Source organism: Petrotoga sp. DB-2, from assembly GCF_054051725.1.
This window is the reverse complement of the sequence record NZ_JBSVZD010000002.1, coordinates 57672-115342: the sequence shown is the minus strand read 5'-3', so window position 1 is coordinate 115342 and position 57671 is coordinate 57672. Positions and strand designations below refer to the sequence as shown.

The following is a 57671-nucleotide window of genomic DNA, read 5'->3' as shown; positions in this document are numbered from 1 at the left end:
GATCTCAGAACTAGAGGGTACAATGTTCATTCAGATTCAGAGGTATATCAAAGCTTTGATCTTACATACGATTATGATGGCTTCTATTATCTAAAAAGTTATTTTTCTGGGGAGAAAGATTTGAATCATTATTTTGATCATGTTTTTTTGCAGAATACAATATTTCCAAAAAATTCTATTAAGATGCGTTTTTTAGAAAATCATGATAATCCAAGAATAGCATCAGTTTTAGAAGGGAAAAACAAGATCAAAAATTGGACTGTTTTCTATAATCTTTTGCCAGGAGCTTCTTTAATATATGCTGGACAAGAATTAATGATGGAAAAACTACCTAACCTTTTCGAAAAGGATCCGATTAAGTGGGACAAAGGTGATTATGAATTTTTAAGCTTCTTTAAGAAGATTGTTAACATGACCAAAGAGATTAAATCAACCTGTGACCAATTTTCTATTCGAGAGTTATCTGAGGGTATAATAATGATCAAATGGAGTGGAGATAAAGATGAATACATTACCATATTGAATTTGGAAGATAGATATGGAAAAATACCAGTAGATTTTACTTTATATGGGACTGATTTAATAACTAACGAAATTGTTTCTATACAATACTTCTTTGTAATCAGCAAATTACCTATTATTATTAAAACAAGATAAAATATTGTATAATCTAAATTAACCTTAGATTGATATAATGGAGGCATATTAATGGGAATTTTTGAAAAGTTCAAAAATGGTTTGAGTAAAGCGAGAAATACCATATTTAAAAATATCAAAACTATTTTTTCAGGTAAAGTTCTTGACGATGATGTATTGGAAGAATTAGAAGAGATTTTAATAATGTCTGATATGGGTGTTGAAGTTTCCCATGAAATTTTGGAAGAGTTAAAAAGTAGATATAAAGCTGATAATTCTTACAATGATCCCCTTTTATTATTGAGAGATATTTTAGTGGAAAATTTACAGAAAGACGAAGTAGTTAACGACTTTCAGCAAAAACCTTATGTAATATTAATTGTTGGAGTAAACGGTAGCGGTAAAACTACAACTGCTGCTAAGTTAGCAAAGATGTATTCTAGCCAAGGTAAAGAAGTTGTTTTAGCTGCCGCGGATACATTTAGGGCTGCTGCAATTGAGCAGCTTAAAGAGTGGGGTAATAGGTTAAATACCACTGTAATAGCTCACCAAAAAGGTTCAGATGCCGCAGCCGTGGTGTACGATGCAATAACGCACGCAAAATCAAGAGGTAAAGATGTAGTGTTAATAGATACTGCAGGACGTTTGCATACAAAAAGCAATTTAATGGATGAATTGAAAAAAATAAGGCGTGTGGTTGAAAGGGAAGTTCCAGGAGCTCCTCATGAAACATTGTTGGTTCTTGATGGAACGACCGGCCAAAATGGTATTTCTCAAGCAAAGGCTTTTAAAGAAGCTATAGATATAACGGGTATAGTCGTGACTAAACTGGATGGAACCGCCAAAGGGGGAATAGCTTTCGCTATAAACCATGAACTCAATATTCCAATAAAGCTAGTAGGATTTGGGGAAAAAGAAGACGATATACAAATCTTTGATCCGTTATCCTACTGTGATGCTTTACTAGGTGTTGATGAAGTAGAATGAAAGATTTTATTAGAGATTTTGCAGTTTGCCCAATATGTCAAAAAGAATTTTCATTTGATAAAGTAGCTTCAACGTCTATAAAAGTAAGTTCTTATGATTTAGATTTGAAACCTGAATACAGAGATATTAATGTATCTCTCTATTCTTTAGTTACTTGTCCTCATTGCTATTTTACTTTTCAGGAAAAAGATAAAGATTATATATATGAATACTTAAATTCTCAAAACATCGAAGAAGTTAAACAGTTTTTAAATAATATAAATAAACTATCCCTTCCAGAAGTAGATAATTCTTCTTCAAAATCTCATGAATATTATGCAATTCAACTTATGATAGCAGCCAATATTTATGCTATTTTGGGGCTGCCTAGTGAAGTAGTAAAAATTCTAGTAAAATTTGCTTGGTACTACCGGGAACAAAATGAAGAAGAAAAAGAGTTAGGAATACTTTACTATTGTGGAAAGATAATTGAAAAGAACTATGAAACATTTTCAGAAGAAGATTATATATTTTCGCTGTTTTATCTAGGCTATATAAATTATAGATTGAATAATAGAAAAGAAGCGGCGAAGTTGTTTGATTATTTATTAAAAAATTATAATAATCCTGCAAATCCGTATTTAAAGGCTGCAAAATTTCTAAGGGGTGAATTAAAGTGAGGAAATTATTTTGGATTTTTCTGTTAGGTCTGGTATTTTTTCTATCTGGGTGTACAGTTTTTCAACCAACCTCTCAAGAAACCACTTTGCCAAGCGAGAACTTAGAGTTAATTCAAAATCAATTGGATGAATTGGATGAGCGTTTAACTCAAATGGAAGAAAAACTTAATACCTTATCTGACGAAATTTATCAAATTTCAAAGAATAACAGTTATGCTTATGATATGACAAAAAGTTTAAAAGATCAGTATACCAATATTGATAGCAGGGTAGTAACCTTGGAAAATTATCTGTATGAAGGGCGGAGTTCTGAATCTATTGATAAACTACTAGATTTAGATCAAAGGGTGCAAAGTTTAGAGGATCAAATTAACAATGTGTCTCAAAAAAATGTTAATAATACTATAAACACTGATTTAAATCAAAGAGTATCGCAATTGGAAATTCAAATTACAGAATTACAGAATGTTGTGAACAATATTCCCAAAAATGATCAAAAGATCCTTTTAGATAGTGTGAATTCATTAACGGAAAAGGTTAATAGTTTAGAACAAAGTTTTAAAAACTCTGAGTTTTACTTTTTGGAAAACGGTAATATAAAAGAACTCGTTCAACAAGAGGTAGACAAACTTAATTTAGAAAAATATGTGGAAAACATAGTAGATTATAAAACGGAAGAGACCGTATCTAAATTTTATTATAAAAACCAGAGTGAAGATATTTTGAACGTAAAATCTTTAGAAAATATGGTTGCTTCTTTAGATAAGGAAGTAGACAATATAAAATATGAGCTTCAAAAGGTTATCACTCAACCACCAAATTCATTAAACGAGAAATACCTTGGTCAAATACAAAATATTGAAATGAAGATCGATCAACTTTATAGCTCTGTAGGAGAAGCCGAGGCTAATTATTTATTTGAGAATTCAAACGAAGTTAGGTATCAAGTTAAGTCGGGGGATACTCTAATAAGCATTTCAAATGCCTTTAAATTAGGAAACAATGGTGTTCAAATTATTTTGCAAGCCAATAATTTACAATCCACGAATATTAAAGTAGGGCAAGAATTAATCATACCGGTGAATAATATTGAAGAGTATATAAGATGGCCTTTTCCTAAAACTTCACCTGCCAATTATAAAAATGTTGTTGTAAGGTTTGGAGAAAGGAATGCTGCTGGAGTTTCAAGCGGGATAGGAGTTTTGGTTCAAACCGAACAAGTTTATCCTGTCATGCCTGGAAGAGTAATTGAGACTGGAAAATTATCGAACAACAATTGGTATATAAAAGTGGATCACGGAAATGCTATTATAAGTGTCATAGGGAATTTAAAAACACCGTATGTTGATGAAGGTAAATGGGTTGATTCGAATACATCGTTAGGAATTGCTCAAGCAGGTAGTATTGTTACAGTTGAATTATGGAAGAACGGAGAGCCAAGAGACCCTTTGAAACTTTTTTACAATATGATTGGAGAATTCCAGGCAACTTACTATACAGAATGGGATGACAAACTTGTTTATTCTCCAACTTTTAGGTTAACAAGGTCTGGAGAAAAGCCAACACCCTACAAAACAATTGCAGCAGATCCCGATGTCCTACCTTTAGGAACGATAGTATACATACCTGAATTGTCAGATCTTCCAAATAATGGGTATTTTGAAGTTCAAGATACAGGAGCCAAAGTTTTGGGAAATAAAATTGATATATATGTAAATGATGTAAGGTTAGCTAATAATAGTTTACAGAATTTAACTGTTTACGTTGTTGGTAGAAAATCAGATGTATAGAGGTGTAATGTTTAAGAAGTTTATTTGATGTATTTCTATGAAGCTTTAATTTATTATTGAACAACGATGAAACGTTTATTTTAAAAGGAGGAATAAATAATGTCGCTTACTGTCAAAAGCAGTTATGCTTTAAGAGCTTTGTTTGAATTAGCCGTATTAACCGAAGATGAAGGAAAAGAAAAAGTACCTATTAGTGAATTGTCTGAAAGGCAAAACATACCAAAAGATTTTCTTGAAAAAATCTTTATAGAATTACGTGATGCAGGAATTGTAAAATCTGTTAGAGGTAAATTTGGTGGATATGCTTTGGCTAAAAATCCAGAAGATTTACGGTTAAGTGAAATTATTCAAGTTTTAGATAAACCCCTTCAATCTTTTGATTGTATTGTTGGAGAATGTTCGTTGGAAATAGAGTGTGCCGTTGAATTTGTATGGAAAAGGGTTAATAATTCTATCATGTTAGAGCTGAATAAAATGACTTTGCAAGATATAATTGATTACGGAAGAAAAATTGCACAGATTAAGATCTCAGAAAATGTAGGAGGTAGATTAAAAAAAATAAATGTTTAATAAAAAAGTATTAATGCTTATGAGTGGTGGGGTAGATAGCTCTGTTGCTGCCTATCTTTTGAAAGAACAAAATTATCAAGTTATAGGGCTTCATTTCAAAACGGTGAGCGATATTGTTTTTTCAATGATCCCTGAAAAAAAGAAAGTTTGTTGTAGTCCTTCAGATACACAAGATGCCTTAAAAATTGCAAATAAGTTAGATCTCGATGATTTTCAGATCGTTGATATAAAAAAGGAATTTAAAGAAAAAATAATCAATTATTTTATAAATACCTACAAAGAAGGTAAAACACCTAATCCTTGCATGTTATGCAACAGGTTTTTTAAGTTTGGGAAAGCTTTAGAGATAGCTCATAGCTACGGTGCAGATTTTGTTTCCAGTGGTCACTATTTAATGAGAGAGTATTCTGAAAAGTACTCTACCTATGTTATTAAAAAAGGCGTTGACCAATACAAAGATCAATCATACTTTCTATCGTACATAGGCAGAAATACTCTTCCCAAATTGCACTTTCCATTGGGAAATATGTATAAAGTTGAAATCAGGGATATAGCAAAAAAAATAGGGTTAAGCGTAGCAAATAAACCTGACAGTCAAGAATTGTGTTTTATTCCTGATAACGATTATAGAAGATTTCTGAAAGAATATGGAGTTAATCCTGAAGAAGGAAAAGTTTACGATTTAGAAGGAAACGAAATAGGAACTCACACTGGATACATGAATTACACTATTGGTCAACGTACCGGGATAAGCTACTATAAAAACGCAAATGTGAAATTACATGTATATAAAATACTTCCTCAAAAGAATGTTCTTATAGTTGCACCTACTGAAGAAATGTATTCTAAAGAACTTATTGTACAAAACGTCAACTTTTTTGTAGATTTCAAAGAAATAGAAGGATTTTGTAGAGTTCGTAAAAAAAGTGAAGAAAAGCCCGCAGTTGTTAAAAAGACCGATGATCATACTTTAAAAGTAAATTTTAAAGAACCTATATTTGCCGTTACACCTGGTCAATTTGCAACAATTTATGATGAAAGCGGTGTTGTTTTAGCTTCTGGTGTAATCAATATTTATTGAAATGGGGGAAATTTGATAATGGGAATCAGGGACGCAGCATATCCAGGGAGTTTCGATCCAATAACCTATGGACACGTTAATATAGTGAAAAGAGCGAGTGAAAGGTTTGACAAACTTTATGTTGTTGTTGTGAATAATCCCAACAAAAAGTATCTTTTTTCCCTACAAGAAAGGATTGAAATGGTAAAAAAGGATTTAGAGGGTATACCAAATGTTATTGTTGAATCTTTTGATGGTTTGTTGGTAAATTATTTAAAAGAAAAAAAAATTTATAATTTAATAAGAGGTTTAAGGGCGGTCAGTGATTATGAGTATGAACTCCAAATGGCAAACGCTAATCATATGCTTTTTCGGGAGTTAGAGATTTTCTTTCTGATGGCTGATACTGATTTTTCTTACATTTCTTCGTCTATGATCAAAGAAATCGCATCTTACAATGGAGATGTCAGTAAATGGGTTTCTAAATTCGTCGAATCAAAATTACAAGAAAAACTATTAAAAAAATAGTAATAAAACAATAATTTTCTTATTTTAATATTCAATTAATTGTGTTAAAATACAGTGGTTTTATCGATCGTTATGGGTGGGGAGTTGGGCGAAGGTGGTGTTAACATAAGGTTTTATTTTTTTAAAATCAGTAATAATAAGTATTAGGAGGTATTTTAAATGGATGTATCAATTGAAAAGATAAAGAATCTTAGAACTTCAACAGGAGCGGGAATGTTGGATTGTAAAAATGCTTTAGTAGAGGCTAACGGGGATATAGATAAAGCCGTTGAAATTTTAAGAAAGAAAGGTGCTATAAAAGCTGCAAAGAAAGCTGGAAGAGTCACCAACGAAGGTATAGTTTATTCTTATATTCATCATAATGAAAAAATCGGTGTTCTTTTATTATTAGGATGTGAAACCGATTTTGTAGCTAGGACTGAGGATTTCCACGATTTAGCTAAGAAGATTTCTCTTCAAATTGCATCAATGAATCCAAAATGGATTTCAAGGGAAGATGTACCTCAAGAAGTTGTCGATAAAGAAAAAGAAATTTACTTAGAAGAGTTAAACGATTCCAGCAAGCCTGAAAATATTAAGGAAAAGATTGTAGAAAATAAATTGGAAAAATTCTACAGCGAAAATTGTCTTCTTGAACAGGAATATGTTTTTGGTGAAGGGGAAAGTATCAAAGACATCATTAATTCTACGATAGCTAAAGTAGGAGAAAATATAACGGTAGATAAATTTGCTAGATTTGCAGTTGGCGAATAATAAAAAGGTGGAGTTTTCCGCCTTTTTGCTTTATTTATAGAGTAGAAACTTTTTCTTTTAACTATAAAACTGCATTCTCGTATTTAAAAGGAGGCCCTATGTACAAAAGAGTATTACTAAAATTAAGTGGGGAAGCTTTGAGTGGTGAAGGGGGAAAAGGATTTTCTGAGAAAATGTTAACATATCTGGTGAACGAGATCCAGAAAATCCATAGTTTAAATATTAAATTGGGGATCGTCATAGGAGCTGGCAACATTTTTAGGGGAAAAGAGCTGAAAGATTTCCGAATTCAAATGGCAGATCAATTAGGGATGTTGGGCACTGTCATAAATTCACTCTATCTTAAAAATGTTTTCGAAAAGAATGGTATAAAAAGTATAGTAGTTTCCCCGATTGTTAATTTGCCTTCTGTAATGCCACTTAAATATGATTTTATTGAACAGTATTTTGAAGCTGGGTATATTGTCTTATTTGGTGGCGGAACTTCCAACCCTTTGTTCACTACGGATACTGCTGCCGCATTGAGAGCGATAGAAATGAATGCAGATATACTTGTTAAAGCCACCAAGGTGGATGGAATATACGATAAAGATCCAAAATTATTCGAAGATGCCAAAAAATATGATATCATAACATATGAACAAGCAATTAAAGAGCAAATAAAAGTAATGGATACAGAGGCTTTTTCAATATGTGAAAAAAATAATCTTTCCATATTGATTATTAATTTTTTCAAAGAAGGGAACTTGCTTAAAGCTATAGAAGGAGAGAATATAGGCACTAAAGTCAACTACTAACAAATTCTCATTTAAGCCCGAGTTATATTCGAGATTTGAACAAAAATATAAAAAGATAAATTTCTGGAGGTGTTCTTTGATGGAAAAGTTTTATGATGAAATAGTATCAGTAAAAGCGAGAGAGGTATTAGATTCAAGGGGAAATCCAACCGTTGAAGCAGAGGTTACTTTATCTACAGGTGTAACGGGCTCAGCTATTGTTCCTTCAGGTGCTTCAACAGGTAAATTTGAAGCTTTGGAATTGAGAGATGGTAATAAAGATTATTACCTGGGAAAAGGTGTTACTAAAGCGGTGAACAACGTAAACAACATTATTGAGCAAGAAGTCGTTGGATTGAACGCCTTTGATCAAGTTAACGTAGATAGAGTGATGTTGGACTTAGATGGAACAGAAAACAAAGAAAATCTTGGCGCTAATGCAATATTAGCTGTTTCTATGGCGGTGGCGAGAGCTGCAGCAAACTCCTTAGGGCTCCCTCTTTATAAGTATTTAGGTGGAGTGAACGCCAAAGTTTTACCCGTACCAATGATGAATATAGTAAACGGTGGACAACACGCTGATAATAATTTAGATATTCAAGAGTTCATGATTATGCCCGCTGGATTTAATTCATTTAAAGACGCTTTGAGGGCAGGAGCCGAAGTCTTCCATAATTTAAAAAATATTTTGAAAAAAGAAGGGCACATAACTTCTGTTGGAGATGAAGGTGGTTTTGCTCCAAATTTAAGTTCGAATGAAGAAGCTATAAAATATATTATTAGAGCCATACAAGCCGCTGGTTACGAACCTGGTAAACAAATCTTCATCGCTATGGATGCGGCTGCTTCCGAGTTTTACAATGAAGAGACAAAGAAATACTCTGTTGATGGAAAAGAAATGAGTGCCTCTGAATTAGCAGATTATTATATATCATTAATTGATAAATATCCTATCAAATCATTAGAAGATCCTTTCGATCAAGAGGACTGGGAAGGTTACTCTGAATTCACTGCAAAGGTGGGAGACAGGGTACAAATAGTTGGTGATGACTTATACGTTACTAATGTTAAAAGATTGCAAAAAGGTATAGATTTAAAAGCTACAAACTCTATTTTGATCAAATTGAATCAAATAGGGAGTGTAACAGAGACTCTCGATGCCATTGAATTAGCCTACAAAAATAATATGACTGCCGTTGTATCTCATCGTTCTGGAGAAACGGAAGATACCTTCATTGCCGATTTGGTAGTAGCTGTAAATGCAGGCTTTATTAAGACTGGCTCACTCTCGAGAACCGACAGGATAGCAAAATATAATCAATTGTTAAGAATCGAAGAAGAACTTGGTGCAACAGCGCAATATAGAGGATTGAATGCCTTTTATTCAATTAAAAAGTAGTGTATATTTAAATTAAAATAGTTCATTAAAAAACCGGTGAAGTAAGAAACCACCGGTTTTTTTAAATAAATATATTTATTATAATACTTGAACGAAATTATTTTTATCATACAAAATCAATTCTTTTTACCTGATAATCTTTCTTTTCCAATTTTTTTATGAGATACTGCGTTTTTAATTTAAAATACTCAGAGTTATTCTCCAATTCGAAACTTATATAAATTTCCTTCTCAAAACTCTGTATATGTGCATCTACAACCCCAAAGTTATTGGTCAAAAGGATTAAATTTAACTTTTGGTTCATTGTCTTATTCTGATAACTTTTTGAATTATTTTGATATTCTCTATCAATGGTAAAAAATATGGGCATCCCAAAGATCGAAAAAAACATCAGTGGCGTTTTTGTTTCTAAGCTTAGATTTTTGATAGTTAAGTAAGAACTTAATGTTTTATCCACTATATTATTTTTTTTGATAATTTGGGATTCATTTTTATTAAGCAAGATATTCTTATCTTTCTCTTGCAAGGTTAATAATTCTTTCATTAGCCTTATCTCGTTTTTAGAGAAAAAATCCGGATTATTCCTTTTAGAAATATATGCTCTTATCATATCTACGATTTTATTGGCAGAATGAGAGGGAGATAAGACGGAGTTTAAGGTATCTTTAAAAGATTTTAGAAGTGCAGCTACTATCTTCTCAGTTAGTTTTTTAAAGGAAGTTATCTCGCGGGTTTCCAAATTATCAAATTTTAAGTTTTTCAATTGTCCATTTAGGGTTCGAGAAAATTCCGAGAGCCATATTGATGCTTTAAAATTTTGTGATTCGGTGATGTTAGGAGATTTAAGATTAATAGCATCGATATCTTTAAAGTTTGGGAATTTCAAACTTAGTTTAAAGCCATCTTTTGATGACTCACCCAAATATTTCATCTTAATTGGACCATCTATATTATTTGTTTTTTTTTGTGATTTTAAAAAATTTAAATTTACCCTAATACCTGTTTTAAAATGTTGATTGCTTTGATTTTCTAGTAGGAAAAGAAAATCTTTAACACCTATTATAACTATGTTATCCTTTGAATAAAGAACTGTACCTACTATTCTATTAATATTATTCTTCTTTGCGTAATCCAATAAAAAGGAATTATTTTGAGAAAGGATTAAACTCAACAATTTGTCATACATTGTAATTACCTACTCTTCAAGATCATCAAACAAACCCAATTCCAAAGATTTTTTAACAGATTTATAGCGTTTGATTTTGGAAGTAACCAACTTCTCCGAAGTAAGCAATTTCTCTTTCATCATTATGTATCTAACTTTATTGGGGGCAGTGAAGTACCAGTTGTTAAAAGAAGAAGAATATTCAGGTACGTTTACTTTGTATTTTGTTCCAATTACCGCTCTTGATTCTATTTTTTCTATTGCTTTAATTTTTTTAAAATAAGTAATTGCATTTTGCGTTCTTCCAATACTAATATTCAAATTTGAAGCTATTTCGCGCACACTGGTATGGGTAACTGTATGATCGTACCCAAGTCCGTAGCTCATGTTGTACAAGTATAAATATACCTTTGCAAAAGACGACGGGGTTAGTTGCAAAATATACATAAGTACCTTTTCTGGTATCTGTATGAATGGTCTGACGGGTCGATATTCAAATAAATTTACGTTAGTATCTTTTTCACCTTTTGTTCTAGGCATTAGCTTTTTTCCTCCCATTCTTCTTTATTAATAACTTCCCCGTTTTCTAAAGTGTATTCTTTTAATTTATAATTCCTATCAAATGTGGCAGAAAGGTGTATTCTGTTAAAACAATTTGAACCGATATATTCTTTATTTATTTTGTACTCTCCTGTATCGTAATCCGTAATAAAATCGTAGCCTTTCCTAAGATAACTCCTAAATTTCTCTCCACATTTTGAACATTTGAAATATATGACTAATGCATTTTTTTCATCGTAAAAAACTTGTTTATCCGTGGTTTTAGAAATGTCTGACTTATTTCTTTTAAAAAAGTTAAACATTGTAAATGTCCTCCTTTTTGATCAAAATTAAACAATATACACCTTAAAAAGTTGAACAACTCAACCTTTTTTAAAAACTGCACAATTACTTCTCAATCTATATTGAGATTATATCATAATTTATACGTTAAGTTAAATATATCAGATTATGGGGAATTACAAAAAAATAACAGTAAATAAAAACGATTAAACCCGTTAAACTATAAAAAACTTTACTTGCGAATAAAGCAAAATTAAAGTATAATAAAAGTTAAAGTTTAATTAAAAATCATATCCATACATGTTATACGAGGGGTGATTATTAATGGGAGATAGCGCAACAAAGACCGTGGAAGAAGAAAGGGAAACAGAAGTTTTATACAAACTTGAAGATAGACCTCCGTTTTATGAGACGGTTGTTCTGAGTATTCAGCACATGTTAGCAATGTTTGTCAGTATTGTGACTCCACCATTGATAATTGCAGGTGCAGCGGGTCTAGATCCATTAGAGACAGGATATTTTGTAAGCATGGCATTAATTATCTCAGGGGTAACTACTTTCATCCAAGTAAAACGAATTGGGCCTTTAGGAAGTGGGCTATTGGTAGTTGAAGGAACGAGTTTTACTTTTGTTCCGATGGCGATTGTCGCAGCAAATGTTGGAGGGTTACCTTTAGTTCTAGGGATGGCTCTTGTTACTTCGCCTGTTGAGATGATTTTGAGTAGGTTTTTAGCTCAAACCCGAAAGATTTTTCCTCCACTGGTGTCTGGTACCGTTGTTATGTTAATAGGCTTTGGCTTGATAGAAGCCGCCATAACGGATATCGGAGGAGGTGCAGGAGCAAGCGATTTTGGGAATATTCAAAATTTATCCATTGCTTTGTTTGTATTAATAATTATCATAATTGCAAATGTATACGGAAAAGGTATCATAAAAGCAGCAGCCGTAGCAATTGGTTTAATGGCAGGATATCTCGTTGCAATACCGTTGGGTATGGTAGATTTTACCCCTATTGTAGAAGCCGGATGGATAACCGTTCCGGTTCCTTTTAAATATGGGTTATCATTTAATTGGAAACTTATTATTCCTTGGATTTTAGCATATATTATTACAACAATTGAAACAATTGGTGATCAAACAGCTATTGCTGAAGTAAGTGGTGAACCAATCGAAGGTGAAGTACATGAAGAAAGATTAAAAAGAGGAGTTTTGTGGGATGGTGTAGGCAGTGCTTTAGCAGCTGTTTTCAACACTCTTCCTAATACAAGCTTTAGTCAAAATACTGGAGTTATCCAACTAAGCAAGATCGCAAGCCGAGTCGTTGGGTATGGTGTGGCAATTATTTTGATATTACTCGGTATCTTTCCAAAAATAGGTGCTCTAGTGAGCGTTATGCCTGCACCTGTCTTAGGAGGAGCAACTATAGCTCTTTTTGGTATGGTTGCTATGGCGGGTATGAAAATTGCGGTAAAAGGCGGAATAGACGATAGAAAAATGTTTATCTTAGCGCTTTCTTTAGCTTTAGGATTAGGAGTCAGTTATAGGCCTGATATAGTGAATCGGCTTCCTGAATGGTTAGCTGTCATTTTTTCATCTAACATTACTGTTGGCGCTTTGACGGCTTTTATTTTAAACCTCATCATGCCAGAACAAAAAAAAGAAAAGAATGAGTACAAGGCTTAAGTTTACTTATTGCCACTTATGAATAAATTTGATTATTTATGATTAATCCCGTTTATTGATCTTTATAGACAACTAAGAAAGATTAAGTTGAATTATCAACGAAAATCAAGTTTTAATTATTTGGTCAAAAAGATGTATAATATTAGGTTAATGAAGAAAAAAGGTTTTGATCTTAAAAGTGTATCAAGGTGAAGCTGTTTCGATCCCTAGTATGAGAACATATCTAAAAAATATTTAAAAACTTAGGAGGAATAAGATGATAGATTTAACTGTTAACAAAAATGTGCTCGAAAAAGCGATAGAAAGGGCTAAAGAAAATAATATTATTATACCAACCTTTGCACAAATGAGAGATCCCGGCTTAATTCCCGAAAAAATCAAACAAAGGTTAAAAAATATAGGTTTATGGGATGTTAATTCATACAACTTATTTAGAATTACATGGAAAAACGAACCGGTTCCAAAAGGTGGTTTATATGGCGATGTAAATTACTTTGAGTTACCATCTGAATTAACAGGCGTTAAAGCTCGAATCGTGGCATTGGTAGGTAAATGGTTCCCAACCGGCTCCCACAAGGTTGGTGCCACCTTTGGGTGCCTTGTACCAAGGCTTGTAACCGGTCAATTTGATCCTACTACTCAAAAAGCCGTTTGGCCTTCAACCGGAAATTATTGTCGTGGAGGTGCATACGACGCGCAGCTTTTGGGATGTGAATCCATAGCTATATTGCCTGAAGGTATGAGTAGAGAAAGATTCGAATGGTTATCAAAAGTTGCAGGGGAAGTAATTGGAACACCTGGAAGTGAAAGTAACGTAAAAGAGATATTCGATAAATGTAATGAATTAAAGTCTACTCACGACAATGTGGTTATTTTCAACCAGTTCGATGAAATGGGCAATCGTTTGTGGCATTATGTAGTTACAGGTCCCGCTATGGAAGAAGTCTTACAAAAAATCCTGGGGGAAAAAGACAGATTGGCAGGAACCGTACTCACTTCAGGATCCTCTGGAACGTTGGGTTCAGGAGAATATTTAAAATCTAAGTACCCAAATAGTAAATTAGCTGTCTCAGAGGCACTGCAGTGTCCCACTTTATTATACAACGGATTTGGTGCCCATCGAATTGAGGGCATAGGAGATAAACATGTGCCTTGGATTCATAACGTTAAAAATACCGATATGGTCATGGCGATAGATGACAATGATGCTATGAATTTAATAAGGCTTTTCAACGAACCTGAAGGGAAAGACTTTTTAAGAAAACAGGGAGTCTCTTCATCGGTAGTAAATAATTTATCTTTACTAGGAATCTCTTCTATTGCAAATGTTCTCTCCGCTATAAAATTTGCCAAATACTACGAATTAACAGATAAAGATGTTGTGATGACAGTATTCACTGATTCAATGGAATTATATGATTCTAGGCTTAAAGAGTTACAAGAACAAAAAGGTAAATATTCTGAACAACAGGCTGCTGTAGATTTTGAGAAGCATCTAATGGGGGTAAAAACAGACTTTATTCAGGAACTGAGTTATTATGATAAAAAAAGAATACACAATTTAAAATACTATACTTGGATAGAACAGCAGGGTAAAGAATTAGAAGAATTGAACGAGCAATGGTACAACGATGAAGAATATTGGGGTAACGCCTTTGAAATTGCAGATAAAATCGATCAATTAATAATTGAATTTAACAAAAAAACGGGATTATTAGGCTAAATTGGAGGGGAGAAAACTGAAATATGTAAAAGATTTGGTTTGTATTTCTTGTGGGGAAAAATACGAAGCTTCACCTACACAATATCTTTGCCCAAAATGTGGAGAAAAAGGTATTTTAGATGTTGAATACGATTACGAAAAGATAAAAAAAGATTGGAATAAGCAAGATTTAAAAGCAAATCCTGATCCATCTATATGGAGATATTCACCACTCTTACCAATAGATCCTAACACCCCTAAGCCACCCTTGAGGGTGGGAGGAACGCCTCTATATAAAAGTAATATTATGGCAAAGCTACTAGGTATAGAAACTCTTTACATAAAAGATGATGGTTTAAATCCAACAGGTTCATTGAAAGATAGAGCGTCTGCTATAGCCGTTGTAAAAGCACAAGAGGCAGGCATGAACATCGTCGCCTGTGCTTCCACTGGGAACGCTGCCTCTTCGTTGGCGGGGAACATAGCGTCTATGGGAAATGAAATGAAGGCTGTTATTTTTGTTCCCTCGCGAGCCCCGATCGGAAAGGTCACTCAGTTGTTGGTTTTTGGAGCTTTAGTTTTATCAGTAAAGGGATCTTATGAAGAAACTTTTTATCTCTCACAAGAAGCTATTGATAAGTGGGGATGGTATAACAGAAACGCTGCGATTAACCCCTACTTAGTTGAAGGTAAAAAAACTTCTTCAATTGAAATCGCTGAACAATTAAACTGGCAAATGGTTGATTGGTTAGTTTACTCTGTGGGTGATGGGTGTACAATAGCAGGTGCTTGGAAAGGCATGTATGATTTAAAACAATTAGGATTCATCGATAAACTACCGAGGTTATTAGGAGTGCAATCTGAAGGTTGTGCACCAATTACTCAGGCATTTAAAAACGGTACAGATCTTGTTCCTGTTCCAGAAAATACCATTGCTGATAGTATTGCTGTTGGAAAACCTCGAAATTATATAAAAGCTATCAAGGCTGTTAAAGATTCCGATGGTAATATGATCAACGTTACAGATGATGAAATATTAAATATGATAAAAATCTTAGGAAAGAATACCGGCATTTTTGGTGAGCCGGCAGGAGTGGCAGGGTTAGCTGGTATAAAAAAAGCTGTTGAAAACGGTATAATCAAACCTACTGAAAGTGTTGCGGTTGTTGTTACTGGGAATGGACTAAAAGATATTAAAAATGCTGAAAAAGCCGTAGGAGCTCCGCTAACTTTGCAACCAGATTTAAAAGAATTATCTCAATTATTAAAGGATTATAATTTTTAATAATTTATTTAATAGTTGAACGATATTTTTTTTGTTATCATAAATCTACCACAATAATCTATATGAAAAATAAAATTATTTTCAAGAATTAGATGGTGAAGCCATGTTTCTTTATCCTTATATGGGGTGGGCTGCGGGGCGAAGGGGCGCTAAATTAGATATAGATTACATTTTAAAGTACTTTTTAGAGTTTCTAAAAGTAGTAAACTATTGAATAAAAGGGGGGTTCATTAAAATATATGAATTACCAACAAATACTATCAAAAGCAGAAGAGTACAAAAAAGATATGACTAGATTTCTTAGGGACATGATTGCTATTCCGAGTGAAAGTGGAAAAGAAAAAGAGGTTATTTTACGAATTAAAGAGGAAATGGAAAAAGTAGGTTTCGATCGAATAGACATCGATCCTATGGGAAACATTCTAGGTTACATCGGCAATGGAAAACACTTAATAGCTATGGATGCTCATATAGACACAGTAGGTATTGGAGATATAAATTTATGGAATTACGATCCGCATAAAGGTTACGAAGATGAGGAAATTATAGTTGGAAGAGGGGCAAGTGATCAAGAAGGCGGGATGGCTTCTATGGTTTATGGAGCCAAGATTATCAAAGATTTAGATTTATTTGATGATTATACCCTATTAATTACTGGAACAGTTCAAGAAGAAGATTGTGATGGACTCTGTTGGCAATATATCATCGAAGAGGATAAAATTAAACCTGAATTTGTTGTTATTACAGAACCAACTTCTTGCAATATATATAGAGGCCAACGTGGGCGGATGGAAATTAAAGTATCAACGCATGGTATTAGTTGTCATGGTTCAGCTCCGGAAAGAGGAGACAACGCTATATATAAAATGGCTGACGTTATAAAAGAGCTCCAAGTATTACACACTTGTTTAAAAGATGATGATTTCTTAGGAAAAGGTAGTCTGACAGTTTCTGAAATCTTTTTTTCTTCTCCTTCAAGATGTGCGGTTGCAGATGGTTGTTCAATATCTATAGATAGAAGATTGACATGGGGTGAAAATTGGAATGATGCGTTAAAAGAGATTAAAAACTTACCTTCATCTGCAAAATACAATGCCGATGTGGAACTTTACACTTATGAAAAGCCATCCTACACTGGATTAGTATATCCCACACAAGCTTATTTTCCTGCCTGGGTACTATCGGAAGATCATCCTGCTTGTAAAACTCTCATAGATGCATATCAAAACTTATTTGAAGAAAAACCATTGGTAGATAAATGGACTTTTTCCACCAACGGTGTTTCAATAATGGGAAGGTATGGTATATCGTGTATTGGATTCGGTCCGGGACATGAAGATCAAGCACACGCTCCCAACGAAAAAACTTGGAAAAGCGAGTTAGTTAAGGCTGCTGCAATGTATGCATGCATTCCTAAACTGTACGTTCAAAAATACTCGTAAAAGGAAGGATTGAAGTGTTAATACAAAACGGTCTTGTTGTTACCACCACAAAAACTGAAAAAAAGGACATTAGAATAGCAGGAGAGAAAATAAAAGAAATAGATGCTAAGTTAGACCCTAATATAGATGAAGAGGTAATAGATGCAAGTGGGAAGTATGTTTTCCCTGGTATTATAGATAGTCATACGCATTTTAGTTTACACGCTAGAGGTACCACAAGTATAGACGACTTTTACTGGGGAGGTAGATCAGCTGCTTTAGGTGGAGTAACAACACACATAGATTTTGCTGATATGGATGATGTTTCTTTAATAAAGGGATTAGAAAAAAGATTTGAAGAAACTAGAGATTCCGTGATCGATTTTCATTTTCACATGGTCATTAACAACCATTTTAATCCACTTAAGCAAAATCATCAGCTTAAAGAGATAAAAGATTTTGGAATATCTAGTTTAAAAGCTTTCACCACCTACAAAAATATATATATGTTGTCTCATGAGAAATGGGAACCTTTATTTAGAGCAGCTTCAGATAATGATTTAATAGTAGCTGTTCATGCTGAAGATAATGAAATTATTGAAAAAAATATTATCAAATTTCAAAAAGAAAATAAATTAGATGTTCAATACCATCCAGATATAAGGCCAAGCGAAGCTGAACAAAAGGCTGTTAAAGAAATTTGTGAGATTGCTCATAAAGCTAAGGCTTCGTTATACATCGTACATCTTTCATCTGAAAAAGGCTATCAGGTTGTAAAAGATTACAAGAAATTAGAAGATTTTAAATTGTATATCGAAACCACACCCCATTATCTTTTATTAACTAAGGAATTATTAAAAGGTCCTAAAGCTAGACTTTATCTTATGACTCCTCCTTTGAGGGAAAGTCAAGATAACGAAGCTTTGTGGGAAGGTGTTAAAAAAGGTTTTATAGACGTAATTGCCACAGATCACTGTGCATACAATGCAGAACAAAAATCAAAAGGTGAAAATTCGTTAGATATATTTCCTGGTATTCCAGGAGTAGAAACACTTCTCCCGTTGGTTTATACATATGGAGTAAATAAAGGTTTAATTTCTATTAACCACTTGGTTGAGCTGCTTTCCACCAATCCTGCAAAAATTTTTAAATTATACCCAAAAAAAGGAACAATAGCTGTAGGTTCAGACGCTGATTTAGTTATTTTTGATCCAAATTTAAAGGAGGTATTAAATAGTTCTAACACTCATTCAAAAGCCGGATACACTCCTTTTGAAGGATTTGAAGTAGAAGGAATTCCTATTACAACTATTTTAAGAGGAAAGGTAATAGTAAAAGATAGAAAATTCATAGGAGAAAAAGGATTTGGAAGGTTCGTAAAAGCCATATAATCATATCGGAGGAGATAAAATGAATACACTTTTTAGGGGAAAGGATTTTATAACCACGCAAGAATGGAGTGAAGAAGAGTTAGAAACAGTCTTTGAAGTATCCAAAGAACTTAAATTAAGATTTGCATTGGGAGAGCCTACGGATCATTTGTTGAGATCAAAAACTGTCTTTATGATGTTTTTTGAACAATCTACACGAACTCGAAACTCAATAGAAGCAGGTATCACACAACTTGGTGGACATGCTCATGATCTAACGCCAGATAAGATGCAACTTTCTCACGGAGAATCCGCAAAAGACACCGCAATTGTGTTGAGTCGATTCGGCCATGCCATAGCGATAAGAAACTGTTTCTATGGAATTGGAAACAAATACATCAGAGAAGTGGCAAAATATGCCGATGTACCTGTTATCAACCTACAAGATGATATTTATCATCCTTTACAAGGATTGGCAGATTTGATGACAATAAAAGAAAAATGTGGCAATGATCTTAAAAATATTAAAGTCACTATATCTTGGGCTTACGCCACATCACACGCAAAACCTTTGTCCGTACCTCAAACACAGGCATTATTATTTACAAGGTACGGAATGGACGTGACTATAGCCCATCCAAAAGAATTTCCACTTATGTCAGAGATCATAGAACAAGCAAAGCAAAACGCAGAAAAACAAGGTGGAAGTTTAAAGTTCACAAACGATATGGACGAAGCATTCGATGAAGCTCAAATTGTAATTCCAAAGAACTGGGGTGGATTTTTAGGCGTGGAAAATCCTGATACGGATGAAGGGAAAAAACAAATGAAAGAAAATCTTGAAAGGCACAAAGATTGGATCTGTGATGAAAGAAGAATGTCATTGGCTGATAAAGATGTTCTTTATATGCACGCGATGCCAGCAGATAGAGGAAAAGAAGTAACTGATCCTGTCATTGACGGACCTCATTCAATAATATATGATGAAGCAGAAAACCGTTTACATACAGCAAAGGCAATTATGGCTTTGACTATGGGGGGAAGACCCTGATCTCTATTTGGAGGTGAAAAATTATTTTTAATAGTGTTAATCAACCAAAAAAAAGAATTGACGCATACGAAAAGGTAACCGGAAAAGCTAAATTTGCTGATGATTTAGAATTTCCAAATATGTTGTATGCAAAAGTACTTAGATCTAAGTATCCTTCTGCGAGAATATTGAACATATACTTAGACGAAGCTAAAAAGATTCCTGGTGTAAAAGCAATTATAACGGCAAATGATATACCCAACAACGAATTTGGCGTCATTATCCCCGACCAACAAGTGTTGGCTAAAGAAAGGACTTACTTCATAGGAGATGGAATAGCGGTTGTCGCTGCAGAAACGCCAGAGTCTGCAAAAAAAGCAGTCGAAAGTATAAAAGTAGAATATGACGAGATTTCAGGAATTTTTGACCCCTTAGAATCTAAAAACGCGCCATCTATTCATGAAGATAAAGATAATAATCAAGTTATTCATCACAAACTCAGAAAAGGTAATATAGAAGAAGGATTTAAAAGATGTGATGTAATTTTAGAAAGAGAGTATCAAACTCAATTTATTGAGCATGCCTACATGGAACCCGAGGTTGTAATTGCCGTTCCTTATGAGAACAATAGTGTAGTTACAATATATGGGTCGGTACAAAATCCTTTTGCTTGCCGTAACGCGGTAGCTTCAGTTCTTAAAATTGGTTTCAATCAAGTTAGAATTGTTCAAAATCACATAGGTGGCTCTTTTGGTGGTAAAGATGAAGTAATTTCTTCTATGGCTGCTCGAGCCGCTGTTCTAGCTTTAAAAACCAACAGGCCTGTAAAATTAAAAAACACAAGGGAAGAATCAATTATCGAAAGTTATAAGAGGCATCCTTACAATATGAGGTACAAAGTAGGGGCTACACAAGAAGGCAAGCTACTGGCTATGGAAATAGAGGCAATCGCTGACAGTGGAGCTTACGCGTGTCAAACTCCTTTTGTTACTTGGAGGTCTGTTGTTCAAGCAACTGGTCCTTACGAAATTCCAAATGTAAAGACCGATACTTATGGATATTATACCAACAACGTATACACGGGAGCCATGCGCGGGTATGGATCTCCTCAAGTCATATTTGCTAATGAATCTCTAATGGATGAATTGGCTCAAGAACTCGGAATGAACCCTTTAGAACTTCGATTAAAAAATATTTTTCATGACAATTCAGAAACAGCAAGTGGTCAAAAACTAGATAATCACAAAGTTAGCCTCGAAGAGGTAATAAAAAAGGCTGCGGATTCGATCAATTTTATAGAAAAGTACAAAGAGTACAGTCGAGAGCAAAAAGGCGATAAAAGAAAAGGAATAGGAATGGCTATAAGTTACAGAGGTTGTAGTTTAGGAGCAGAAGCTGTTGATGCAGCTGGTATCATATTATCTATTCAAAAAGATGGAACTGTATATCTCTACAGCGGCTTAGCTGAAAATGGACAAGGACTAAAAACAGTCTTTTCTCAAATTGTAGCCGAAGAATTAGGGATCGATATTGAAAAGATCAACTTCATGGTTGTCGATACATTAGTTTCCCCAGACAGCGGTTCTACGGTAGCTTCTCGTGCAACGTTGGTTGGAGGAAATGCATCACTCGACGCCGCTAAAAATCTTAAAAAGAAATTGACGGATTTTATAGTCAAAAAATATAATTTGGCATTTAACGAATTAATATTTAAAGATAATTCGATCTATACACCAGATCAAAAAAAGATAATTTCCTTTGATGAAGCTGTTTCCCAAGCATATAACTCTGGTGTCTTTTTATCTTCATACGGTTGGTACAAAGCCCCGGAGATAAGTTGGGATGAAGAAACTGGGCAAGGCAGACCTTATTTTACATACGTTTATGGATGTCAGATAGCCGAGGTTGAAGTTGACATAGGTACAGGTGAGATAAAAGTGCTTAAAATGGTAGCTGCTCACGATGTTGGAAGGGCTATCAATCCTGCGAATGTTTTAGGTCAATTTTATGGTGGAATATCAATGGGCCTCGGATATGGGATCATGGAAGAGCTGGATATAAACGAGGGATACATCAATAACACCAATTTTGACGAATATTTGATACCCACAGTTAAAGATATGCCAGATATAACTCCTATTATCGTTGAAAATCCTGATCCTAACGGACCTTACGGTGCAAAATCTATAGGAGAACCTACCTTGGAGTTAGGTGCAGCTGCAATAGCAAATGCGGTAGCCCAGGCAACTGGAAAAAGAATAAGATCTTTGCCTATAAACTTAGAAAAAATACTGGTAGGTCATTCTTTGAAAAAAGGAAGGAAGAAAAAATGATTGAATATGATTTTTTAACCGCTAAAGATGTTGATGCTGCTTTGGAATATTTGCACAAATATGAAAGTATAAAAGTAATAGCCGGTGGGACTGATTTACTAGTAGATATACATAAAGAAAGTTCTAGATTAGAAAAATTTGATTATATTTTAAATATTTCTAATATCAAAGCTCTTCAATTCATAGATGAAACGGAAGATTCTGTAGAGTTAGGACCTTTGTGTACGCATACAATGTTGATAAATTCAAAAATTATCAATAAACATTTTCCGTTTCTTGTAACAGCAGCAAAGAGTATAGGGTCAACCCAGATTAGAAACAGAGGTACCGTTGGAGGAAATATATCCAATGCTTCTCCAGCAGCAGATTTAATTCCTCCGTTGATGGCTTTAAATGCCGAAATAGAGCTAAGCTCTGTAAAGGGGAGAAGACTCATACCTTTAGATAATTATATTGTTGGTCCTTACAAAACTAGTAAAAATCATGATGAACTTGTAACTAAAATACTAATACCAAAGGTAGATGAAAATTATCGTTTTAGTTTTCAAAAAATAGGAAGAAGAAGAGCTTTAAATATAGCAAGATTAAACTTAGCTGTGGCTGCAAAAATAAATAAAAAAGACCTAAAAATTGAAGATATAAGAATCGTTCCAGGTTCCGCAACACCTTTTCCAGTAAGATTTAAAAACATAGAAAGGGAAATACTAAACAAAAAATCTAACGAATTAAATTTAGAAGAGCTAGCAAAAAAAATAGGCGACGAAATGGTGAATATAACTGGTGAAAGATGGTCTACCCCCTACAAAAAGCCAGCCTTAGGGTCAATTTTTAAAAAGGCGATTATAGAGATAACAAATTCAAGTAATGGTCGCTAAGTTCGAATGACTGAAACTTACGTTGATGGAGGTATTCAAAAAATGGGAAAAATTGAAGTAACTCTCTACGTGAATAATAAAAAAGAAGTATTACAAGTGGAACCAACAGAGCGGCTTCTTGATACTTTACGTAACCGGTTAAAATTAACTAGCGTAAAAGAAGGCTGCGATGTAGGAGAATGTGGCGCTTGTACGGTTATTTTAAACGGTGAGGCCGTTCATTCATGTTTAGTGTTAACTGCTCAAGTTAATGGTTATGAAGTTTTCACCACAGAGGGTTTGGAAGTTAATGGAAAATTAGACCCGCTGCAACAATCTTTTATTGATCATCAAGCTGTTCAATGCGGTTTTTGCACCCCTGGTATGCTGATGTCTGCTAAAGCTTTGTTGAACAAAAATCCTAATCCCTCAAGGGAAGAAATAAAAACCGCAATAGAAGGGAATCTCTGTAGATGTACCGGATATCAGCAAATAGTTGAAGCGATAGAAGCAGTTACACAGGATAAGAAAGGGTGATATCTTTGTCGAACATATTGATAAAAAATGCTAAAGTTATTACCACGATGAATACAAATAGAGATCAGTTAAAAGATCACGATATTTTAATTAAAGGAAACAAGATACATAAAATTGCCAAAAATATAGATTTATCAAACGAACAAATAGATGAAGTTATAGATGGTTCCAAATATTATGTATATCCAGGATTGATTAATACTCATCATCATTTCTATCAAACTTTTACTAGGAACATTCCCCAGGTACAAAATGTTGAATTATTCGACTGGTTAAAGTTTTTGTATCCAATTTGGTCAAGATTGACACCAGAAGTTGTTTATTATAGTACTTTAGTTGCAGCAGGAGAACTACTTAAAACTGGTTGTACGACATCAGTTGATCAATTTTATGTTTTTCCAAAGAATCAGCCACCAGATCTTCTTGACAATGAATTTTATGCAGCAAGAGAAATCGGCATCAGATTACACGGTAGTAGAGGAAGTATGTCATTGAGTGAAAAAGATGGTGGCCTTCCTCCTGACTCGGTAGTTCAAACAGAAAACGAAATCTTGAAAGATTCCCAAAGAATTATTGAAAAATTTCATGATCCTTCCTCATTTTCCATGCATAGAGTCATTCTAGCCCCTTGTTCCCCATTCTCTGTAACTTCAACATTACTTAAGCAATCTATTCAATTAGCAAGAGAGTATAGTGTGTGCAGTCATACACACTTAGCCGAAACAAAAGATGAAGAAAAATTTTGTATTGAGACTTTTGGGAAGAGACCATTAGAATACATGGAGAGTCTAGATTGGTTAGGTCCTGATGTATGGTTCGCCCATGGAGTTCATTTCAATGAAGAAGAAATAGATAAATTGGCATTAACTCACACAGGGGTTGCTCACTGTCCCGTTTCGAATTCAAAACTTGCCTCTGGAGCTGCAAATATCCCCTACATGTTAAAAAAAGGTGTAAAAGTTAGCTTAGCTGTGGATGGAAGTGCAAGTAACGACTCTTCTAATATGATTTTAGAAATGAAAACCGCTTTTTTGATGAGTCGACTAATCTACAGTATAAGTGCTATCACTGCTGAGGATGTCCTGCGTATGGCTACAAAGGGTGGAAGTGAAGTTATAAACCAACCAGAAATTGGAAGTTTAGAGGAAGGTAAGGCAGCAGATATGTTCTTGATTCGTTGGGATCGATTAGGTTATACAGGAGGTCTTTACGATCCTATATCCATGCTTATTAATACTGGAGATTCTCAAATCGTAGATATGACAATTGTCAATGGAGAAATAGTTGTAAAAGATGGTGAGCTTGTCAAAGTCGATGAAAGAAAAATCATAGACAAAGCTAATGAACTTTCTAAAAGGATGGTCGAAGTCTGAAATTTGGAGGGGAAAAACATGTTGTTAATAGGTAACGCTGCTATTTTCACCTTTGATGACGAAATTCCTATAATTGAAAATGGTGCAGTATTAATAGAAGGTAAAAAAATAAAAGAAATAGGAGAAACAGAAAATTTACTTCAAAAATATCCAAACGCTGTTTTCAAAAACGCTCAAGATAAAATTTTAATGCCTGGTTTGATAAACACTCACACACACCTGTACAGTACTTTCGCCAGAGGAATGAATTTAAAAACCGACATCCCTCCACAAAACTTCTTAGAAATATTAGAAAAATTGTGGTGGCGATTGGACAACACTTTAAACGAAGAGGATATTTATTACAGTGCATTATTTGCAATCTTAGAGTGTATAAAAAACGGAGTAACAACGATTTTTGACCATCATGCAAGTTTTAATTATATAGATGGAAGTTTGGATATCATCGCGCAAGCTGTCATGGAAACAGGTATAAGAGCCAATCTTTGTTATGAAGTATCAGATAGACATGGACAGGCTAAAAGCGATGCCTCTCTAAAAGAAAATGAAAGGTTTATTAGAAAGATTAAGGATTCTGAGAACGATAAATTAGGTGGAATGATTGGATTACACGCTTCTTTTACCCTTGAAGACAAAACTTTAAACAAGGCATCGGAGTTAGCTGACGAATTAAACGTTCCTTTTCATATCCATGTAGCAGAAGGAATAGCAGATTTACAAGACAGTGTAAAAAGAGGTTACATAGGAGTAGTCGATAGATTATCGAAATTTAAAATATTAAGATCTCAAGCCTTAGCTGTTCATGGCGTTCATATAAAGAAGGAAGAGATTCCAATTTTGAAGGAAAGTGGTGCATACGTTGTTCATAATCCAGAATCAAACATGGGAAACGCAGTAGGAGCGGCTCCAATAAAAGATTTCTTTGATCACGGAATCCTAACCGGATTGGGAACAGATGCCTACACGCACGACATGTTCGAAAGTATAAAAGTTGCCAATTTACTCCAAAAGCATCAATTAGGTGATCCACAGGCAGGATGGAGCGAAGTTTACAACATGGCGTTTAATAATAATGTGCAAATTGCTTCTAACCTTTTAAACCTAAAAATAGGAAAGATAAAAGAGAATTTCCCAGCCGATTTAATAATAGTGGATTATATCTCCCCAACACCCGTTGAAAAAGACAACGTTTATTCCCACATCCTTTTCGGAATGAACGGTGGGATGGTTGATACGGTTATTATAGACGGCAAAATTATTATGGATAATCGGGAGGTGACGGTTTTAGATTATGAAAGAATACACAGGAGAACTCGGGAACAAGCAAGAAGATTTTGGGAGAGATTCTGATCAATACTTTGCTCCTAAAACATTGAAAGAAGCTACAGAAATACTTTCAAGATACAGCCCTAACATCAAAATCATCGCAGGTGGTACAGATGTTTTGGTAGATTACTTTGACCGTCTTTATGAAATAGAAAGGTGGTTGAGCTTAAAAAACCTCAATGAACTGAAAAAAATCGAAATCAACAATGATCGAGTTGAAATTGGTGCCTTACTCACCCACGATGAATTAGAAAAATCTGAGATTATACAAAGATATTTTCCACTTATCAGTCAAGCTGCATGGGATGTTGGATCACCTCAAATCAGAAACATGGGCACCATAGGTGGAAATATTGCAAATTCTTCCCCTGCTGGGGATTTATTACCTCCTTTAATGGCATATGATGCAGTATTCAAACTAACTTCCCAAAACGAAACTCGTGAAGTACCCGCACAAGACTTTTTTCTAGGACCTAAAAAAAACGTACTTAGAAAGAATGAAATCATCGAAAAAATTATCATTCCAATTCCCCAAAAACAAACCTATGGAAAATGGTTCAAAGTTGGAAAAAGAAATGCCTTAATAATTTCAAGTATCACGTTGGCTCTTGTTGTGACCTTCGACGATGAGGAACGCATAAAAACAGTGAAATGTTGTCTTGGTTCTGTGGCTCCCGTTCCAGTTGAAATCTCACAAATTCAACCTTTGATGGTTGACAAAAGGTTAAACGAATTAGACTATTCTCAGATTGGGAAAGTAGTTTCTGAAAATATTTCACCAATAGACGACATAAGAGGAACCAAAGAATACCGAATAGATGTAGCAAAAAATCTAACAGTTGACGCTTTAAATGAAATTGAAAGGATGGTGAGGGTAGGTTGAAAATAAACTTTACCATAAATGGAATTGAAAGAGAATGCAATGTAAATTCAACTACCCGATTGTTAGACTTAATTAGAGACGACCTGAATCTTACAGGTACAAAAGAAGGTTGTGGAAAAGGGGAATGTGGTGCATGTACAGTTATAATGAACGATAAAATCGTAGCCTCTTGTTTGGTACTTGCATATGAAGCTGATGGTGCAGATATAGTTACTATTGAAGGTTTGAGCAATAAAGAGATTTTACATCCTATTCAAGAAGCTTACATTGAAGCAGGAGCAGTACAATGTGGATTTTGTACGCCTGGATTCATATTAGCAACTAAGAAACTTCTCGATGAAATTCCTAACCCAACTGAAGAAGAAATAAAAAGGGGATTGTCCGGGAATATCTGTAGATGTACAGGGTACCAAAAAATAATAGACGCTGTTAGACTCTCGGTCACTAAAATCGCTGAGTATAAGCGAGGTGAGAAAGTTGAAATCAAATAAATACGTGGGAGAGAATGTCTTCAAAGTTGACGCCAAAGACAAGGTGACAGGTAAAGCTATTTATCCCGATGATATATACCTTGAAGACATGCTCTGTGTGAAAGTTAAACGCGCAACTCATCCACATGCTTACATTCAAAAGATAGATGCCTCCAAGGCAGAATCACTACCGGGAGTAATTAAAGTTATAACTGCAAAAGATTATCCGCATTTGAAAAAGTTTGGATTGATAATCAAAGATCAACCCGTTCTGGTTGGGATAGGAGAGAAGACCCGTTTTATGGGAGATGCATTGGCATTAGTCGTTGCAAAGAGTAAAGAAATTGCCTCCAAAGCAATTAATTTAATAGAGGTAGAGGTTAAAGAATTAGAGGTAGTTACAGATCCTTTCAGGGCAATGGAAGAAGACGCCCCAAAAATTCATGAAGATGGAAACATACTCGTCACTCATCAATTAAACAAAGGAGATATTAAAAAGGGATTTGATGAATCTGACGTAATAATAGAAAGAGAATACAAAACACAACATATCGATCAACTACCTTTACAAGTGGAGTCTGGCGTAGCTGTTTACGACGAAAAAACTGGTGTAATAACTATTTGGGCAGCTACACAATGGCTTCATGATACACAAGCAGATATAGCCCAATCTTTGAATCTACCCAAAGAAAAAATCAGAATAATACAACCAGTTATTGGTGGAGCGTTTGGTAGAAAAGAGGATATTTCAGTACATATACATTTAGCATTGGCTGCAATGATAACAAAACACCCTGTTAAATTAACTTACACAAGAGAAGAATCTATGATCGCTCAGTCTAAAAGACATCCCCTATATATAAGGGCAAAAACGGGAGCCACCAAAGATGGAATCCTAAAAGCATGGGAAGTTGAAGTTGTAGGTGATACTGGGGCATATGCATCTAGTGGTCCTGCTGTTGTACATAAAGGTATGTACCATTGTACAGGTCCGTACAATGTACCTAACGTTATGGGTATCGCTCATACCGTTTACACTAACAATACATACGCTGGTGCTATGAGAGGATTTGGAGCAATGCAGATGACTTTTGCATATGAATCTCAAATGAACATATTAGCTGAAAAGTTAGATATGGATCCAGCAGAGCTCAGACTTAAAAACGCCTATCGAATTGGTTCTACTACGCCAAATGGTCAAAGACTTACACAAAGTGTAAATGTCGTTGAAACCATAGAAGAAGCTTTAAAGCTTTCCAGTGAGAAAGAGGGTGTTTGACAATGAAGAAAAAAGGTAGAGGTATGGCTACGATAATGTTTGGATATGGTTACGGTGAAGGATTTCCCGATTTTTCCCATGCGACGGTTGAATTTACCGATGATGAAAAGGTTTTGGTGGTAACCGCCGCCGCAGATGTAGGACAAGGAGTTTTAACGGTTGTCACTCAAATTGCCGCAGAAGTACTATCTGTTGAGGTTGAAAAAATAAAAGTTATTCAAGGTGATACCCATAAAACTATGAATGCTGGCTCAACCTCTGCAACTCGTCAAACCACCTTTACAGGAAATGCAGTAAAACAGGCGTGTGAAAATTTAAAGGGAAAAATATACCACTATGCGAGTTTAGAATTTAACAGTAATTATCCAGAATTAACTTTGAAAGATGGAAAAATCATCTACAATCCTAATCCTGAAAAATCTCTTACTTACTGGGATTTAAAAAGAAAGGTGGAAGAAAAAGGAGAAATTTTGAAAGGTGAGTCAACGTTCTTTCCTCCAACATACTCTCCAGACCTAATATCCGGCCAAGCTGATAAAGTATACGTTGCTTACACCTTTATGACTCAGATCGTAGATGTGGAAGTAGACACAATCACTGGAAAAGTTGATGTCAAAGATGTGTACACAGCCCTTGACTGTGGGAAGGCTATAAATCCAAAAAATGTAGAAGGGCAGATCGAAGGTGGTACAGTGCAAGGAATAGGAATGGCCCTTATGGAAGAACAAGTAATAAAAAGTGGAATCACGTTAAATCCAAATATGACAGGTTACCTGGTTCCAACTTCTATGGATGTTCCGAATTTTCACTCAGTTTTAATTGAAAATGAAGATGCTATTGGACCATTTGGAGCGAAAGGTGTAGGAGAACCAACAATCATGGCAGCCTCTCCTGCTATTGCTAACGCTATTTACGATGCCATAGGTGTCAGATTTTATGAGTTACCCATCACTCCGGAAAAAATTCTTAAAGCTTTAAAAGAAAAAGATGATGATTAAAAAGAATATTTTTCTTACAGGTTTTGTGGGGGTCGGTAAATCAACGATTATAAGTAAAGTAATCAAGCAACTATCATTGAATATATCTGGTTTTTCAGTTGCTAGAGAAGGTAAAAAAAATAACTGGAACTCATTTTATTTAATAGATGCATCTTCTCTTAGCAAAGATAATCAACCTAGAAAAAATGAATTCAACAGATTTGCATTCAGAAATGATTACTCTAAAAATTGGGAGATAAATATTCAAGTATTTGACAAAATCGGTGTACAACTCCTTACAAACATCGACCATGCTGACGTAGTAATCATGGATGAATTAGGGAGATTCGAGTTAACTGCATACCAGTTTCAAAAGAAAGTCAAAGAAGTTTTGAATAGTGACAAACCTGTTTTAGGTGTAATAAAAGATGAATCTAACGCATTTTTGGATGATATTAGGAATAGAAAAGACGTTCAAATATTTAGAGTGACCTTGGAAAACCGCGAAGAAGTTTACAAAGAGGTATTGAGTTTGATAAAACAAATAATTTCAATGAAGGAGTGAATTTATGGCTGATATATCTGTAGACTTATTAGGAATGTTGTTGAAAACCCCTGTAATGCCCGCTGCTGGGCCTCCCATTAAAGATGGAGAGAGTGCTCACAAAGCCAAAGAAGGAGGAGCTGGAGCAATCGTTACTAAAACGGTCTCAGTGAATGCTGCAAAAGTTCCAAAGCCAAATATGGCACAAGTAAAAGGAGGTTTTATCAATACCGAACTTTGGTCTGAGTTATCCTTAGAGCAATGGATTGAAAAAGAATACCCCAAGGTTGTTGAAACAGGTTTACCTGTGATAATAGGGGTTGGATACACCTCTGAAGAGATAAAGGAAGTAATACCACAAGCAGAACAATTCGCTGATGCCTTTGAACTCTCTACCCATTATCTTGGTAATGATCCAACACCTATGATTAACAGCATAAAAGCTGCAAAAGAAAGTACAGACCTTCCCGTTATGGTAAAACTTAGTCCACAAGTAGATATTCCTACGTTTGCAAAAGAGGCTGAAAAGGCTGGTGCAGATGGTTTAGTCTTAATAAACTCTTTCGGTCCGACGTTAGATATTGATTTAGAAAGTGGTAAACCTTTGTTGGGAAGTGAGAATGGTTTTGGATGGCTATCAGGTCAAGCAATATTTCCCTTAGCATTGAGGGCAGTTTTTGAGGCTGTAAGATCGGTTAATATTCCAGTAGTTGGAGTAGGTGGAGTCAGTACAGGTAAAGAAGCCATAAAGATGATAATGGCAGGAGCCCAAGCGGTTCAAGTCTGTACCGCTGCCATTTTAAATGGACCTCAAATATATAGCAAAATTGCCAACGAAATTGAAAAGTATCTGGACGTTCATGGTTTCAACTCCCTAGAAGAAATTAGGGGAATCGCTCAAAAAAATACCGTTATTCAGCCAAATTATAAATTGATAGTTCCAGATATAAACGATGAAAAATGCACAGAATGCGGTTTGTGTGTTAAAAGTTGTGTTTATGATGCAATTCACCTCGTAAAAGATCTCCACAGTGTGAGAATAGATACAAATAAATGCGCTGGTTGTGGATTATGTATAACAAGATGTAATTTCAACGCTCTGTCCTTGCCTTTATAGAGGGGGGGTAATACTATTGTCAAACAAAGATCTTTTACCAATAGCTTTAGGAAAGGAAAAAGCAGATTTAGTATTCAAAAACGGAAAAATAATAGACGTTTTTAACGAACAAGTTATAGAAGAAGATTTAGCTACTTCCAATGGTGTAATCATAGGCTTTGGAAATTATGAGGGTAAAGAAGAAATCGACTTAGAAGGAAAATTCATTTCTCCGGGATTCATAGACGCCCACCTACATTTAGAAAGTGCCATGGTCACAATAGAAGAATTCGCTAAAACGGTCATCCCTTTGGGGACGTTGACACTTGTTGCAGATCCACATGAGATAGCAAATGTAGCTGGGGAGATTGGTATAAAATACTTTTTGACAATTGGGAACAATTTACCATGGAATTTTAATTTAATGATACCCTCGTGTGTGCCTGTTACTCCTTTCGATAAATCAGGATCGGTACTAAACGCTGAAAAAATAAAAGATTTAATAGCAGAAGGAAGTTTTTTTGGTCTTGGTGAGGTTATGGATTATGAAGGAGTTTTAACTGGGAAAGATTATATTTGGGATAAGATAGAACTGATGAAGAACTATTTTATTGATGGTCATGCACCAAAATTAGAAGGCAAATTTTTAAACGCATATCTTTTAGCTGGAATCATGGCTGATCACGAAACCACATCCCCCGATGAGGCATTAGAAAAGGTTTCAAAAGGTATGTACATAATGGTTAGGGAAGGTTCAGTTACGAGGGATCTTCAGAGCTTGTTACCTGCAATTAACGATAAAAACAACTGTAACTTTTTATTCGCCACAGATGACAAACACCCTGAAGACCTTCTCTCAGAAGGCCATATTAATTTTATGATTAAAAAGGCTATAAAACTCGGAATGGAAGCAATTAGAGCGATAAAACTTGGCACTCTAAATGCTGCACGTTCTTTAGGATTACACCGTTTGGGAGGTATTGCTCCAGGTTATAAGGCTGATTTTCTGATAATCGACAATTTAGATGATTTGAACGTTTTACAAGTTTACAAAGACGGAAAAAAAGTAGCAGAAAACGGAAAAGTATTATTCCAAGTTGATTTTAATAACTTTGAAAAACCTCCGTCCATTTTTCATTCTGTAAATATTGCTCCCATTAAAGAAGAGGATTTCAATATTCCTAAGGGGAAAACTTACCGTGTTATTAACATGATTCAGGACCAGATTATCACTGAAGAGGAGTTTTTCTCATTTCCAGATAGTTTTGAAGAAGAACGATTTATAAGGTATAATATAAATAAAATTGCCGTTGTAGAAAGACACAAAAGTACTGGAAAGATTGGTTTGGGTTTGATAAGGGGTTTTGGATTGGAGTTTGGTGCCATTGCGAGCTCCATAGCTCATGATTCTCACAACATTATTGTAATAGGTACGAATTCAAGAGATATGAAGATGGCAATAGACAAGATAGCTGAAATTCAGGGTGGAATTGTGATTGTTAATAATAAAAATATTGTTGATTTTATCAACTTACCCATCGGAGGACTTGTTTCTACCGACCCAATTGGAAAAGTTTCCGAAAAGCTTCAAGTACTTAGAAAAATTGCCCATGACTTAGGGGTCAAAATTAACAGCCCTTTCATGACATTAGCATTTATGGGTTTACCAGTGGTTCCCAAATTAAAGATAACTTGTGATGGCTTATACGATGTTGAAAATAATACTTTTGTACCATTGGTTGTAAACTGATATTTTAAAAGGGGGTTAAACTTATGGCAAACACTCAGCAAGAAGGTTTTTTAGAAAGGACTTTCAAGTTAAAAGAGAACGGAACAAACGTTAGAACTGAGGTCTTAGCTGGTATCACAACGTTTATGACGATGGCTTATATCATCTTCGTGAACCCTTCTATACTTAGTGATGCAGGAATGCCTTTCAACGGGGTCTTTATAGCTACTATAGCTGGAGCAATTTTAGGTACTGTAATGATGGCCTTACTGACCAATTATCCATTTGCATTGGCTTCAGGAATGGGTTTAAACGCTTTCTTTGCCTATTCAGTCGTAATAGGTATGGGGGTCCCTTGGCAAACCGCTCTAGGAATAGTTTTTTTGGAGGGTATCATCTTTATTGTACTTAGTGTTACCCCCGTAAGACAAATGATCGTTAATTCGATTCCCATGAGTCTGAAAACGGGGATAAGTTCTGGAATTGGTTTGTTTATTGCTTTTATAGGTTTGCAAAACGCCGGCATAGTAGTAGCAGATCCTGCAACATTGGTAAGAATGGGGGATTTATTTTCTGGGACGGCTTTAATAGCGTTATTAGGCCTAATCATAACCGGGATTTTACACGCATTAAGGGTAAAAGGAGCCCTATTGTTAGGAATCATAATTGCTACAATCTTAGGGTTTTTCAACGGAGTCACACCAATACCCGAAGGTGTTGTAGCATTGCCAAGAATGGCTGATTGGTCTCAAGTTTTGTTCCAACTCGATATCAAATCTGCATTTAATATCGGCATGATAGGTGTTTTGATTTCGTTCTTATTTGTAGATCTATTTGATACAGCAGGTACGTTAGTAGGGGTTAGTCAGCAAGCAGGTTATTTGAAAGAAGACGGTTCCTTACCAAAAGCAGATAGAGCTCTCTTAGCTGACGCTATTGCTACTACTGGTGGTGCACTCTTCGGAACCAGTACTGTTACAACATACGTTGAATCTGCGTCAGGTGTTTCTGAAGGTGGAAGAACAGGGTTAACAGGTATCGTTGTTGCTATTTTATTCTTCCTTTCCTTATTTTTTCAACCTATAATAGCGATAGTACCCGGTGCAGCAACAGCACCAGCATTGATAATCGTTGGGGTAATGATGTTATCAAATATAAGAAGCATAAAATGGGAAGATTTTACAGAAGTTTTTCCCGCTTTCGTTGCAATGATAGTAATGCCTTTAACTTATTCCATTTCTAACGGAATAGCTTTAGGCTTTATAACCTATCCTTTAATTAAATTATTCACTGGCAAAGGTAAAGAAGTACCTTGGTTAGTATACGTTTTGTGTGCTTTATTTATTGTTTACTTTATTTGGCTCTAAATCATTTAGGTAGGAAGTGGGTTTTACAATGATATCAGCGGTGGTATTAGCAGCTGGTGAATCCTTAAGAATGGGAACTCCCAAACAGATTTTACCTTGGGAAAATACAACTGTTTTAGAAAGCATTATCATCAAACTTATGAAATGCCAATATATAGACGATGAAATAATCGTTGTATTAGGAGGTAACTTTGAGAATATAATTCCACTTTTTTCGAAGTATGAAGACCACCGTTTGAAAATAGTAAAGAATAACAATTTCCAAAAAGGCATGCTAACAAGTGTGTGGAGTGGTTTGAACTCATTATCCAATAATTCTGAATACATATTCTTCACACTTGGAGACATGCCTTTAATCAAAATAGAAACCTTCAACACACTTGCTAGCTTTGCTATAAAAAACAAAACAATTGTTTTGGCACCTACTTATCACGGGAAAAGAGGCCATCCATTGATTGTACATAAAAGTCAGATACCAGATATTTATCAATTATCAGGACCTGGAGGGTTAAGAACACTTTTAAGTAAATATCCTGAAAGAGTAACACTGCACGAAGTCCATGATGAAGGTATTAACATAGATATTGATACCTTTGAAGATTACAATATATATCTAAAAAAACAAAAGGGAGATGATAGTGAGTGAAGAGATTTTCATCCTTTTTTTTACTTTTGTTTCTTTTAACTTTCGCATATGCATTATTTGCCAATACAATAACGGTTACTGATATGGCAGGAAGGGAGGTAACAATACCTTCTAAAATAGAACGTATCGTGACAACTTACAAACCTGCTACTCAATTCGTATTTGCATTAAATGCTCAAAGAATGCTTGTTGGCGTGGATAATACATCAACAAGAGAAAAATTATTTACTTCAATTTATCCGGAAGTAGAACTGTTAGTAGAAGTGGGTTCAAAAAGAGAAGGGATAAATATTGAAACAGTGGCATCTTTAAATCCTGATTTAGTAATACTATTTCCACATAACCAAGCCGAATTCACAGCTTCCAAATTAGAAACGTTAGGGATTTCTACAATTATTATCAATCCTGAAAGTTTAGAAGAAATACGGGAAACCAACCGATTATTAGGAGAAGTATTGGGATTAGAAGATAGAGCGAAAATTGTAGATAAACAGTTTGATAATATTTTAAAATTGTTGGAAAAGACTAAAAACTTGCCGCAGGCTCAGAAAAAAGTTGTCTATTTCGCTAATTCTCAACTATTGGATACAGTGGGAAAAGATATGATGCAAACGGATATGATAGAGTGGGCTGGTGGAATAAATCCAGCAGCAAAAAGTGATGCTGGATTTATAAAAATATCTCCAGAACAGTTAATAGCTTGGAATCCTGATTTTATAGTTACATCCCAAAAATTTCAAGATTATATTGAGGAACTTTATAAAGAAGAAAAATATCAAAACGTTAAGGCTTTTAAAAACAAGCAAATTTACCGTTTCCCATCAGTGCTAGAGCCATGGGATTATCCAAATCCATCATCTTATTTGGGTATGCTTTGGTTAGCAACAAAAATACATCCTGAACTTTTTTCGGATGTTGATTTTGATAAAGTAGCTGACGAATTTTATTACACTTTGTACGGAGTTTCATACAGGGAATTGTTATCTAAAATTGGAAATTAAATCATTAAACTTATTTATATGGAGATATTAATATGCACATTCACAATAAGAATCAGACTCCAGGTCAACATCAAAAAAGAACACTTCTCTATCTTTTATTAATTCTGTTATTGTTATTTATTATTTCACTTTTTGTTGGAAGATACAAAATCTCGTTCGTTGGAATTATTAACACGATAAAAAACTTACTCTTACGTAACGATATACAAAGTAGTAACGATTGGTTAGTTTTCTTTCACATTCGTTTGCCGAGAATTATATTGGTAATGTTTGTGGGTTCTGTTCTATCTATAACTGGTGCAACATATCAAAGCGTTTTTAGAAATCCATTGGCTTCTCCTTCTATCCTTGGTGTGTCAGCCGGATCAGCATTTGGAGTAGCTTTGGCTATTTTGATCAACGAAGAATCGTTATTTGATACTTACTTATTATCTTTTCTGTTAGGGTTAGTTGCCGTTCTTTTTACGTTTTTTATTTCCGTTTGGAGTAAAGTGAAGGGGGTTACCGTTCTTGTTTTGGCAGGAATGGCGGTAACCTCTTTTTTCAACGCATGTGTCTCTTTAGTACAATACTTAGCAGATCCTTACGAAAAATTACCAAATATAGTATTTTGGTTAATGGGAAGTTTCAACAGGGCAGGTTGGAGAGAAGTATATATTTCATTATTTACAATGCTTCCAGGGATAATAATTCTTCTTATTTTAAGATGGTATTTGAACGTTATGTCTATGGGAGAAGAAGAAGCATTATCCATGGGAATAAATGTTCGAAGAATGAGAATTTTATTGATCATTGTAAGTACCGTTATGGTTGCCCCTACAGTGGCTGTTGCAGGTCAGGTAAGCTGGATTGGTTTGATTACTCCACACATTGCGAGGTACATAATAGGTGCAAATCATAGGTACATGCTTCCTGCAACGTGCATTTTAGGCTCTGTACTTCTGCTTATTATGGACAACATCGCGAGAACAATCACACCTGCAGAGATCCCTATAAGTATCGTTACCGCCTTTATAGGCGCGCCTTTTTTTGTCTATCTTTTATTAAGAAGAAGAGAAAGTGGGTGGAATCAATGATATCCATTAAGAATATATCCTTTTCATACGACACAGTTAGAGATACCATTAAAAATATAAGTTTTAATTTGAACAAAGGAGAATTGATTGCCCTTTTAGGACCTAATGGTTCAGGTAAAACAACTATACTAAAATGTTTAAACGGCACAATGAAACCAAAAACTGGTGAAATCTATATAGAAAATCATAATATTAAAAATCTAAGTTATAAAGAAATAGCAAAATTCATAAGTGTAGTTCCTCAAGAACACTCTGCTATATTTTCATACCTTGTGATAGATATAGTAGCTATGGGAATAACTCCCTATCTTTCTTTTGGAAGGATGCCCACAAAAAAAGACTATAGGACGGCATATACAAAGTTAGAATTTTTCAATATTCAACACCTTGCTGAAAAAAATTACAATCAATTAAGTGGCGGAGAAAAACAATTGGTGCTAATTGCAAGAGCCTTAATGCAAAATACGGATTACTTAATCATGGATGAACCAACGTCCCATTTGGATTTTAAGAATCAACATCTATTGATGAAAGAATTAAAAAAATTGAGTGAAAACGGGAAGGGTGTCATTACAGCTCTTCACGATCCTAATCTGGCTTTAAGATTCTGTGATAGAATAATAATGGTAAAAAACGGTGAAGTAATTTTTAGTGGTGAAAACACCAAAGTTATGAACCCACAAAATTTACAAATCTTGTACGATGCACCAGTTTCGATGAATAAAGTGGAAGATGTAAGTATAATTTACATCAACTAGCAAAATATTGTGAACTAATACCCCTAGAAGGTGACATTATGGAAGGAACAAAAATAAGTGAAAAAACAAAGTTTAACGTAAGTAAAGGATTCCCAGTTTTAGGTACGTCTATCGAAAAAGGTGGAGTTAATTTTGGTGTTTTTTCAAGAAACGCTATATCAGTTATTTTGGAGATATATGAAAATTACTATGATGAAGAACCAATGTTTAAATATGTTCTCGATAAAAAAGAAAATAGAACCGGTAATATTTGGCATGTTTTTGTTGAACAAGTAAGAGCCGGAATGTCTTTCGGTTGGCGTATGAATGGCCCCTACAAACCAGAGAAAGGATTTAGATTCAACAAAAACAAATTGCTTTTAGACCCTTATGCCAAAGTTATTGGGGGAACGTTAGATTTTACAGAAGAGTCTATTTTTGGTTATAATAAAAATGATCCGAAAAAAGACCTTAGTTTTTCCACTTTGGATTCTGCAAGATCTCAAGTCAAATCCATCATTTGGGATAGTCGTGAATACAATTGGAAGAACGATGAGCATCCACGTTATACACTAAACGACATAATTATTTATGAACTGCATGTCAGGCTTTACACGATAAATCCAAATTCTCATGTAGAACATCGAGGAACTTATAAGGGAATCGCGGAAAAAATAAATTATTTAAAAGATTTAGGAGTAAACGCCGTTGAACTAATGCCTATTTTTGCTTTTCCTTTGAACGATAATCCCAACGTTAATCCTATAACTGGTGAAAAATTAAAAAATATATGGGGTTACAATCCGGTTAATTTTTTTGCTGTGACGAGTAATTACAGATATGGTGTAAAAATTGGGGAGGAAATAATCCAGTTTCAGGATTTAGTTTTTGAATTACACAAAAATGGAATAGAAGTGATATTGGACGTTGTCTTTAATCACACAGCAGAAGGAAATGAATTGGGACCAACTCTTAATTTTAGAGGTTTAGAAAACTCCGTTTATTATCTTTTGAACAAAGATAACCCAAGATATTATGAAAATTTTTCAGGAACTGGGAACACTATTAATTCAAGCCATTACGTAGTGAAACAAATGATTTTGGATAGTTTGAGATATTGGGTTTCTGAGATGCATGTAGACGGTTTCCGGTTCGATCTCGCTTCCATTTTAGGGAGAGATTCAAAAGGAAATTGGATTGGTGATCTGTCTTTGTTAAAAGACATTGCTGATGATCCTATCTTGGCAGGAACTAAACTCATAGCGGAAGGTTGGGATGCTGCTGGAGGATACTACGTTGGTGATTTTCCTACTGGTTGGGCAGAATGGAATGGAAAGTTCAGAGATACGGTAAGAAGATTTGTGAGAGGCGATAATGGCGTAGTTTCAGATTTAGCAACAAGAATAGCTGGAAGTCCAGATCTTTTTGAAAAAAGAGGTAGAAAGCCTTACCATAGTGTCAATTTTATTACTTCTCACGATGGATTTACTATGTGGGATCTAGTTTCTTATAACAATAAACACAATGAAGCTAATGGGGAAAATAATCGTGACGGAACAGATGCAAATTATAGTTTCAATTACGGGGTTGAAGGAGAGACTACCGACGAAAAGATAATAAGTCTCAGAAAACAGCAAATTAAAAATTTTATAACTATATTAATGGTTTCCCAAGGGTTACCTATGATTTTAATGGGTGATGAATTCTGTAGAACTCAATTTGGTAACAACAACGCTTACTGTCAAGATAATCACATTTCATGGGTTGATTGGAGCAGAAAATTAAAATTCAATGATATTTTTAATTTCACAAAAAGTATGATCAATTTTAGAAAAAGTCATTGTGCTTTAAGAAGAGACCGATTTTTCACGGGAAGGGATCTAAGTGGTGATGGAATAGCAGACATAACTTGGCATGGAGTTAAGCCTTTTAAACCCGATTTCGGATATTATTCTCACAGCCTTGCGTTCATGATAAGTGGCGATGACTATATTCAAGGATGCAAAGAAAGAGACAGTGATATATATGTGGCTTTAAATTCTTTTATAAAAGATCTACAATTTGAAATTCCAAAATTGCCAAATGGAAAAAAATGGTATAGGGTAGTGGATACATCCCAAGAATCACCCAAGGATTTTCTCTTAGAACCTTCTATAATTCAAGATAATTACTACACAGTACATTCAAGGAGCTCAATAGTTTTAATTTCAAAAAAATAAAAAGGAGGAGTTTTTCAATGCTTTCTGACATCGAAATTGCAAGATCTGCAAAACTCAAAAAAATTGATTTAATCGCAAACGAACTGGATATTCCAGAGGAGTACTACAATCTTTACGGGAAAAACATCGCTAAAATTTCTCACAAATATTTGAACGAGCTTAACTTCAAAAATGACGGTAATTTAATAATGGTTACAGCTATTACTCCAACTCCTGCCGGTGAAGGAAAAACTACAACAAGTATCTCTCTATCCATGGCTTTAAACAAAATCCACAAAAGATCGATAGTAACGCTAAGAGAACCTTCTTTGGGTCCGGTAATGGGTATAAAAGGTGGAGCAGCAGGAGGAGGGTATTCTCAAGTCCTCCCTATGGAAGACATAAACTTACATTTTACAGGAGACATTCATGCTATTTCCTCAGCGCATAACTTGGTGTCTGCAGTTTTAGACGATTATATAAAGTACAACAAATGTGACATAGATTCAACCGAAGTCTCTTGGCCTCGCACTATGGACATGAACGATAGAGCCTTGAGAGAAATAATAGTTGCCTTGGGTGGAAAGAAAAACGGTTATCCTAGACAAGACGGTTTTATAATCACCGCTGCTTCAGAAATAATGGCAATATTATGTTTGGCAGAAAATCTTGAAGATTTAAAGAAAAAATTATCTAATATAGTAGTTGCACGAAATAAAAAGAGAGAGCCAGTGACTGTAAAAGATTTAGAAATTACAGGTGCTCTTTCTGTATTGTTAAAAGATGCGATTAATCCTAACTTAGTTCAAACAATAGAAAATACACCTGCTTTCGTTCATGGTGGACCATTTGCAAATATTGCCCATGGAACCAATTCTATTTTAGCAACAAAACTTGCTTTGAAGCTTTCTGATTACGTTGTAACAGAAACAGGTTTTGGTTCTGATTTAGGAGGAGAAAAATTCTATGATTTTGTTTCTCCAACTTTTGGGTTAAAACCATCAGCAACGGTTTTGGTAGCTACGATAAGGGCTTTAAAATACCATGGCGGGCAAAACCTAAAAGATTTGAATACACCAAACCTTGAAAGTTTAGAGAAAGGGTTGCCTAACTTACAGGTTCATATTGAAAACCTAAAAAAGTATAATATTCCTGTGGTTGTTTCTTTAAATAAATTTTACTCAGATACGGATGACGAAATCAATATGGTAAAAGATTATTGCGATAAATTAGGTGTAGAAGTAAGTGTCAACGAAGGATTTGAGAAAGGTTCAGAGGGTGCTATAGACTTAGCTGAAAAAGTGGTAAAAGTTAGCGAGCAAAGATCCGAATTGAAAAGTATTTACGATTTTGAAGATCCTTTAGAAGTGAAAATAGAAAAGTTAGCAAAAAATATCTATCGTGCTGCCAAGGTTGAATATTCTTCACAGGCCTTATCAACAATGAAATTTTTGAAAAAATACGGATACGAAAATCTCCCTGTAATTGTAGCAAAAACCCAGTATTCTATATCCGACGATCCTAAAAAACTTGGATTTCCAAAAGATTATACATTCACAATACGCGATTTCGAACTTTCTGCGGGTGCTGGTTTCATTGTGGCATTGGCTGGTGATATATTGAGAATGCCTGGACTTTCAAAGGTCCCAAATGCCGTCAACATGGACATAGACAATGAAGGAAACATATCCGGATTGTCATGAATATTCTAATAGAAAGATACGAATTTAGCCTCATTTCATTACACAAAGAGCTATATCAATTGCTTTTAGGGGGTATCACATTATGTTAATTGAAGTAAAGGATATTATTGATGAAATAAAAATAGAAATATCATCACTTAAAGAAAAAGTCCCTTATGAACCCAAACTAGTAAGTTTAGTTGTTGAACCTGATGAATCTACCAAATCTTATCTTAACTCTCAAAAAAGAAATGCAAAAAAATATGGAATCAACTTAGAAATTGTTGAAAGTAATGATTTGATTAATGATTTAAGAAAATATAATGAAGACGATGATACTGATGCGATCTTTATTGCAAGACCTTTAAAGAAAGGATACACTGAACTAGATATAGCAAAATATATCAATCCAGAAAAAGATGTTGAAGGGGTAAGTTTACATAACATTGGTTCTATGTTTTACGAAAAAGAATTATTTGTACCTTGTACAGCAGAAGCGGTGGTGAAAATTATAGAAGATACAACTGACGTTAGAGGAAAGAATATCGTTATTCTTGGAAGAAGTACGACGGTAGGAAAACCAGCTGCAATAATGCTTCAAAGACATGGAAGGGATGCCACTGTCACGGTCACACATACAAAAACTAATAATTTAAAAGAGGTAACCAAAAAAGCAGACATTTTGGTTGCAGCGATAGGAAAAGCTAATTTCGTTGATAGAAGCTTTGTAAAAGAAGGAATGATCGTGATCGATGTGGGGATTAATGTAGTAAATGGAAAGATAGTAGGTGATGTAGATAAAGATATCTCAGAAATTTGTAAATTAACACCTGTACCCGGTGGAGTAGGAAGTGTTACAACAGCTATCCTAATGAGAAATGTTTTTAGAGCGGCTAACAATAAAAAGGGAGATTTATAATCTTGAAATACAATTTTGACGAAATTGTGGACAGAAAACCAACAGAATCAGTAAAATGGAACGGTGTAAAAAAACTTTATGGTAGAGACGATGTTATTCCAATGTGGGTAGCGGATATGGATTTTAAATCTCCACCTGACGTAATTGAAGCTTTAAAAAAACGAGCAGAACATGGGATATTTGGATATCCAATGTTAGACAATTATTATTTTGACCCTTTTATAAATTGGATCGAAACCAGACATGGTAGTGAGGTAAAAAAAGAGTGGATAGTGACTACTGACGGTGTGGTTGACGCTTTAAAAGTAGCCATACTTGCCTACTCCAAACCAGGAGACAACGTTGTAATTCAAACACCTGTTTATTATCCTTTTTATAATATCATCAAATCAAATGGTCGAATGATAATAAAAAATTCCCTAAAATTTGAAAACAGTAATTATAGCATGAACTTTGATGATTTAGAAAAGAAATTATCGCTCAAAAGAACGAAATTATTCATCTTATGTAATCCACACAACCCGGTTGGAAGAGTTTGGAAACGGGAAGAACTAGAAAAGCTAAGCCAATTGTGTGTTAAACATAACGTTATCTTGTTATCGGACGAAATACATTCAGATCTGGTATTTTCTCCCAACAAACACATTCCAATATTTTCGATCTCACAAGAAATAAAAGAGAGTTCTTTAACTTTTTATGCCCCAAGTAAAACCTTTAATTTGGCGGGCTTAAAAGCGTCATTTGTTGTTATTCCAAATGAACAATTACGAACAGAATACAAAAATGTAATCGAGAGCCTTACAAGCGATAATTTAAATATCTTTGGAATGGTTGCAGCTAAAGTTGCTTACGAAAAAGGTAAAGATTGGCTTGATGATTTACTAAATTACTTAAGGGGTAATATTGATTACGTATACGATTTTTTCAACGAAAAACTACCTAAAGTTAAATTACAAAAACCAGAGGGAACATATTTAATGTGGTTAGATTTTAGGGCATATGGAGATGAACAAAAAGTCAAAGATATACTCGTAAACAAAGCCAAAGTTGGTTTAGAAGAAGGTAGCATCTTTGGAGAAGAAGGTAGAGGCTTTTTTAGAATGAATATTGGATGCCCTATATCTATTTTAAAAGATGCATCCAACAATATTTATAATGCTTTTAAAGATTTATAAAAGTAGAAAATAAGAGGGAGGATTTGATGTATCATTCTGCAAAGCAACTACTAGAACTTTGTGAAAAACAAAAAAAGCCAATTTATCAAGTAGTTATAGAAGAAGAATCCAAATCATCTGGTTCAGCTCCTGAAATGATTCTTTCACAAATGAAAGAAATTTTATCCGTCATGAAGCAATCCTCTCAAAGTACCTTGAATAAAAAGGTACCTAGTTTATCAGGAATGATGGGAGGAGATGCCCAACGGGTTAACAATTATCAAAAAGATGGTAAAACCCTTTTAGGGGTTATTCCTAATAAAGCAATGGCTATGGCCCTTTCAACCGCAGAAGTCAATGCCTCTATGGGAAAAATTGTAGCAGCTCCCACTGCGGGCTCTTCTGGCATACTGCCAGCAGTCTTGATGACTCTTGAGGAAAGTTTAAATTTGAATGAAGAGGATTTGATCCATGCCCTACTTGTAGCATCAGGGATTGGACGAGTTATCGGTCAAAACGCAACCTTTTCCGGCGCTGAAGGGGGATGCCAAGTAGAGTGTGGTTCAGCAGCAGCTATGGCGGCGGGAGCTGCAGTGTTTGCTTCAGGAGGAAACAATGAACAAATCTTTCATGCAGCCTCTATTGTACTCATTAATATAATGGGGCTGGTTTGTGATCCCATTGCTGGTTTAGTAGAATTCCCCTGTATTCTGAGAAATGCTTCAGGAGCTATAAATGCCTTGTCTGCCGCTGATCTAGCTCTTGCGGGGGTAAAATCTTTGATACCTTTTGATGAAGTGGTAAAAGCAATGTACAAAGTAGGAAAAGCTCTTCCAGAAAGCTTAAGAGAAACAGGACTAGGTGGTATAGCAGGTACTCCAACAGGTTGTGCTATAAGAAACTCTCTGCTTAAGAATGATTAAACTTTGTTACTTTCATTGCAATAATATCAGAAAGATAAAGAAAGGGATATCATATGAAAAACTTCGGTATTTTCGACGTAATCGGTCCCGTTATGATTGGTCCTTCTAGTTCTCATACTGCTGGTGCTGCTAGAATTGCTCTAGTAGCCCGGAGGATAGCTGGGGTAGGCTATCATCATGTGGATTTTTTTCTTCATGGTTCTTTTGCAGCTACTTACAAAGGCCATGGAACCGATAAGGCTCTTGTTGGAGGAATATTAGGGTTTGAGCCTAGTGATCTACGCATTAAGAATTCTTTTTTACATGCCAAAGAGGCAGGAATTACTTATAATTTTATTCCTGTTAACTTGGAAGACGTCCATCCTAATACCGTAAAAATTGAATTTCATTACCCCGATGGAAGTTGTTTTTATGTAATCGGTTCTTCTATCGGTGGAGGAAATATTGAAATCACTAATATTAATGGTACCTCTGTTATTTTTACTGCAGAAAATCCTACTTTACTTTTTAGATACAAAGAGCAAAAAGGAATGATTGCTTATATTTCCAATGCTTTGTACTCCAAAGGGCATAATATTGATTTAATGAGAACCATCAAAGAAGACGATGAGGTTCTTCTTATAGTTGAATTAAATGAAAGTTTAGATTCTGAACTCTATGAATCTATCCAAAACGGAAAGACTTTTTTATTTAGCAAATATATTTATGTACCCATTTCAAAAATAGGTAAAAGCAATGATTAAATAGAAGTTAAATGTCTTACTATTGAAAGTTTTAGAAAATAATCAAATGCTTGCTTTTACAGTTTCCAAAAATGGTAAAAAACGTAAAACTAAGGAGGAAATTAAATTTGAGAGATTACAAAAAAATTTACTATGAATGGTTAAATAATTCATATATTGATGAAAAAGCAAAAGAAGAATTAAAAAGTATTGAAAACAATCCTGAAGAGATAAAAGAAAGATTCTACAAAGATCTCGAATTTGGAACAGCTGGATTGAGAGGAAAACTGGGTATAGGTTCTAATATGATGAATATATACACTGTAGGTAGAGCATCTCAAGCCCTTGCTGATTATATAACAGACTTCGGTGAAGAAAGAATGAAGATGGGTGTTGTGATAGCTTACGACGTACGCCACTTTTCAAAGGAGTTTGCAAAAGAATCTGCATTAATCCTTGCGGCAAATGGTATAAAAGCTTATTTATTTGACGATATTAGGCCCACACCCGTTTTATCCTTTGCTGTCAGATATTTAAAAACTACTGCTGGAATAGTCGTTACCGCTAGTCATAATCCGAAAGATTACAATGGTTACAAAGTTTATTGGGACCAAGGGTCTCAAATATTAGATGATGTTGCCAATGGAATAGTAGAAAAGATCGAAAAGATAGGATACGATTTTAGTAAAATAAAAAAAATAAAGGAAGAGGAAGCAATTAACAAGAATTTACTTCAATATATTTCAAAAGAAGTCGATGAAGAATACATTCAAAGAGTTGAAAGTCTGGCGTTAAGGGACGAAGATTTAGATAAAAATATAAAAATAGTTTACACACCTTTGAATGGAACATCAAATAATTTTGTCAGAAGGGTACTTAAAGATAGAGGTTTTAAAAATGTATTCATAGTTAAAGAACAAGAACTACCCGATCCAGATTTCAAAAGCGTTGCCAACCCAAATCCAGAATACGAAGTAGCTTTTGAAGAGGCAAAAAAATTAGGTTATGAAAAAAATGCCCAATTACTTTTGGCAAATGATCCCGATGGAGATAGAACCGCTTTAGAAATTTTAGATGACAACAATTACAAAATGTTAAACGGTAACCAAGTTGGAGCTCTTTTGGTTAATTATATACTGGAAAGTAAAAGTGAAAAAGGAAGTTTAGAAGATAACTCTGTTATCATAAAATCAATAGTTACAGGAGATCTCACAAAAAGAATCGCAAAAAAATATGGTGTATCCGTTCTTGAAACGCTTACTGGATTTAAAAATATTTGTGGGAAAGAAAACGAATTAGAAAAAGAAGGTAAGAGTAAGTTTCTCTTTGGTTTCGAAGAAAGTATTGGTTATATATACGGCACCTTTGTGAGAGACAAGGATGGAACTATTGCTTCTATGCTTATATCAGAGATGGTTGGATACTACTCTAAAAAAAATAAGAATTTAATTGACGTACTAGAAGATATTTATCAGGAATTTGGTTACGAGTTGGAAAACAATTATTCTCTTGTGCTTGAAGGAGTTGAAGGCCAAGAAAGGATCAAGCGAATAATGGAAAAGTTTAGAAACAACTTCCCCAAAGAAATGGGGGATCTCAAACTTGAACAATACGCGGATTATTTAAAAAGAAAAATATACAATTTAACAACAGGTGAAATTAGCGATATAACCGATATACCTTCATCCGATGTTTTAAGATTCTGGTTTAGCGATGGTTCATGGTATGCAATTAGGCCTTCCGGAACAGAACCAAAACTTAAAATATACATATATTCAAACGATAAAGAAAAAGAAAAATCAAAAGCAAAGCTCAATTTAATTAAAAATACCGTTGATAGTATCATAGAACATGTTGTTTAGCGTTTCACACCTTGTTGGGGGAAAAAACTATGATGGATATAGATAATACGTCAGACTCTATAAAAGATAAAGACAAAATCGAAGGATATATCTCAGAATTTTTATCATATCTGAAATTCGTCAAGCGAAGGGCAGACTCAACCATATATGAATACAAAAAAATATTGAACAATTATAAAAAATTTGTTCAAATCTATGGTCTTACCCGAGGATGCTTTCTAAAATATCTTGAAGAGATCTCAAATCTATCACAAAGAACCATAAAACTTAGGATAGTTGTTTTAAAATCCTTTTTGAACTATCTATACGAAAATGGAGAAATATCTGGTAAAAAATATTGGAAAGATGCAAACGCAAAAATTCCAAGTGACGTTCCCAAAGGCTTGACAGAAAGTCAAATCAAAGTTTTTTTCTCCGTTATTGAAGATAAATTTGACAAAACTTTTTATTCATTATTATTAAAAACGGGTTTAAGAATTTCAGAAGCCTTATCGTTAGAAAAAGAACACATTATTTTTTACGATGATCATGCCGAGCTTGTTATAAATGGGAAAGGAAACAGAGTAAGATATCTAAAGATTTCAAAACAATACGCAGAACAATTAGTAACCTTTGCAAACGGTAAAAAATACATATTTTCAAATGACAACGATGTTCCAATAACTTCTAGAACTATGGAGAGAAGATTTCAAGATTACGTTATAAAAGCCAACAAAAAGATTGATCAAATCAGGGTAAGTGGGTATAATAATATAAATTATATTAACGGAACACCTCATGCTTTAAGGCACACATGCGCAAAAAGGCTTTTAAACTCAGGGAAAAATTTGGAAGAAGTTCGATACATACTTGGACATACGACCATCTCAACTACAGGAATATACGTTAGATCTGATAGCCATAGTTCAGTACTGGATCAAATATAAGATTACAACTTTAAAGTTACCTCTCAAAAAGTTCCCCAACTTAACGGGGAACTTTTTAATAAAATTGGTTCTATCACGGCACCTTTTATCAACTGTTAGACGATGTGCTGCCCGAAAATTCATCTTTACCTTTTAACCATTTCCTCAACATCTCTGCTTTTTCTATCCTACCCAACTTCAGATATGCTTGATATTCATACTCCAGAGAGAGTACACCTACTTGCATTCCTTCAACCTCTATAATCCGCTTATGATGCTCCAAATCCACGGGGCTCTCCCAATTCCCATCTTCAAGCCTCTTTTGAATGTCTCCCATGATCTCTACTTTTATTCCGTCAATCATCAATTCGCCAAAGTGCGAGCGAATCCTCTCTGCAGAAGAGAACCTAACTTTTTTGGTTACGAAATCAGAAAAATGACGCTCAATCTCATAGGCTCCCTGTTTATCAGTCTGGATGTCAATGTCATTAGGCTCTACAGGCATACCTTGAAGTGCAAAACCGAGGCTTCCTGTAACTACCCAGTTGACATCGGTGTTATTCAGTCGGTTGTATATTTTGCGCAGAACTTCAAGATACCGTGGGTCTATCACTCTGCCTCCTCCTTGGACAGCATTTCGTCTAATATATTATATCTAAATAAAATTCTCTTATTCTTTGTTCTGACAGTTTCACATATTCTTCTTCAATCTCATATCCAAAGTAATGTCTTCCTGTTTTAATTGACGCAATAGCAGTCTAAGCACTTCCTATAAAAGGGTCTAAAACAACCTCATCCTTATAAGTGTAAAGTTGAATTATCCTATATGGAAGCTCCACAGGAAATGGGGCAGGATGTCCGATTCCTTTGACTGAAACAGCCGAAAAAGTCCATACACTCTTGGTAAATTCGAGAAATTCCTCCTCCCTTAAAATCTTTACTTCGTTTTTTTATTGCCTTAAGTAGTTTCTATTGATCATATTATACTATAAAATATCGCTCATGAGATGATTTTTAAAAGAACGAACATACACCAACACCTAAAAACGAATAATTCTAACTTCATTAAAAATTAAAATAAAAATGTAAAGTTTTTTGAAGAAAATGAATTTTTTGTAGTATAATTGAATTGAAAAATTAATAAAAGAAAATTATTTTTACTTTCTAAAATTTTAGTCGTTATAAAAAGGTGAATGGTATTTACCAAGCAGATGAAAATGGTAAAACAGGTTTTATTGATTTTGCAATTGGTAATTATAACAAACATGATATCGGAATAGAATTTACATTGAAATATGGTTGGTCAAACGAAGAGATTATATATGACTTTCTCAAACTTTTGGACAAAAAGAATCCATTTAAAGTCTCTATCTCATTCAACGTAATATTTCAAAAGAGGAAATTGGCAAAAGGTGGACATTTAAGGGATCTTAAAAACCATACAAACGCAGCATATATAGAGGCTATCAACCGATTGAAGTATGATATATGTGATGATTCATGTGATGATTCAAGAGAGAAATATTTTATTGTAACTGAAATTGATAAAGACAACAACAGACGACACTGGTATTAAGATAGAACAAAATACAAATTTGAAGGTGGATTACCTGTCATTGCTTTACAAAGCGGATCCGGTTCGTCTTCCAACGGGCGCCTTCGTCCAAATTATATCCCTAGGGGGACACTTCAGGTCCGTTCAAAAACGAAGATGCAGTAACTTGAAATATTTTCAGGTTTCAGGAATAAAACAATTTAGAAGAAATATGAGTTATTACATTCCTGGTGAACTGTGTCAAGATGTTGATATTTAATCAATTCATCGAGTCTGGCATCTTTTTGGGTAAGGTTGTTAGTTTTTTTTAATAGCAATTATTTTGTCCATTAATGAGTGTTTTAGAGTTTTTAAAGGCAGTGCAATTATTTTATACTAAGGGAGTTAAAAGAGGCGAAAAAGGCAGGAATATTTTTATTGGTAGTTTGGGTAATTATATTACTTACATTGTCATCTTGTGTAACGCAACCACAACATTTGTCACGTCTAGATTTGGGAAATGAGGCATATGGTGTTTTTCTAAAAGACAATTACGCATATGTGGCGGATTTTTGGAACGGCTTGGTAACAGTAGACGTAAGCGACCCAACCAATCCTCAAGAAGTTGGTCATTACGACACAGCAGGATCGGCAAGTGGTGTTTATGTAAAAGACAATTACGCCTACTTGGCAGATGGGGAAAATGGCTTGGTGATAGTATATGCCAGTGATCCTGCTGATCCAAAAGAAATAGAGCATTACTATATAGCAAATTGGACATTGGATGTTTATGTAAAAGATAACTACGCATACGTGGCAGATGATAATGGTTTAGTGATAGTAGATATAAGCGAACAGAACCAAAAGAAGTAGGCCATTACGACACAGCAGGTCATTCGGAAGATGTTTATGGAAAAGATAATTACGCATATCTGGCAGATTATAGAAATAGCTTGGTTATAGTTGACGTAAGTGATCCTGAAAATCCAACTCTTGCATTTGATATGCTAAGGTTTACATTTTTTGGAATTAGTGGGAACTAATTTTTTATAACAGATATCAAAATTTTATAAAAAATAAAATGAGATTCTCTTCCGAAAAGTGTAGGTAGAAAAAATGAAATATGAACAAAAGATTAAATAATCTGGTATTGTGTAAGAAAACACAAGGGAGGAGAAAAAATGAAAAAGTTTATTTTAGCTTGGTTGGTAGTATTTTTAAGTATTAGTGTTTTTAGTGCTATTGATCCAGATCTTAGAGATATTATATTAGAAGAAGCTGAAATAAGAACAAAAACTTTTAGTTTTTTAAATCCTTACGTAACTAGAATAAAACCAGAAAAAGTTACAGAGGATAAAGAACCCAGAGATTATTTTTCTATAGACAAACTGCTTGTTTATGGAATTCTCGGTCAAGAAAGAGATCTATCAAATTATATAATTTTTAGGGTAGTCTTTGGAGCTGGGGCTATTTTGGGAGATGATCTTTATGTTGGAAAAAACACTCTAGTAGAAAACAACATTTTTATCGAAGGAGTTCCTGTTAAAAATTTCGAACTGATATATATGACAATGTCTGTTGACGCCTCTTTTTATGATAAGACTTTGAAGTATGAAGGTATGGGGTTTGCTTCTTTATATCTTATTGGATATGTTGAAAATTTACAATCTATTTTAAATACTAATGAAACTATAACAATGGAGATTAAGTCTGAAAAAGAAAAAGTAGAATTTCAATTAACGGATAAGTTATCACAAATGATTAATTTTGTTAATCTAGTAGATTAATAAAAAAGAAGTGATTCTCTTCCAAAAAGTGTGAGTAAACAAATTGATAAATTCAAAAAAATATTCATTTACAAAAACCCTTCTTATTGCGGAAAATGTTTTGTTCTTTATTGCGTGGGATAAATCTAATTTAACTCCAGCTTAATTACCTACTATTTTCGTGAGAGAACCAATAAATAATATTCTATAACAGTAAAAAATGCTTAATAGTATTCTTGAAAGAAGATGATAAGGAAACAAAATAAAAGTTAATTGGGGATATGTCAAGTAGTAAAAATCAAAAAAATTGTTGAAAATTAGCGCAACTGACAATGCCTATACTTTCAGAAAAACAAAAAATAGGCTTGAAAAAAAGAAAAAGAGGAATAATTCTCTGATTGACGTTTTCTCCAAGTCAGTCCTGCGAATTTGGCCAAACTATCATGAGATGGAAAGGAAGTTAAGAGTAGGATTCAGTCAAAGCAGCACAAGATGTAGCACCATATATATTAGAAAAGGGCTTATCCCTATTATTCACAGCCAATTCACTGAATTTTAGATAAAATATGTTGGAAAGCATCCAATTCTTTTCAGAAGCGTGTGTATGAACTAAATGGAACCTATGGCGTGTAAGTCTTTGTAAAACTAAAAACTGAGAATCACATTTCACCACCTTTCGAAAAAAGATAAAGGATGAAAGAAAGAGATGCCCTAATCTTAGCAGCCAAAGGCAACCTCGCGCTCTATGAGCATCCACCAATGAAAAATAGCCTTGCTGATGGCCTAATCAAGGGTGATGCAGTAATCGGTTAGCAAGTTGACTGCTAAGTCAGGAAACAAGCTTTTTAGGCAACGGCCAAAAGGCCTTGCAGGGGGGCAAGGAATCTTCCCTCGCTAATCATCCTGGTACTATTTTAGCATTAGGGTATCTCTTTACAAAAGAAATAATGAAAAAAGATCAAAAGACAGATTTTTAATACCATTTTTTAAGTTTCATATCCATACATATCATACGAGGAGGGGATTTAGGATGAAAAAGTTTTTAATTATTCTAATAATAATTTTAAGTACTTCTATGGTATTAGCTTCCCAGAAAATGCAAATGGAATTAATTACTTATTGGAAAACGAATGGGATAGAATATGATGAAAACGATAAAGGAATAGGGGTTTTTATAACAAAAAACATGAATATCTTTGTTACTATTTTGAAAGAATATGATTATATATATTTTGTGTTTGATACAGATACAACGACAGAAGAGGTTGAATTCTTTTTAAAAACAGAAAAATTGCCTTATTCAGAGGAGTTTAGAAAAGATTTGTTGAAATGTCTTAAGGAAAATTTGAATTATTACAATACTTTTGGGAAATTACCAGATCCTCGCTTTGAATGGTTTGACGATTATCTTGTTAATGTTTTCTTTTTTGTTGGTGAAGGATCTATACATTTAAGAATAGATTAAAATTCAAAATGGAAGAAAATAAATAATATTCTATAACAGTAAAGAACAAAATAAACTTCTTGAAAAAAGATGATAAAGAAACAAAATAAAAAGGAGGGATTTAGGATAAAAAAGTTTTTAATTACTCTAATAATAATTTTAAGTACTTCTATGATGTTAGCTTCTCGAGAAATGCAATGGGAGCTAATTACTTATTGGAAAACAAATGAGTATGTGTGTTGGGAATTTGATGAATTAATATGGTTATATATAACAGAAAACAGGAATGTCTCTGTTGGTATTATGAGAGAAAGCAATTATATATCTTTTGTCTTTGAAACAGATACAAAGATAGACGATTATGTTGAATTCTTTCTAACAGAAAAATTACCATATTCAGAACAGTTTAGAAAAGATTTGTTGAAGTGTCTTAAGGAAAATTGGAATTATTACAATACTTTTGAAAAAACACTAGATCCTTATTATGAATGGTTTGACGATTATCATGTTTATGTCAAATTTTCTGTTGATAAAGAAGCTGTATGTTTAGAAATAGATTGAAAATTAAAATGGAAGGAAATGAATAAGATTCTATGACAGTACAGTACACAATAGACTTCTTGAAAGAAGATGATAAAGAAACAAAAAAAAGGAAGGGATTTAGGATGAAAAAGTTTTTAACTGTTTTTATGGTAATTTTAGGTGTTTCAATCATGCTGGCATCCCAGGAAATGCAAATGGAACTACTTACTTATTGGGAAACGAACGGGATAGAGTATTTGGAAAGCGATGAGTCAATATTATTGCCTATTACAGAGAATTGGAATATCTCTGTTTTTATCATGAAAGAATATGATTCTATATTTTTTGTGTTTACTATAGATACACAGACAGAGGATTTTGATACTTTCATTTTTGAAACCGAAAAATTACCATATTCAAGGGAATTTAGGATGGATTTGATTGCTTGTTTCGTGAAAAATTTGAATTATTTCACTACTTTTAGAAAAACACCAGATCCTTATTATGAATGGATCGGCGATTATCTTGTTCATGTCAACTTTTTTGTTGTTGAGGATGATGCATTTTTAGAAATAGATTAAAAACCAAAGGAGAGAGAATAAATGATATTCTATGTGTATAAAGGCCGCATTACATACATAAGATATTGTGTAAAATTGAACGACTAGAAGAAGGGGAATTATAAATAAAAAGGTGATGATGTTAACAATGTTAATAATTTTGGTTCTATCACAAAAATAGTGGGTAATTAAGCTGGAGTTAAATTAAGTTTACCAAGGGTAATAAATATAGTGATTTTTAAATTCTTTAATGTTTTAAAATTATCTATTTTACCATTAGAGATATTCGTTTTTATGTGCAACAAGATACCTTCTATTGACGTGCATGTAAAAGATGATTACGCATACGTGGCAGATGAAGAGAATGGCTTGGTGGTAGTAGACATAAGCAATCCTGAAAATCCTACACTCACCGCTGATATGACTCATTTTGTATTTTATGGAATTAGTGGCAACTAAATTTTATAAGGTATTAAGATTATTTAAAATAAAATGAGTAATTAATGAGTACAAAAACCCATCCCCAAAGTCTTTAGCTTGCTCAACTAATTGGGAATGGGTTTTTAAAAATTTAGAGGTAGAAGGTACTTATATCAGCCAAAGGATATCGTAATATATGAAGATAGAAAATACGTATTTAAGGGTATACAAAATAATTGTTTATTATATATCGAACTTTGTAATGTATAAATATTTTTAAGGATGTAAAATATTGTTTCTATTAAATAACTATTTTTATTAATTAAAGTGATATGTTTAATATAAAAAACTTATACAGCGTAAAACAATATTTATAATGTATATCTGGTCTTTGAAAATTAAAATATAACAAAACAGATCAACAATAAACTAATGGTTCGAATTTTTCTAAAGGCAAATGAAAAAGCAGAGAATTTATTAGAAATTAGAAGAGTAATTTATGTCGGAAAACCTAAGTTTTCCGACAGAGTGAGTTAAACAATCAAATAATACGAATTCTAACCTATGAAATCCTTTATTTATGCTAATTACAAACTACCTCCTTGTAAGAAGCCATGAGAGCCTTTGAAGTTTTCAATAAATATAAAAACTAATATCTTAAATTTAATTCTCTAAATCAAGCGTTTTACGAAGACCCTTTTCTTTAGAAAGTGTTAGATAAAAATTTTCACCAACAATTTAGATGAAAATTTAACCTTTTCCCTTTTACTCAGGAAAACCATTTATATACATTGCATATTTGTATCATTTTGTATATATTAACGAATCTATATATATAAAAGTTTCTTCTCTTGCTCAAAGAATGTTATAATATAAAATGATTCATAAAGTTGATACTGAAATGGCAAAAAATGAAGAAGGTGAAATACAAATGGAAAGTGTGGGGACTGAATGTTAAAGTTGATGTCGTTTCAAATAAAGCTATAAGAGAAGAGTTAAAAGATGAAATATTAAAAGAAGCTATATCGATATGAAAAGAGATTACCCTTTTTTCTTACAAATTTTATAAGTTGGAGAAGATTAATGGCTAAAAGGCAAAAACCTTCTAAAAAAAATACACAATATAAGATTGAAATGTTAATCGATTTAGCAAAAGGGGAGCTGCTCAATCACGGTATCACTAACTTCAATTATGAAAAGGTTATCTACGATGCCAAACTCAGCAAATCGACTGTTTATAAAAAGTTTGGGAAAAAGGATGAATTTATAATTATTGTTATTAAGAACTTATTGGACGATTTCTTTATTCCTTTTAAGAAATACGTTGATGATTTTAACACATTCCAAGAAGTCCTTGATTACTTATCCAATCTAAACTTTGACGTTCAAACTCTGATGAAAGAGTACCCCATAGATGATCTTTTTGAACATCCCGAGATTACTTCCGTTATAAATGATTATTACTATCAACGGTTTGGAAAGGTAATCACTGATAAGATCGCTGAATTTCAAAATGCAGGGCAGATAAGAAAGGATATTGAGGCTAAATACATCTTAGAATTTCTTACCTCTGTTACCAAAGGTATGGGTATGATGCTTAAAGATCATGATTTCAAGGAAGTTATTAATAATTACAGAAAGTTAATTGAAACAGCCCTAGCTTACAAAACAAATTCTGAAAAGGAGTGAACAGTATTAATTTCAAAAATCACTTAAGATCCAGTAAATTTTTTAACGTCTTGAGTCTCACAATCTTTATTATAGTTTTTTTTAACTTTAGTACGATTGCCATCGCTGCTCCAATTTCTAGTAGAGTTCCAATTGATAGAGATGACGAAGATTCCTCAAAAATACAAATAATAGAACCATCCAAAATAGCTGAACCCGAACCCGAACCTAAACCTGCTCCCTCTATAGTTCCCCTAGAAACTCCCCCTATAACTCCTCAAATCCAAAATGAACTAATTTCAAAATTGGAAACTTTTCAAGGATTTGTTGGATTTGAATTGAGAGATCTTTCTACCAATGATGTTCTTATTGCTTACAATTCTGAAAAGTTATTCATCCCTGCCTCAAATACAAAATTACTAACCGCCCTGGTTGCCTTAGAAAGTTTAGGAGACAACTACAAATTTGAAACTAAAATATACCATACCGGGGAAATATCAAATAATTTCAGAGGGAATCTATATATAAAAGGATTTGGAGATCCTGTCTTAACTTCTTTACAATACAAAGAAATACTAAAAAGGGCAACGTTGGATAGAGGAATAAAAACGATATATGGCGATATAATTTTCGATTATTCTTTTATGACAGAAGAAGGTTTTGGAAGAGGCTGGATGTGGGATGACCCCCAACCACAAATAGCTGCGATTAATATTTGGCAAACAAGCTATGAATCTTTTAAATATAAAACAAATTATGAAATAAGGGATTATATAACCTTTCTTACAACATTGTACTTACAAGAAATAGGTGTCGAATTTTGGGGAGAAATAAGGTATGAAGAAGTACCTTCTAACGCTAATCTACTGTACACAAATTATTCCCCACCCTTAACAGATATAATACAACAAATGTTGGAGATTAGCGATAACCAGATTGCCGAACAGCTTTTTAGAGATCTTGGCGCTATTTACGGTAACGGAGAAATAGAAGATTCCGAAAATCACTTTAAGAAAGTCATCAAAGAAACCTTAGGATACGACACAACCGATTATGTAATTAAAGATGGCTGTGGATTATCTATGTACAACTTAATTTCCCCAAAGATGTTGGCAGATACTTTATTTTATCTATATTCACAATACCAATCTAAATTTTTAGATTACTTAGCATCGCCATACGAAGAAAGTACTCTTGAAAAACGTTTTAACTTTGAAATTTATGCAAAAACCGGAACTTTGTATTACGATTCTGCCATCAGTGGAATTTTCAAATCAAAAAGTGGAAAATATTATATTTTTAGCTTAATGGAAAACAACTTTCCTTTAGATGTTCAAAAGGTGAAAGAGTTTGAAAATTCAATAATCAACTATCTCTATGAAAACTTATAATGACAAAAGGGGGAAGAATTCATGAGTGAAGAGTTCAACGGTTACTACAGATTTCCGACTATTTACAACGATCAAATAGCCTTTGTTGCTGAAGATGACATTTGGGTAGTTTCTTC

The 57671-nt window shown here is 34.0% G+C and carries 58 protein-coding genes and 1 pseudogene (2 of these 59 cut by a window edge); 54 read left to right on the top strand and 5 right to left on the bottom strand.

Features of this window, described 5'->3' with window-relative positions; genetic code table 11:
- The 10 genes from ACW9JY_RS01595 to eno all read left to right on the top strand — a co-directional run.
- Positions 1-657, top strand: partial view of an alpha-amylase family glycosyl hydrolase gene (locus tag ACW9JY_RS01595; RefSeq protein ID WP_103077884.1) — the 3' portion only. The gene continues 624 nt to the left of window position 1, outside the view; 657 of the gene's 1281 nt are visible here — the last part of the coding sequence; the start codon falls outside the window, past its left edge; its stop codon occupies positions 655-657.
- Between the two features lie 51 nt (positions 658-708).
- Positions 709-1623, top strand: coding sequence for a signal recognition particle-docking protein FtsY (gene ftsY / locus ACW9JY_RS01590; RefSeq protein ID WP_457283127.1), 915 nt, complete (start codon positions 709-711; stop codon positions 1621-1623).
- Positions 1620-2282, top strand: a complete 663-nt coding sequence (locus ACW9JY_RS01585; RefSeq protein ID WP_457283126.1) for a DUF2225 domain-containing protein — start codon at positions 1620-1622, stop codon at positions 2280-2282. The genes ftsY and ACW9JY_RS01585 overlap by 4 nt, the downstream gene beginning before the upstream one ends.
- On the top strand, positions 2279-4072 hold the full coding sequence (locus tag ACW9JY_RS01580) for a LysM peptidoglycan-binding domain-containing protein (protein ID WP_457283125.1): 1794 nt from the start codon (positions 2279-2281) through the stop codon (positions 4070-4072). The genes ACW9JY_RS01585 and ACW9JY_RS01580 overlap by 4 nt, the downstream gene beginning before the upstream one ends.
- Before the next feature lie 99 nt (positions 4073-4171).
- Positions 4172-4642: an RrF2 family transcriptional regulator gene (locus ACW9JY_RS01575; RefSeq protein WP_103077888.1), complete on the top strand. Its 471-nt coding sequence runs from the start codon at positions 4172-4174 to the stop codon at positions 4640-4642.
- Positions 4635-5723, top strand: coding sequence for a tRNA 2-thiouridine(34) synthase MnmA (mnmA, locus tag ACW9JY_RS01570; RefSeq protein WP_457283124.1), 1089 nt, complete (start codon positions 4635-4637; stop codon positions 5721-5723). Before ACW9JY_RS01575 ends, mnmA begins: the two co-directional genes overlap by 8 nt.
- 18 nt (positions 5724-5741) lie before the next feature.
- The gene (gene coaD / locus ACW9JY_RS01565; RefSeq protein ID WP_103077890.1) at positions 5742-6230 is read left to right on the top strand and encodes a pantetheine-phosphate adenylyltransferase; all 489 of its coding nucleotides are present in this window, start codon (positions 5742-5744) and stop codon (positions 6228-6230) included.
- Positions 6231-6389: 159 nt separating this feature from the next.
- On the top strand, positions 6390-6983 hold the full coding sequence (gene tsf / locus ACW9JY_RS01560) for a translation elongation factor Ts (protein ID WP_103077891.1): 594 nt from the start codon (positions 6390-6392) through the stop codon (positions 6981-6983).
- Between the two features lie 98 nt (positions 6984-7081).
- Entirely contained in the window at positions 7082-7780 is a 699-nt protein-coding gene (pyrH, locus tag ACW9JY_RS01555; RefSeq protein ID WP_457283123.1) for a UMP kinase, read from the top strand.
- 79 nt (positions 7781-7859) lie between these two features.
- Positions 7860-9158, top strand: coding sequence for a phosphopyruvate hydratase (eno, locus tag ACW9JY_RS01550; protein WP_457283122.1), 1299 nt, complete (start codon positions 7860-7862; stop codon positions 9156-9158).
- 106 nt (positions 9159-9264) lie between these two features.
- Here the strand turns inward: eno and ACW9JY_RS01545 are convergent, their stop codons facing one another.
- From ACW9JY_RS01545 to ACW9JY_RS01535, 3 genes are read right to left on the bottom strand one after another with little or no spacing between them, the layout of a single operon-like run.
- Positions 9265-10344, bottom strand: a complete 1080-nt coding sequence (locus tag ACW9JY_RS01545) for a hypothetical protein (RefSeq protein WP_457283121.1) — start codon at positions 10342-10344, stop codon at positions 9265-9267.
- Positions 10345-10353: 9 nt separating this feature from the next.
- Positions 10354-10863: a hypothetical protein gene (locus ACW9JY_RS01540; RefSeq protein ID WP_457283120.1), complete on the bottom strand. Its 510-nt coding sequence runs from the start codon at positions 10861-10863 to the stop codon at positions 10354-10356.
- A complete protein-coding gene (locus ACW9JY_RS01535) occupies positions 10863-11186 on the bottom strand; it encodes a hypothetical protein (protein WP_103077896.1) in 324 nt (107 codons plus the stop codon). Before ACW9JY_RS01535 ends, ACW9JY_RS01540 begins: the two co-directional genes overlap by 1 nt.
- 304 nt (positions 11187-11490) lie before the next feature.
- On the opposite strand from ACW9JY_RS01535, the gene ACW9JY_RS01530 reads away from it, so the two are divergent.
- From ACW9JY_RS01530 to ACW9JY_RS01380, 31 genes are all read left to right on the top strand, one after another.
- Positions 11491-12849: a uracil-xanthine permease family protein gene (locus tag ACW9JY_RS01530; protein ID WP_457283119.1), complete on the top strand. Its 1359-nt coding sequence runs from the start codon at positions 11491-11493 to the stop codon at positions 12847-12849.
- 256 nt (positions 12850-13105) lie between these two features.
- Complete coding sequence (locus ACW9JY_RS01525; RefSeq protein WP_457283118.1) at positions 13106-14572, top strand: phosphoribosylaminoimidazolesuccinocarboxamide synthase; 1467 nt, start codon at positions 13106-13108, stop codon at positions 14570-14572.
- A 16-nt stretch (positions 14573-14588) separates the two neighbouring features.
- Complete coding sequence (locus ACW9JY_RS01520) at positions 14589-15836, top strand: threonine synthase (RefSeq protein WP_457283150.1); 1248 nt, start codon at positions 14589-14591, stop codon at positions 15834-15836.
- A 239-nt stretch (positions 15837-16075) separates the two neighbouring features.
- A complete protein-coding gene (locus ACW9JY_RS01515; RefSeq protein ID WP_457283117.1) occupies positions 16076-17278 on the top strand; it encodes a YgeY family selenium metabolism-linked hydrolase in 1203 nt (400 codons plus the stop codon).
- A gap of 14 nt (positions 17279-17292) precedes the next feature.
- Positions 17293-18648, top strand: a complete 1356-nt coding sequence (gene hydA / locus ACW9JY_RS01510) for a dihydropyrimidinase (RefSeq protein WP_457283116.1) — start codon at positions 17293-17295, stop codon at positions 18646-18648.
- A gap of 19 nt (positions 18649-18667) precedes the next feature.
- Positions 18668-19678: an ornithine carbamoyltransferase gene (locus tag ACW9JY_RS01505; RefSeq protein WP_457283115.1), complete on the top strand. Its 1011-nt coding sequence runs from the start codon at positions 18668-18670 to the stop codon at positions 19676-19678.
- Between the two features lie 119 nt (positions 19679-19797).
- A complete protein-coding gene (locus ACW9JY_RS01500; RefSeq protein ID WP_457283114.1) occupies positions 19798-21990 on the top strand; it encodes a xanthine dehydrogenase family protein molybdopterin-binding subunit in 2193 nt (730 codons plus the stop codon).
- Positions 21987-22865: an FAD binding domain-containing protein gene (locus ACW9JY_RS01495; RefSeq protein ID WP_457283113.1), complete on the top strand. Its 879-nt coding sequence runs from the start codon at positions 21987-21989 to the stop codon at positions 22863-22865. Before ACW9JY_RS01500 ends, ACW9JY_RS01495 begins: the two co-directional genes overlap by 4 nt.
- Before the next feature lie 42 nt (positions 22866-22907).
- Positions 22908-23381 (top strand): (2Fe-2S)-binding protein, encoded by a 474-nt coding sequence (locus ACW9JY_RS01490; RefSeq protein ID WP_457283149.1) that lies wholly within the window; start codon positions 22908-22910, stop codon positions 23379-23381.
- 5 nt (positions 23382-23386) lie between these two features.
- The gene (locus ACW9JY_RS01485; RefSeq protein WP_457283112.1) at positions 23387-24754 is read left to right on the top strand and encodes an 8-oxoguanine deaminase; all 1368 of its coding nucleotides are present in this window, start codon (positions 23387-23389) and stop codon (positions 24752-24754) included.
- A gap of 18 nt (positions 24755-24772) precedes the next feature.
- Entirely contained in the window at positions 24773-26104 is a 1332-nt protein-coding gene (ssnA, locus tag ACW9JY_RS01480) for a putative aminohydrolase SsnA (RefSeq protein WP_457283111.1), read from the top strand.
- On the top strand, positions 26046-26963 hold the full coding sequence (locus ACW9JY_RS01475) for an FAD binding domain-containing protein (RefSeq protein ID WP_457283110.1): 918 nt from the start codon (positions 26046-26048) through the stop codon (positions 26961-26963). Before ssnA ends, ACW9JY_RS01475 begins: the two co-directional genes overlap by 59 nt.
- Positions 26960-27454 (top strand): (2Fe-2S)-binding protein, encoded by a 495-nt coding sequence (locus ACW9JY_RS01470; RefSeq protein WP_457283109.1) that lies wholly within the window; start codon positions 26960-26962, stop codon positions 27452-27454. Before ACW9JY_RS01475 ends, ACW9JY_RS01470 begins: the two co-directional genes overlap by 4 nt.
- Positions 27432-28712 (top strand): xanthine dehydrogenase family protein molybdopterin-binding subunit, encoded by a 1281-nt coding sequence (locus tag ACW9JY_RS01465; RefSeq protein WP_457283108.1) that lies wholly within the window; start codon positions 27432-27434, stop codon positions 28710-28712. Before ACW9JY_RS01470 ends, ACW9JY_RS01465 begins: the two co-directional genes overlap by 23 nt.
- Positions 28713-28714: 2 nt before the next feature.
- Complete coding sequence (locus ACW9JY_RS01460; RefSeq protein WP_457283107.1) at positions 28715-29710, top strand: xanthine dehydrogenase family protein molybdopterin-binding subunit; 996 nt, start codon at positions 28715-28717, stop codon at positions 29708-29710.
- Complete coding sequence (locus ACW9JY_RS01455) at positions 29700-30254, top strand: nucleoside-triphosphatase (RefSeq protein WP_457283106.1); 555 nt, start codon at positions 29700-29702, stop codon at positions 30252-30254. Before ACW9JY_RS01460 ends, ACW9JY_RS01455 begins: the two co-directional genes overlap by 11 nt.
- 4 nt (positions 30255-30258) lie before the next feature.
- The gene (locus ACW9JY_RS01450; RefSeq protein WP_103078406.1) at positions 30259-31350 is read left to right on the top strand and encodes a 4Fe-4S binding protein; all 1092 of its coding nucleotides are present in this window, start codon (positions 30259-30261) and stop codon (positions 31348-31350) included.
- Positions 31351-31366: 16 nt separating this feature from the next.
- The gene (gene ade, locus ACW9JY_RS01445; protein ID WP_457283105.1) at positions 31367-33079 is read left to right on the top strand and encodes an adenine deaminase; all 1713 of its coding nucleotides are present in this window, start codon (positions 31367-31369) and stop codon (positions 33077-33079) included.
- A gap of 23 nt (positions 33080-33102) precedes the next feature.
- Positions 33103-34425, top strand: a complete 1323-nt coding sequence (locus ACW9JY_RS01440) for an NCS2 family permease (RefSeq protein WP_457283104.1) — start codon at positions 33103-33105, stop codon at positions 34423-34425.
- 28 nt (positions 34426-34453) lie between these two features.
- Positions 34454-35071, top strand: coding sequence for a nucleotidyltransferase family protein (locus ACW9JY_RS01435; protein WP_457283103.1), 618 nt, complete (start codon positions 34454-34456; stop codon positions 35069-35071).
- Complete coding sequence (locus tag ACW9JY_RS01430) at positions 35068-36072, top strand: ABC transporter substrate-binding protein (protein ID WP_457283102.1); 1005 nt, start codon at positions 35068-35070, stop codon at positions 36070-36072. Before ACW9JY_RS01435 ends, ACW9JY_RS01430 begins: the two co-directional genes overlap by 4 nt.
- Positions 36073-36104: 32 nt before the next feature.
- Positions 36105-37148, top strand: coding sequence for a FecCD family ABC transporter permease (locus ACW9JY_RS01425; RefSeq protein WP_457283101.1), 1044 nt, complete (start codon positions 36105-36107; stop codon positions 37146-37148).
- Positions 37145-37906: an ABC transporter ATP-binding protein gene (locus ACW9JY_RS01420; protein ID WP_457283100.1), complete on the top strand. Its 762-nt coding sequence runs from the start codon at positions 37145-37147 to the stop codon at positions 37904-37906. Before ACW9JY_RS01425 ends, ACW9JY_RS01420 begins: the two co-directional genes overlap by 4 nt.
- Positions 37907-37944: 38 nt before the next feature.
- A complete protein-coding gene (glgX, locus tag ACW9JY_RS01415) occupies positions 37945-40104 on the top strand; it encodes a glycogen debranching protein GlgX (protein WP_457283099.1) in 2160 nt (719 codons plus the stop codon).
- 17 nt (positions 40105-40121) lie between these two features.
- Positions 40122-41786 (top strand): formate--tetrahydrofolate ligase, encoded by a 1665-nt coding sequence (locus ACW9JY_RS01410; protein WP_457283098.1) that lies wholly within the window; start codon positions 40122-40124, stop codon positions 41784-41786.
- 82 nt (positions 41787-41868) lie between these two features.
- Positions 41869-42684 (top strand): bifunctional 5,10-methylenetetrahydrofolate dehydrogenase/5,10-methenyltetrahydrofolate cyclohydrolase, encoded by an 816-nt coding sequence (locus tag ACW9JY_RS01405; RefSeq protein WP_457283097.1) that lies wholly within the window; start codon positions 41869-41871, stop codon positions 42682-42684.
- 2 nt (positions 42685-42686) lie between these two features.
- Positions 42687-43859, top strand: a complete 1173-nt coding sequence (locus ACW9JY_RS01400; RefSeq protein ID WP_457283096.1) for a MalY/PatB family protein — start codon at positions 42687-42689, stop codon at positions 43857-43859.
- Positions 43860-43885: 26 nt separating this feature from the next.
- Entirely contained in the window at positions 43886-44761 is an 876-nt protein-coding gene (gene sdaAA, locus ACW9JY_RS01395) for an L-serine ammonia-lyase, iron-sulfur-dependent, subunit alpha (RefSeq protein WP_457283095.1), read from the top strand.
- Between the two features lie 53 nt (positions 44762-44814).
- A complete protein-coding gene (sdaAB, locus tag ACW9JY_RS01390) occupies positions 44815-45504 on the top strand; it encodes an L-serine ammonia-lyase, iron-sulfur-dependent subunit beta (protein WP_457283094.1) in 690 nt (229 codons plus the stop codon).
- Positions 45505-45611: 107 nt separating this feature from the next.
- A complete protein-coding gene (locus tag ACW9JY_RS01385) occupies positions 45612-47345 on the top strand; it encodes a phospho-sugar mutase (RefSeq protein ID WP_457283093.1) in 1734 nt (577 codons plus the stop codon).
- Between the two features lie 29 nt (positions 47346-47374).
- On the top strand, positions 47375-48271 hold the full coding sequence (locus ACW9JY_RS01380) for a tyrosine-type recombinase/integrase (protein ID WP_457283092.1): 897 nt from the start codon (positions 47375-47377) through the stop codon (positions 48269-48271).
- An 88-nt stretch (positions 48272-48359) separates the two neighbouring features.
- Here ACW9JY_RS01380 and ACW9JY_RS01375 read toward each other — a convergent pair whose 3' ends face one another.
- Together ACW9JY_RS01375 and ACW9JY_RS01370 are read right to left on the bottom strand one after the other, a co-directional pair.
- Entirely contained in the window at positions 48360-48863 is a 504-nt protein-coding gene (locus tag ACW9JY_RS01375; RefSeq protein WP_457283091.1) for a nucleotidyltransferase domain-containing protein, read from the bottom strand.
- Positions 48864-49008: 145 nt separating this feature from the next.
- Positions 49009-49185 carry a DNA methyltransferase gene (locus tag ACW9JY_RS01370; RefSeq protein WP_457283148.1) on the bottom strand — a complete coding sequence of 59 codons (177 nt, stop codon included), beginning with the start codon at positions 49183-49185 and terminating at the stop codon, positions 49009-49011.
- 254 nt (positions 49186-49439) lie between these two features.
- Between ACW9JY_RS01370 and ACW9JY_RS01365 the strand changes: the two genes are divergently transcribed.
- From ACW9JY_RS01365 to ACW9JY_RS01305, 13 genes and pseudogenes are all read left to right on the top strand, one after another.
- The gene (locus ACW9JY_RS01365; protein WP_457283090.1) at positions 49440-49826 is read left to right on the top strand and encodes a hypothetical protein; all 387 of its coding nucleotides are present in this window, start codon (positions 49440-49442) and stop codon (positions 49824-49826) included.
- Complete coding sequence (locus ACW9JY_RS01360; RefSeq protein WP_457283089.1) at positions 49792-50064, top strand: hypothetical protein; 273 nt, start codon at positions 49792-49794, stop codon at positions 50062-50064. The genes ACW9JY_RS01365 and ACW9JY_RS01360 overlap by 35 nt, the downstream gene beginning before the upstream one ends.
- A 158-nt stretch (positions 50065-50222) precedes the next feature.
- Positions 50223-50657, top strand: a complete 435-nt coding sequence (locus ACW9JY_RS01355) for an LVIVD repeat-containing protein (protein ID WP_457283088.1) — start codon at positions 50223-50225, stop codon at positions 50655-50657.
- Between the two features lie 26 nt (positions 50658-50683).
- Positions 50684-50827: pseudogene (locus tag ACW9JY_RS01350) on the top strand (hypothetical protein); the annotation flags it as partial.
- Between the two features lie 138 nt (positions 50828-50965).
- Positions 50966-51571 (top strand): hypothetical protein, encoded by a 606-nt coding sequence (locus ACW9JY_RS01345; RefSeq protein WP_457283087.1) that lies wholly within the window; start codon positions 50966-50968, stop codon positions 51569-51571.
- A 1009-nt stretch (positions 51572-52580) separates the two neighbouring features.
- Complete coding sequence (locus tag ACW9JY_RS01340; protein WP_457283086.1) at positions 52581-53015, top strand: hypothetical protein; 435 nt, start codon at positions 52581-52583, stop codon at positions 53013-53015.
- Positions 53016-53084: 69 nt separating this feature from the next.
- Positions 53085-53555, top strand: coding sequence for a hypothetical protein (locus tag ACW9JY_RS01335; RefSeq protein WP_457283085.1), 471 nt, complete (start codon positions 53085-53087; stop codon positions 53553-53555).
- Positions 53556-53587: 32 nt separating this feature from the next.
- Positions 53588-54097: a hypothetical protein gene (locus ACW9JY_RS01330; RefSeq protein WP_457283084.1), complete on the top strand. Its 510-nt coding sequence runs from the start codon at positions 53588-53590 to the stop codon at positions 54095-54097.
- Between the two features lie 273 nt (positions 54098-54370).
- Positions 54371-54535 (top strand): hypothetical protein, encoded by a 165-nt coding sequence (locus ACW9JY_RS01325; protein WP_457283083.1) that lies wholly within the window; start codon positions 54371-54373, stop codon positions 54533-54535.
- Positions 54536-55407: 872 nt separating this feature from the next.
- Positions 55408-55530: a hypothetical protein gene (locus ACW9JY_RS01320; RefSeq protein WP_457283082.1), complete on the top strand. Its 123-nt coding sequence runs from the start codon at positions 55408-55410 to the stop codon at positions 55528-55530.
- Positions 55531-55579: 49 nt separating this feature from the next.
- Positions 55580-56185 (top strand): TetR/AcrR family transcriptional regulator, encoded by a 606-nt coding sequence (locus ACW9JY_RS01315; protein ID WP_457283081.1) that lies wholly within the window; start codon positions 55580-55582, stop codon positions 56183-56185.
- Positions 56182-57555, top strand: coding sequence for a D-alanyl-D-alanine carboxypeptidase/D-alanyl-D-alanine-endopeptidase (locus tag ACW9JY_RS01310; RefSeq protein WP_457283080.1), 1374 nt, complete (start codon positions 56182-56184; stop codon positions 57553-57555). Before ACW9JY_RS01315 ends, ACW9JY_RS01310 begins: the two co-directional genes overlap by 4 nt.
- Before the next feature lie 21 nt (positions 57556-57576).
- A protein-coding gene (locus ACW9JY_RS01305) for a S41 family peptidase (RefSeq protein ID WP_457283079.1) crosses the window boundary here: on the top strand, positions 57577-57671 show its 5' end (the start). 3097 nt of this gene lie beyond the right edge of the window; only the first 95 of its 3192 coding nucleotides appear in the window; the start codon lies at positions 57577-57579; its stop codon lies beyond the right edge, outside the window.

Bases quoted from the DNA above. Each gene is read 5' to 3' on its own strand.
- ftsY (WP_457283127.1), top strand. From the start codon at position 709: ATGGGAATTTTTGAAAAGTTCAAAAATGGTTTGAGTAAAGCGAGAAAT.
- ACW9JY_RS01585 (WP_457283126.1), top strand. From the start codon at position 1,620: ATGAAAGATTTTATTAGAGATTTTGCAGTTTGCCCAATATGTCAAAAA.
- ACW9JY_RS01575 (WP_103077888.1), top strand. From the start codon at position 4,172: ATGTCGCTTACTGTCAAAAGCAGTTATGCTTTAAGAGCTTTGTTTGAA.
- mnmA (WP_457283124.1), top strand. From the start codon at position 4,635: ATGTTTAATAAAAAAGTATTAATGCTTATGAGTGGTGGGGTAGATAGC.
- coaD (WP_103077890.1), top strand. From the start codon at position 5,742: ATGGGAATCAGGGACGCAGCATATCCAGGGAGTTTCGATCCAATAACC.
- tsf (WP_103077891.1), top strand. From the start codon at position 6,390: ATGGATGTATCAATTGAAAAGATAAAGAATCTTAGAACTTCAACAGGA.
- pyrH (WP_457283123.1), top strand. From the start codon at position 7,082: ATGTACAAAAGAGTATTACTAAAATTAAGTGGGGAAGCTTTGAGTGGT.
- eno (WP_457283122.1), top strand. From the start codon at position 7,860: ATGGAAAAGTTTTATGATGAAATAGTATCAGTAAAAGCGAGAGAGGTA.
- ACW9JY_RS01545 (WP_457283121.1), bottom strand. From the start codon at position 10,344: ATGTATGACAAATTGTTGAGTTTAATCCTTTCTCAAAATAATTCCTTT.
- ACW9JY_RS01540 (WP_457283120.1), bottom strand. From the start codon at position 10,863: ATGCCTAGAACAAAAGGTGAAAAAGATACTAACGTAAATTTATTTGAA.
- ACW9JY_RS01535 (WP_103077896.1), bottom strand. From the start codon at position 11,186: ATGTTTAACTTTTTTAAAAGAAATAAGTCAGACATTTCTAAAACCACG.
- ACW9JY_RS01530 (WP_457283119.1), top strand. From the start codon at position 11,491: ATGGGAGATAGCGCAACAAAGACCGTGGAAGAAGAAAGGGAAACAGAA.
- ACW9JY_RS01525 (WP_457283118.1), top strand. From the start codon at position 13,106: ATGATAGATTTAACTGTTAACAAAAATGTGCTCGAAAAAGCGATAGAA.
- ACW9JY_RS01515 (WP_457283117.1), top strand. From the start codon at position 16,076: ATGAATTACCAACAAATACTATCAAAAGCAGAAGAGTACAAAAAAGAT.
- ACW9JY_RS01505 (WP_457283115.1), top strand. From the start codon at position 18,668: ATGAATACACTTTTTAGGGGAAAGGATTTTATAACCACGCAAGAATGG.
- ACW9JY_RS01500 (WP_457283114.1), top strand. From the start codon at position 19,798: ATGTTGTATGCAAAAGTACTTAGATCTAAGTATCCTTCTGCGAGAATA.
- ACW9JY_RS01495 (WP_457283113.1), top strand. From the start codon at position 21,987: ATGATTGAATATGATTTTTTAACCGCTAAAGATGTTGATGCTGCTTTG.
- ACW9JY_RS01490 (WP_457283149.1), top strand. From the start codon at position 22,908: ATGGGAAAAATTGAAGTAACTCTCTACGTGAATAATAAAAAAGAAGTA.
- ssnA (WP_457283111.1), top strand. From the start codon at position 24,773: ATGTTGTTAATAGGTAACGCTGCTATTTTCACCTTTGATGACGAAATT.
- ACW9JY_RS01475 (WP_457283110.1), top strand. From the start codon at position 26,046: ATGAAAGAATACACAGGAGAACTCGGGAACAAGCAAGAAGATTTTGGG.
- ACW9JY_RS01460 (WP_457283107.1), top strand. From the start codon at position 28,715: ATGAAGAAAAAAGGTAGAGGTATGGCTACGATAATGTTTGGATATGGT.
- ACW9JY_RS01455 (WP_457283106.1), top strand. From the start codon at position 29,700: ATGATGATTAAAAAGAATATTTTTCTTACAGGTTTTGTGGGGGTCGGT.
- ACW9JY_RS01450 (WP_103078406.1), top strand. From the start codon at position 30,259: ATGGCTGATATATCTGTAGACTTATTAGGAATGTTGTTGAAAACCCCT.
- ACW9JY_RS01440 (WP_457283104.1), top strand. From the start codon at position 33,103: ATGGCAAACACTCAGCAAGAAGGTTTTTTAGAAAGGACTTTCAAGTTA.
- ACW9JY_RS01435 (WP_457283103.1), top strand. From the start codon at position 34,454: ATGATATCAGCGGTGGTATTAGCAGCTGGTGAATCCTTAAGAATGGGA.
- ACW9JY_RS01425 (WP_457283101.1), top strand. From the start codon at position 36,105: ATGCACATTCACAATAAGAATCAGACTCCAGGTCAACATCAAAAAAGA.
- ACW9JY_RS01420 (WP_457283100.1), top strand. From the start codon at position 37,145: ATGATATCCATTAAGAATATATCCTTTTCATACGACACAGTTAGAGAT.
- glgX (WP_457283099.1), top strand. From the start codon at position 37,945: ATGGAAGGAACAAAAATAAGTGAAAAAACAAAGTTTAACGTAAGTAAA.
- ACW9JY_RS01410 (WP_457283098.1), top strand. From the start codon at position 40,122: ATGCTTTCTGACATCGAAATTGCAAGATCTGCAAAACTCAAAAAAATT.
- ACW9JY_RS01405 (WP_457283097.1), top strand. From the start codon at position 41,869: ATGTTAATTGAAGTAAAGGATATTATTGATGAAATAAAAATAGAAATA.
- sdaAA (WP_457283095.1), top strand. From the start codon at position 43,886: ATGTATCATTCTGCAAAGCAACTACTAGAACTTTGTGAAAAACAAAAA.
- sdaAB (WP_457283094.1), top strand. From the start codon at position 44,815: ATGAAAAACTTCGGTATTTTCGACGTAATCGGTCCCGTTATGATTGGT.
- ACW9JY_RS01380 (WP_457283092.1), top strand. From the start codon at position 47,375: ATGATGGATATAGATAATACGTCAGACTCTATAAAAGATAAAGACAAA.
- ACW9JY_RS01345 (WP_457283087.1), top strand. From the start codon at position 50,966: ATGAAAAAGTTTATTTTAGCTTGGTTGGTAGTATTTTTAAGTATTAGT.
- ACW9JY_RS01340 (WP_457283086.1), top strand. From the start codon at position 52,581: ATGAAAAAGTTTTTAATTATTCTAATAATAATTTTAAGTACTTCTATG.
- ACW9JY_RS01335 (WP_457283085.1), top strand. From the start codon at position 53,085: ATGATAAAGAAACAAAATAAAAAGGAGGGATTTAGGATAAAAAAGTTT.
- ACW9JY_RS01330 (WP_457283084.1), top strand. From the start codon at position 53,588: ATGACAGTACAGTACACAATAGACTTCTTGAAAGAAGATGATAAAGAA.
- ACW9JY_RS01325 (WP_457283083.1), top strand. From the start codon at position 54,371: ATGTGCAACAAGATACCTTCTATTGACGTGCATGTAAAAGATGATTAC.
- ACW9JY_RS01320 (WP_457283082.1), top strand. From the start codon at position 55,408: ATGAAGAAGGTGAAATACAAATGGAAAGTGTGGGGACTGAATGTTAAA.
- ACW9JY_RS01315 (WP_457283081.1), top strand. From the start codon at position 55,580: ATGGCTAAAAGGCAAAAACCTTCTAAAAAAAATACACAATATAAGATT.